General features: G+C 69.5%; 56 protein-coding genes and 2 riboswitches (2 of these 58 running past the window's edge). Of the genes, 37 read left to right on the forward strand and 19 right to left on the reverse strand.

Annotated features, from left to right (window positions below; all coding sequences use genetic code 11):
- Positions 1-56: the 3' portion of an enolase C-terminal domain-like protein gene (locus ACIBHY_RS33525; RefSeq protein WP_397308799.1), read on the forward strand. The gene continues 1,177 nt to the left of window position 1, outside the view; only the last 56 of its 1,233 coding nucleotides appear in the window; its start codon lies off the left edge, out of view; the stop codon is at positions 54-56.
- Positions 57-65: 9 nt separating this feature from the next.
- Complete coding sequence (locus ACIBHY_RS33530; protein ID WP_397252791.1) at positions 66-1,490, forward strand: S10 family peptidase; 1,425 nt, start codon at positions 66-68, stop codon at positions 1,488-1,490.
- On the opposite strand, the gene ACIBHY_RS33535 is transcribed toward ACIBHY_RS33530, so the two are convergent.
- From ACIBHY_RS33535 to ACIBHY_RS33545, 3 genes are read right to left on the reverse strand one after another with little or no spacing between them, the layout of a single operon-like run.
- Positions 1,479-2,249: an SDR family NAD(P)-dependent oxidoreductase gene (locus tag ACIBHY_RS33535; RefSeq protein WP_397308800.1), complete on the reverse strand. Its 771-nt coding sequence runs from the start codon at positions 2,247-2,249 to the stop codon at positions 1,479-1,481. The genes ACIBHY_RS33530 and ACIBHY_RS33535 overlap by 12 nt on opposite strands.
- Positions 2,246-3,208 (reverse strand): DUF4432 family protein, encoded by a 963-nt coding sequence (locus ACIBHY_RS33540; protein ID WP_397252789.1) that lies wholly within the window; start codon positions 3,206-3,208, stop codon positions 2,246-2,248. Before ACIBHY_RS33540 ends, ACIBHY_RS33535 begins: the two co-directional genes overlap by 4 nt.
- Before the next feature lie 44 nt (positions 3,209-3,252).
- Positions 3,253-4,356: a DUF4185 domain-containing protein gene (locus tag ACIBHY_RS33545; protein WP_397308801.1), complete on the reverse strand. Its 1,104-nt coding sequence runs from the start codon at positions 4,354-4,356 to the stop codon at positions 3,253-3,255.
- 139 nt (positions 4,357-4,495) lie between these two features.
- On the opposite strand from ACIBHY_RS33545, the gene ACIBHY_RS33550 reads away from it, so the two are divergent.
- From ACIBHY_RS33550 to ACIBHY_RS33570, 5 genes are all read left to right on the forward strand, one after another.
- Complete coding sequence (locus tag ACIBHY_RS33550) at positions 4,496-6,106, forward strand: ABC-F family ATP-binding cassette domain-containing protein (RefSeq protein WP_397252787.1); 1,611 nt, start codon at positions 4,496-4,498, stop codon at positions 6,104-6,106.
- Positions 6,107-6,170: 64 nt separating this feature from the next.
- Positions 6,171-6,974 carry a hypothetical protein gene (locus ACIBHY_RS33555; protein ID WP_397252786.1) on the forward strand — a complete coding sequence of 268 codons (804 nt, stop codon included), beginning with the start codon at positions 6,171-6,173 and terminating at the stop codon, positions 6,972-6,974.
- Positions 6,975-7,104: 130 nt separating this feature from the next.
- Positions 7,105-8,553, forward strand: a complete 1,449-nt coding sequence (locus ACIBHY_RS33560) for a hypothetical protein (RefSeq protein WP_397252785.1) — start codon at positions 7,105-7,107, stop codon at positions 8,551-8,553.
- 3 nt (positions 8,554-8,556) lie between these two features.
- Positions 8,557-9,210 carry a hypothetical protein gene (locus ACIBHY_RS33565; RefSeq protein ID WP_397252784.1) on the forward strand — a complete coding sequence of 218 codons (654 nt, stop codon included), beginning with the start codon at positions 8,557-8,559 and terminating at the stop codon, positions 9,208-9,210.
- Between the two features lie 84 nt (positions 9,211-9,294).
- The gene (locus tag ACIBHY_RS33570; protein ID WP_397252783.1) at positions 9,295-10,419 is read left to right on the forward strand and encodes an NlpC/P60 family protein; all 1,125 of its coding nucleotides are present in this window, start codon (positions 9,295-9,297) and stop codon (positions 10,417-10,419) included.
- A gap of 6 nt (positions 10,420-10,425) precedes the next feature.
- On the opposite strand, the gene ACIBHY_RS33575 is transcribed toward ACIBHY_RS33570, so the two are convergent.
- On the reverse strand, positions 10,426-10,917 hold the full coding sequence (locus ACIBHY_RS33575) for an inorganic diphosphatase (protein ID WP_184971400.1): 492 nt from the start codon (positions 10,915-10,917) through the stop codon (positions 10,426-10,428).
- A 314-nt stretch (positions 10,918-11,231) separates the two neighbouring features.
- Here ACIBHY_RS33575 and dacB point away from each other — a divergent pair, with 314 nt between their 5' ends.
- The 11 genes from dacB to ACIBHY_RS33630 all read left to right on the forward strand — a co-directional run bounded on the left by dacB (position 11,232) and on the right by ACIBHY_RS33630 (position 21,443).
- Entirely contained in the window at positions 11,232-12,407 is a 1,176-nt protein-coding gene (dacB, locus tag ACIBHY_RS33580; RefSeq protein WP_397252782.1) for a D-alanyl-D-alanine carboxypeptidase/D-alanyl-D-alanine-endopeptidase, read from the forward strand.
- Positions 12,408-12,453: 46 nt separating this feature from the next.
- Positions 12,454-13,530 carry a zinc-dependent metalloprotease gene (locus tag ACIBHY_RS33585; RefSeq protein WP_397107029.1) on the forward strand — a complete coding sequence of 359 codons (1,077 nt, stop codon included), beginning with the start codon at positions 12,454-12,456 and terminating at the stop codon, positions 13,528-13,530.
- A 527-nt stretch (positions 13,531-14,057) separates the two neighbouring features.
- Positions 14,058-15,053: a tRNA lysidine(34) synthetase TilS gene (gene tilS, locus ACIBHY_RS33590; RefSeq protein ID WP_397252781.1), complete on the forward strand. Its 996-nt coding sequence runs from the start codon at positions 14,058-14,060 to the stop codon at positions 15,051-15,053.
- Positions 15,054-15,064: 11 nt separating this feature from the next.
- Entirely contained in the window at positions 15,065-15,616 is a 552-nt protein-coding gene (gene hpt / locus ACIBHY_RS33595; protein ID WP_312896704.1) for a hypoxanthine phosphoribosyltransferase, read from the forward strand.
- Positions 15,617-15,876: 260 nt separating this feature from the next.
- Positions 15,877-17,871, forward strand: coding sequence for an ATP-dependent zinc metalloprotease FtsH (gene ftsH, locus ACIBHY_RS33600; RefSeq protein ID WP_397252780.1), 1,995 nt, complete (start codon positions 15,877-15,879; stop codon positions 17,869-17,871).
- Positions 17,868-18,437, forward strand: coding sequence for a GTP cyclohydrolase I FolE (folE, locus tag ACIBHY_RS33605; protein WP_184971390.1), 570 nt, complete (start codon positions 17,868-17,870; stop codon positions 18,435-18,437). Before ftsH ends, folE begins: the two co-directional genes overlap by 4 nt.
- Positions 18,438-18,889: 452 nt before the next feature.
- Positions 18,890-19,690 carry a dihydropteroate synthase gene (gene folP, locus ACIBHY_RS33610; protein ID WP_397252830.1) on the forward strand — a complete coding sequence of 267 codons (801 nt, stop codon included), beginning with the start codon at positions 18,890-18,892 and terminating at the stop codon, positions 19,688-19,690.
- Positions 19,687-20,130 (forward strand): nuclear transport factor 2 family protein, encoded by a 444-nt coding sequence (locus ACIBHY_RS33615; RefSeq protein ID WP_397188714.1) that lies wholly within the window; start codon positions 19,687-19,689, stop codon positions 20,128-20,130. The genes folP and ACIBHY_RS33615 overlap by 4 nt, the downstream gene beginning before the upstream one ends.
- Positions 20,120-20,485: a dihydroneopterin aldolase gene (gene folB / locus ACIBHY_RS33620; RefSeq protein ID WP_397252779.1), complete on the forward strand. Its 366-nt coding sequence runs from the start codon at positions 20,120-20,122 to the stop codon at positions 20,483-20,485. Before ACIBHY_RS33615 ends, folB begins: the two co-directional genes overlap by 11 nt.
- Complete coding sequence (gene folK, locus ACIBHY_RS33625) at positions 20,482-20,985, forward strand: 2-amino-4-hydroxy-6-hydroxymethyldihydropteridine diphosphokinase (protein WP_397252778.1); 504 nt, start codon at positions 20,482-20,484, stop codon at positions 20,983-20,985. The genes folB and folK overlap by 4 nt, the downstream gene beginning before the upstream one ends.
- Entirely contained in the window at positions 20,982-21,443 is a 462-nt protein-coding gene (locus ACIBHY_RS33630) for a DUF3180 domain-containing protein (protein ID WP_397308802.1), read from the forward strand. Before folK ends, ACIBHY_RS33630 begins: the two co-directional genes overlap by 4 nt.
- On the opposite strand, the gene ACIBHY_RS33635 is transcribed toward ACIBHY_RS33630, so the two are convergent.
- From ACIBHY_RS33635 to ACIBHY_RS33650, 4 genes are read right to left on the reverse strand one after another with little or no spacing between them, the layout of a single operon-like run.
- Positions 21,428-21,745, reverse strand: coding sequence for a type II toxin-antitoxin system PemK/MazF family toxin (locus ACIBHY_RS33635; RefSeq protein WP_379638430.1), 318 nt, complete (start codon positions 21,743-21,745; stop codon positions 21,428-21,430). The genes ACIBHY_RS33630 and ACIBHY_RS33635 overlap by 16 nt on opposite strands.
- Positions 21,742-21,939 carry a hypothetical protein gene (locus ACIBHY_RS33640; protein ID WP_397252776.1) on the reverse strand — a complete coding sequence of 66 codons (198 nt, stop codon included), beginning with the start codon at positions 21,937-21,939 and terminating at the stop codon, positions 21,742-21,744. The genes ACIBHY_RS33635 and ACIBHY_RS33640 overlap by 4 nt, the downstream gene beginning before the upstream one ends.
- A 21-nt stretch (positions 21,940-21,960) precedes the next feature.
- Positions 21,961-23,052, reverse strand: a complete 1,092-nt coding sequence (locus ACIBHY_RS33645) for an acyltransferase (protein ID WP_397252775.1) — start codon at positions 23,050-23,052, stop codon at positions 21,961-21,963.
- The gene (locus tag ACIBHY_RS33650) at positions 23,049-24,194 is read right to left on the reverse strand and encodes an NADH-quinone oxidoreductase subunit D (protein ID WP_397252774.1); all 1,146 of its coding nucleotides are present in this window, start codon (positions 24,192-24,194) and stop codon (positions 23,049-23,051) included. The genes ACIBHY_RS33645 and ACIBHY_RS33650 overlap by 4 nt, the downstream gene beginning before the upstream one ends.
- Before the next feature lie 159 nt (positions 24,195-24,353).
- Between ACIBHY_RS33650 and ACIBHY_RS33655 the strand changes: the two genes are divergently transcribed.
- Entirely contained in the window at positions 24,354-25,103 is a 750-nt protein-coding gene (locus ACIBHY_RS33655; protein WP_397308803.1) for a DoxX family membrane protein, read from the forward strand.
- A gap of 34 nt (positions 25,104-25,137) precedes the next feature.
- Here ACIBHY_RS33655 and ACIBHY_RS33660 read toward each other — a convergent pair whose 3' ends face one another.
- Entirely contained in the window at positions 25,138-26,436 is a 1,299-nt protein-coding gene (locus tag ACIBHY_RS33660) for an aminotransferase class V-fold PLP-dependent enzyme (protein ID WP_397308804.1), read from the reverse strand.
- Between the two features lie 44 nt (positions 26,437-26,480).
- Positions 26,481-26,596, reverse strand: a riboswitch (SAM riboswitch).
- A gap of 193 nt (positions 26,597-26,789) precedes the next feature.
- Here ACIBHY_RS33660 and ACIBHY_RS33665 point away from each other — a divergent pair.
- Positions 26,790-27,539 carry a TerC family protein gene (locus ACIBHY_RS33665; protein ID WP_397252771.1) on the forward strand — a complete coding sequence of 250 codons (750 nt, stop codon included), beginning with the start codon at positions 26,790-26,792 and terminating at the stop codon, positions 27,537-27,539.
- A gap of 9 nt (positions 27,540-27,548) precedes the next feature.
- On the forward strand, positions 27,549-28,739 hold the full coding sequence (locus tag ACIBHY_RS33670; RefSeq protein ID WP_397308805.1) for a cytochrome P450: 1,191 nt from the start codon (positions 27,549-27,551) through the stop codon (positions 28,737-28,739).
- Positions 28,740-28,766: 27 nt separating this feature from the next.
- Here the strand turns inward: ACIBHY_RS33670 and ACIBHY_RS33675 are convergent, their stop codons facing one another.
- Together ACIBHY_RS33675 and ACIBHY_RS33680 are read right to left on the reverse strand one after the other, a co-directional pair.
- Entirely contained in the window at positions 28,767-30,065 is a 1,299-nt protein-coding gene (locus ACIBHY_RS33675; RefSeq protein ID WP_397252769.1) for an FAD-binding oxidoreductase, read from the reverse strand.
- A 45-nt stretch (positions 30,066-30,110) separates the two neighbouring features.
- Complete coding sequence (locus ACIBHY_RS33680; protein ID WP_397252768.1) at positions 30,111-31,049, reverse strand: SAM-dependent methyltransferase; 939 nt, start codon at positions 31,047-31,049, stop codon at positions 30,111-30,113.
- A 227-nt stretch (positions 31,050-31,276) separates the two neighbouring features.
- Here ACIBHY_RS33680 and ACIBHY_RS33685 point away from each other — a divergent pair, with 227 nt between their 5' ends.
- The 5 genes from ACIBHY_RS33685 (at position 31,277) to ACIBHY_RS33705 (ending at position 36,911) form a co-directional block, all read left to right on the forward strand.
- On the forward strand, positions 31,277-31,492 hold the full coding sequence (locus ACIBHY_RS33685) for a chaplin (RefSeq protein ID WP_379611949.1): 216 nt from the start codon (positions 31,277-31,279) through the stop codon (positions 31,490-31,492).
- Positions 31,493-31,816: 324 nt separating this feature from the next.
- Positions 31,817-32,707 carry a Rossmann-like and DUF2520 domain-containing protein gene (locus tag ACIBHY_RS33690; RefSeq protein ID WP_379611947.1) on the forward strand — a complete coding sequence of 297 codons (891 nt, stop codon included), beginning with the start codon at positions 31,817-31,819 and terminating at the stop codon, positions 32,705-32,707.
- Between the two features lie 42 nt (positions 32,708-32,749).
- On the forward strand, positions 32,750-33,583 hold the full coding sequence (panC, locus tag ACIBHY_RS33695; protein WP_397252767.1) for a pantoate--beta-alanine ligase: 834 nt from the start codon (positions 32,750-32,752) through the stop codon (positions 33,581-33,583).
- An 82-nt stretch (positions 33,584-33,665) separates the two neighbouring features.
- Complete coding sequence (locus ACIBHY_RS33700; protein WP_397308806.1) at positions 33,666-36,125, forward strand: L-aspartate oxidase; 2,460 nt, start codon at positions 33,666-33,668, stop codon at positions 36,123-36,125.
- Positions 36,126-36,128: 3 nt separating this feature from the next.
- Entirely contained in the window at positions 36,129-36,911 is a 783-nt protein-coding gene (locus tag ACIBHY_RS33705; RefSeq protein ID WP_379611943.1) for a type III pantothenate kinase, read from the forward strand.
- A 52-nt stretch (positions 36,912-36,963) separates the two neighbouring features.
- On the opposite strand, the gene ACIBHY_RS33710 is transcribed toward ACIBHY_RS33705, so the two are convergent.
- Positions 36,964-37,440, reverse strand: a complete 477-nt coding sequence (locus ACIBHY_RS33710; protein ID WP_379638440.1) for a hypothetical protein — start codon at positions 37,438-37,440, stop codon at positions 36,964-36,966.
- 119 nt (positions 37,441-37,559) lie between these two features.
- Between ACIBHY_RS33710 and lysX the strand changes: the two genes are divergently transcribed.
- Positions 37,560-39,041: a bifunctional lysylphosphatidylglycerol synthetase/lysine--tRNA ligase LysX gene (lysX, locus tag ACIBHY_RS33715; RefSeq protein WP_397252765.1), complete on the forward strand. Its 1,482-nt coding sequence runs from the start codon at positions 37,560-37,562 to the stop codon at positions 39,039-39,041.
- A 4-nt stretch (positions 39,042-39,045) separates the two neighbouring features.
- Here the strand turns inward: lysX and ACIBHY_RS33720 are convergent, their stop codons facing one another.
- Complete coding sequence (locus ACIBHY_RS33720) at positions 39,046-39,978, reverse strand: NADP-dependent oxidoreductase (RefSeq protein WP_397308807.1); 933 nt, start codon at positions 39,976-39,978, stop codon at positions 39,046-39,048.
- 76 nt (positions 39,979-40,054) lie between these two features.
- Here ACIBHY_RS33720 and ACIBHY_RS33725 point away from each other — a divergent pair, with 76 nt between their 5' ends.
- On the forward strand, positions 40,055-40,453 hold the full coding sequence (locus ACIBHY_RS33725) for a winged helix-turn-helix transcriptional regulator (protein ID WP_397308808.1): 399 nt from the start codon (positions 40,055-40,057) through the stop codon (positions 40,451-40,453).
- On the opposite strand, the gene ACIBHY_RS33730 is transcribed toward ACIBHY_RS33725, so the two are convergent.
- Entirely contained in the window at positions 40,435-41,493 is a 1,059-nt protein-coding gene (locus ACIBHY_RS33730) for a cytochrome P450 (protein ID WP_397308809.1), read from the reverse strand. The genes ACIBHY_RS33725 and ACIBHY_RS33730 overlap by 19 nt on opposite strands.
- Positions 41,494-41,844: 351 nt before the next feature.
- Here ACIBHY_RS33730 and ACIBHY_RS33735 point away from each other — a divergent pair, with 351 nt between their 5' ends.
- Positions 41,845-42,057 (forward strand): LuxR C-terminal-related transcriptional regulator, encoded by a 213-nt coding sequence (locus ACIBHY_RS33735; protein ID WP_157251897.1) that lies wholly within the window; start codon positions 41,845-41,847, stop codon positions 42,055-42,057.
- Between the two features lie 85 nt (positions 42,058-42,142).
- On the opposite strand, the gene ACIBHY_RS33740 is transcribed toward ACIBHY_RS33735, so the two are convergent.
- On the reverse strand, positions 42,143-43,186 hold the full coding sequence (locus ACIBHY_RS33740) for an NlpC/P60 family protein (RefSeq protein WP_397308810.1): 1,044 nt from the start codon (positions 43,184-43,186) through the stop codon (positions 42,143-42,145).
- Between the two features lie 5 nt (positions 43,187-43,191).
- A riboswitch (cyclic di-AMP (ydaO/yuaA leader) is annotated at positions 43,192-43,339 on the reverse strand.
- A gap of 337 nt (positions 43,340-43,676) precedes the next feature.
- Here ACIBHY_RS33740 and ACIBHY_RS33745 point away from each other — a divergent pair.
- The 6 genes from ACIBHY_RS33745 (at position 43,677) to ACIBHY_RS33770 (ending at position 51,769) form a co-directional block, all read left to right on the forward strand.
- Positions 43,677-44,246, forward strand: coding sequence for an amino-acid N-acetyltransferase (locus tag ACIBHY_RS33745; protein WP_397252760.1), 570 nt, complete (start codon positions 43,677-43,679; stop codon positions 44,244-44,246).
- Between the two features lie 85 nt (positions 44,247-44,331).
- Positions 44,332-45,606, forward strand: a complete 1,275-nt coding sequence (locus ACIBHY_RS33750) for an RDD family protein (protein ID WP_397308811.1) — start codon at positions 44,332-44,334, stop codon at positions 45,604-45,606.
- Positions 45,607-45,719: 113 nt separating this feature from the next.
- Positions 45,720-46,229: an RDD family protein gene (locus ACIBHY_RS33755; RefSeq protein WP_397308812.1), complete on the forward strand. Its 510-nt coding sequence runs from the start codon at positions 45,720-45,722 to the stop codon at positions 46,227-46,229.
- Positions 46,230-46,724: 495 nt separating this feature from the next.
- Complete coding sequence (locus ACIBHY_RS33760; protein WP_184971356.1) at positions 46,725-47,057, forward strand: Lsr2 family protein; 333 nt, start codon at positions 46,725-46,727, stop codon at positions 47,055-47,057.
- 615 nt (positions 47,058-47,672) lie between these two features.
- Complete coding sequence (locus ACIBHY_RS33765; RefSeq protein WP_184971355.1) at positions 47,673-50,177, forward strand: ATP-dependent Clp protease ATP-binding subunit; 2,505 nt, start codon at positions 47,673-47,675, stop codon at positions 50,175-50,177.
- Positions 50,178-50,830: 653 nt separating this feature from the next.
- Positions 50,831-51,769 carry a TIM barrel protein gene (locus tag ACIBHY_RS33770; protein ID WP_184971354.1) on the forward strand — a complete coding sequence of 313 codons (939 nt, stop codon included), beginning with the start codon at positions 50,831-50,833 and terminating at the stop codon, positions 51,767-51,769.
- Positions 51,770-51,824: 55 nt separating this feature from the next.
- Here the strand turns inward: ACIBHY_RS33770 and ACIBHY_RS33775 are convergent, their stop codons facing one another.
- A complete protein-coding gene (locus tag ACIBHY_RS33775; RefSeq protein ID WP_379638697.1) occupies positions 51,825-52,295 on the reverse strand; it encodes a MarR family winged helix-turn-helix transcriptional regulator in 471 nt (156 codons plus the stop codon).
- A 62-nt stretch (positions 52,296-52,357) separates the two neighbouring features.
- Between ACIBHY_RS33775 and ACIBHY_RS33780 the strand changes: the two genes are divergently transcribed.
- Positions 52,358-52,735 carry a cupin domain-containing protein gene (locus ACIBHY_RS33780; protein WP_379638696.1) on the forward strand — a complete coding sequence of 126 codons (378 nt, stop codon included), beginning with the start codon at positions 52,358-52,360 and terminating at the stop codon, positions 52,733-52,735.
- 53 nt (positions 52,736-52,788) lie between these two features.
- On the opposite strand, the gene ACIBHY_RS33785 is transcribed toward ACIBHY_RS33780, so the two are convergent.
- Positions 52,789-53,544 carry an A/G-specific adenine glycosylase gene (locus ACIBHY_RS33785; protein WP_397308906.1) on the reverse strand — a complete coding sequence of 252 codons (756 nt, stop codon included), beginning with the start codon at positions 53,542-53,544 and terminating at the stop codon, positions 52,789-52,791.
- Positions 53,545-53,739: 195 nt separating this feature from the next.
- Here ACIBHY_RS33785 and ACIBHY_RS33790 point away from each other — a divergent pair, with 195 nt between their 5' ends.
- A complete protein-coding gene (locus ACIBHY_RS33790; protein WP_397252757.1) occupies positions 53,740-54,423 on the forward strand; it encodes a hypothetical protein in 684 nt (227 codons plus the stop codon).
- A 28-nt stretch (positions 54,424-54,451) separates the two neighbouring features.
- On the opposite strand, the gene disA is transcribed toward ACIBHY_RS33790, so the two are convergent.
- Positions 54,452-55,537 (reverse strand): DNA integrity scanning diadenylate cyclase DisA, encoded by a 1,086-nt coding sequence (gene disA, locus ACIBHY_RS33795; RefSeq protein WP_397252756.1) that lies wholly within the window; start codon positions 55,535-55,537, stop codon positions 54,452-54,454.
- Positions 55,538-55,577: 40 nt separating this feature from the next.
- Positions 55,578-55,683 carry the final stretch of a DNA repair protein RadA gene (radA, locus tag ACIBHY_RS33800; RefSeq protein WP_184971344.1) on the reverse strand. It continues 1,292 nt past the right edge of the window, so only the last 106 of its 1,398 coding nucleotides appear in the window; the start codon falls outside the window, past its right edge; the stop codon is at positions 55,578-55,580.

Raw genomic sequence — 55,683 nt, forward strand, 5'->3', positions numbered from 1 at the left:
AGGTGCCCAATGAGCGCTTCGCCGACCCTGATATTTCAGCAGAAGTCCGGACATAGTCTCATCCCATGACGAACACCACTCCCGCTGACAACCTGGTCACCACCTTGCACACCCTCGCCTCCGGCCAGCCGTACACGGCCAGGACCGGGACCATGGTGCTGCGGGAGGAGACGTTCACCGACGGCGCCTTCGACGGTCACCAGGCCAAGGCGGAGATGTTCGTCACCGCCTACACGCTCGACGGCGCCGACCCCCTGACGCGCCCCGTCACCTTCGCCTTCAACGGCGGGCCCGGGTCGTCGAGCGTGTGGCTGCATCTCGGGGTCCTCGGCCCGCGCCGCGTGGTCATGGGCGACGCCGGGGCGTTGCTGCCTCCGCCGTACGGGCTGGCCGACAACGCCGAGACGCTGCTCAACGACAGCGACCTGGTGTTCATCGACCCGGTCTCCACCGGTTTCTCCCGGGCCGCCGAGGGTCACAAGCCGGACGCCTACCACGGCTTCACCGGCGACGTGGAGTCGGTGGGGGAGATCATCCGGCTCTGGACCACCCGCAACGGGCGCTGGATGTCGCCCAAGTTCCTGGCCGGGGAGTCCTACGGCACGCTCAGGGCCGCCGCGCTCGCCGACCACCTGCAGACCCGCTACGGCATGTACCTCAACGGGCTCATGCTGATCTCCTCGGTGCTCGACTTCATCACCGGTGAGTTCAACCCGGGCAACGACCTGGCCTACGCCCTCTACCTGCCCACGTACGCGGCCATCGCGCACTACCACGGCCTGCACGGCGAGCGCACGCTGGCCGAGGTGCTGCGCGAGGCCGAGGAGTACGCCGCCCGCGACTACCCGTGGGCCCTGGCCCGCGGCAACCGCCTCACCACCGAGGAACGCGCCGCCGCGGTCGCCAAGGTCGCCGCGCTCACCGGCCTCGGCGCGGACTACGTCGACCGGGTCGACCTGCGCCTGGAGCACATCCGCTTCTTCACCGAGCTGCTGCGCTCACGCCGCCGGATCGTCGGCCGCCTCGACGGCCGCTTCACCGGCTGGGACGAGGACGGCGGCCGCGAGCACTTCGACCGCGACCCGAGCATGAGCGCGATCGTGGGTCCCTACAGCGCCGCGCTCAACCACTACCTGCGCGCCGACCTCGGATACACCAGCGACCTGCCCTACGAGATCCTCACCGGGCGGGTACAGCCCTGGTCGTACAAGGAGTTCGAGGGCGCCCACGTCCACGCCGCCGACAAGCTGGCGGCGGCCATGCGGGACAACCACCACCTGCGCGTCCACGTGGCCTGCGGCTATCACGACGGCGCCACGCCGTACTTCGCCGCCGAGCACACCTTCGCCCAGCTGCGCATCCCGCGCGAGCTGAGCGGCAACGTCGAGTTCAGCTACTACGAAGCCGGCCACATGATGTACGTCCACGAGCCGAGCCGCCTGCGCCAGTCGGCCGACCTGGCCGCCTTCGTCGCGGGCTCACTCCGGTAGCGCCACCGGGACGCCCGACAGCAGGCCGCCGTCCACGCGGTGCTCGGAGCCGGTGATGAACGAGGCCCGCTCACTGGCGAGGAACGCGACCAGCTCGGCCACCTCCGCCGGCTGGGCCACCCGGCCCAGCGGGTGGGAGCGGCCCCACTCGGCCACCATCTCCTCCCGCGTGCGCTCGCCGCGCCACAGGTCCGCGGCCCAGCGCAGCATGGGCGTGTCCACCGAGCCGGGGCAGACGACGTTGGCCCTGATGCCGTCGGCGGCGTGGTCGAGCGCCATGGACCTGGTCAGGCCGAGCAGGGCCGCCTTGCTGGTGGAGTAGGCCGCCACCCGCGTCTGCGAGGCGAACGACTGGACGGAGGCGACCACGACGATCGCCCCGCCGCCCCGGGCGCGCAGATGCGGGACCGCGGCCTGGCAGGCCAGGTAGACGCCCTTGACGTTGACGTCCATGACCTCGTCCCAGGTCTCCTGCGGGGTGTCCTCGACGGTGCCGTAGCGCTGCACGCCGGCGCAGGTCACCACGATGTCAAGGCCGCCGTACCGCGACACCGCCAGTTCGGCCAGCTCGCGCATCCGCCCGGCGTCGCGCACGTCGGCCGCCACCCCGGTCGCCCGCTCGCCCTCGACCGGCACGCCCTCGCCGAGGCCGCAGAAGACCACCGAGGCCCCGCCGGCGACCAGCCGGTCGACGACCGCGCGCCCGATCCCCGTGGAGCCGCCCGTCACCAGAGCGACCTTGCCCTCAACGTCATTCATGCCAGTACCTCCGCGCGCCATCTCAGCACCTTGCTCTCGTACGGCCCCAGCGCCATCGCCGTGCCGTTGCCCACGGCCGCCGCCAGCCCGTCGGTCGGCATGCCCGCGAACGGTTCGAGCCCGAGCACGTAGGCCCGGCCCCACCAGGGATAGTCCACCGAAGCGCCGAACTCCTGCCACATCCACAGATACGGCAGCACCTCGGCATCCCATTCCACCCGCATGCCGATCTCTCCCGAAATCTCATACCAGCCTTCGGGAAAGCCGGTCAGATACAGCACGTCGCTCGGCGAGCCGGGCGCCTGCACCACGGCGAGGTCGGTCGTGCCGCCGCGGCCGTCGGGCACCAGCGGCCAGTCCCAGGGCCCGCCCGGCGCCACCCTGCGGCCCGCCGGGTTGATGGCCGTGTCGTGCGGGACCACCTTCACGCCGCCGGGCAGCCTGATCCGGTGGCCGGGCTTGAGGAACGGCGCGCCGTACACGATGTGCTGGCCCCACATGGCGTGCAGGGGCAGGCCGCTGTCGTTGCTCGCGCGGCCCTCGACCTCCAGCGCCGGCGATCCGGCCGCGAGCGTGAGCGTCCTCTCCAGCCGGTACGGCAGGCGCCGGGTGCGCACGCTGAGCCGTACCGAGACGAGCTCGGGCGTGTCGGCCACGACCGCGCACTCCCACGGCAGCCCCGACACCTCGCCGTGCTGGGCCAGGCGGGCGCCCCGGTAGAGGCTGGGCGCGCCGCCGCTGGGGAAGATCTCCTGCCAGCCGCCCTCGTAGTGGTCGATGAACTGGGCCACGTCGTCGGCGGCGCCCTGAAGGTGCGCGGCAGGGGCGCGCAGGCCCTGCGGGGAGAGCCAGACGAAGTCGGTGTCGGTCGGCTTGTGCAGAAACTCGAGGACGTCGCCGCCCTTGCCCGGCAGGACGGTGACGCGGAGAAGCTCGTTCTCCAGCGTCACCGCGTCCATGCCGTCAAGGGCGAAACGACGAAGACGGGCGGCCCAGTTACGCGTCAACCGAACCTCACGTCGATGAACCTCGGGCGGTAGATCGACACGTCGCGATAGTGGTCGGTGTTGACGAAGCTGTTGACGTTGTAGGAGACCACGAGGCCGTCACCGGCCACGCCGGGGTGGGCGTGGGCGTTGTAGGTGAAGATGTTCCCGTTGGTCTCGGGGGTCGTGTAGAGGACCTGCTTGCCGGTGAACGGACCGGTCGGCGAGCAGGAGGAATAGGCCACGATCTTGGCGCTCAGCGCCTCGGTCGTGTCGTGGGTGATCAGGACGTAGCCGTCGCCGACCTTGGTCACGCTGTACTCGTTGGCCACGCCTGCCATCATGCGCGCCGAGTCCTTCTCGGACGGCGACCAGGTGCCGGAGGCGGTCCGGAACTCCCAGCGGCCCAGCAGGCTCTCGCCGCGGACCCTGGCCAGGTGCATGTACTTGGTCGCGCCCTTGTCCTCGACGCCGTAGACGTAGGTGTGGCGGCCGTCCTTGAGGATGCCGGAGGCCCAGGCCACGCCGTTGCCGGAGGGCAGGTCGTGGATGCTGATCGGGCGCTCCATGCGTCCCTGCGGGAAGCGGGCCACGACGTTGCGGTGCCACTTCCAGTCCCAGGCACCGTCACCGAAGCGCTCGTACTCCTGGTAGGTCACCTCGACCAGGCCACCGGCCAGCGTCACGTCGCCGGCCCAGTACCAGTGCTTCTTGTCGCGGGGCGGCATCACGGCGGCGGGCTTGCCGGGGCGGCCGCCGTAGATCGTGCGCAGCCGTCCTTCGCGCTCCAGCGCGAAGGTGTTGTTGAGGAACACGGTCGTGCCGCCCTCCTCGACCACCGGCGGCCGGGACCCGTCCGGGTTGACCTGGCCGAGGAAGGTGTCGGAGAAGACCCAGAGTTCTTTGCCGCTGGGCAGGCGGACCGAGTAGGTGCCGTCGGCACCCGTCCAGTCGTCGAGCCGGGAGTTGTCGTTGCCGTAGTTGCTGAACAGGCTGGTCAGCCGAGGGTTGATCGACGAGCCGCGGAATTCGGGCGCGCAGTTGGCCTCGGCGGCCATGGCCTGCTGAGGCAGGAGGAGCGCGAGTAGGAAGGGGACTAAGACCAGGCGCAGACGCTTCATCACACATCCAGGGGGGGAGGAGGTGAGCCGACTACAGTTCTAGTCATCAGATGACTTATTGTCTACCCCCGAAAACCCGGATGACCCGGCCCGGCCCCGGCAGGTAGCCTGCGCGAGGAGATGGGGGAGGGATCGGAAGATGGGTCACGTCGAGGTCGGACACCTGACGTACGTGCTGCCGGATGGTCGGCCGCTGCTGAACGACGTGTCCTTCCGGATCCCCGACGGGGTAAAGGCGGCGCTCGTCGGGCCCAACGGGGCAGGGAAGACGACGCTGATGCGGCTGGTGGCAGGCGATCTGCAGCCGGTCGAGGGGAGCGTGGCCAGTTCCGGCGGGCTCGGCGTGATGCGCCAGTTCATCGGCAGCGTCCGTGACGGCTCCACCGTGCACGACCTGCTGCTCAGCGTCGCGCCTCCGCCAGTGCGGGAGGCGGCGGCCAAGCTGGAGCGGGCCGAGCTGGCCATGATGGAGCGCGAGGACGAGAAGACGCAGCTCCGCTACGCCCAGGCCATCACCGACTACACCGACGCCGGTGGCTACGACATCGAGGTGCTCTGGGACACGTGTACGGTGGCCGCGCTCGGCGTGCCGTACGACAACGTGAAATATCGGGATGTGGCCACCTTGTCGGGCGGCGAGCAGAAACGGCTCGTGCTGGAGGCGCTGCTGCGCGGCCCCGACCAGACGCTGCTGCTCGACGAGCCCGACAACTACCTCGACGTGCCGGGCAAGGAGTGGCTGGAGGCCCAGCTCAAGGAGACGTCGAAGACGGTCCTGCTGGTCAGCCACGACCGGCAGCTGCTGGCCAACGCCGCCGACCGGATCGTCACCGTGGAGTCCGGCAACATCTGGATCCACGGCGGGAGCTTCACCACCTACGCCGACGCCAGACGGGCGCGCAACGAACGCCTGGAAGAGCTGCGCCGCCGCTGGGACGAAGAGCACGCCAAGCTCAAAGCCCTGGTCAACATGCTCAAGAACAAGGCACGCTACAACGACGGCATGGCCCCGGCCTACCACGCCGCCCAGACGCGGCTGCGCAAGTTCGAGGAGGCGGGCCCGCCGGAGGAGACGCCCAGCGAGCAGAACATCCGCATGCGGCTCAAGGGCGGCCGCACCGGCAAGCGGGCGGTCATCTGCGAGGAGCTTGAGCTGACCGGCCTGATGAAGCCGTTCTCCACCGAGATCTGGTACGGCGAGCGCGTCGCCGTCCTGGGTTCCAACGGCTCCGGCAAGTCCCACTTCCTGCGCCTGATCTCCGGCGACGACGTGCGCCACACCGGCGTCGCCAGGCTCGGCGCGCGGGTGGTCCCGGGCCTGTTCGCCCAGACCCACGCCCGCCCCGACCTGCGCGGACGCACCTCGGTCGAGATCGTCATGACCGAGCACGCCAGGCTCAAGAACGAGGCCATGAAGATCCTGTCTCGCTATGAGCTGGCCGGGCTCATCGCCGACCAGCGCTTCGAGACGCTGTCCGGCGGCCAGCAGGCGCGGCTGCAGATCCTGCTGCTCGAACTGTCCGGCTCGACGCTGCTCCTGCTCGACGAGCCCACCGACAACCTCGACCTGGCCAGCGCCGAGGCGCTCCAGGTCGGCCTGGACGCCTTCGACGGAACCGTGCTGGCGGTCACCCACGACCGCTGGTTCGCCGCCGACTTCGACCGATACCTGGTCTTCGGCGCGGACGGCACCGTTTACGAGGCTCCTGAGCCGGTGTGGGATGAGACGCGGGTCGTGCGCCCACGTTAAAGAATGGGTACGCCATGCGCGTGTCTCACGCATGACGTACCCATGCACCGGCTATCACGGCAAAGTGATCCTGCGTAGCCGAACCGTCACTGTCCTCGCACTCGGCGCGATCTTCCTGACCGGGTGCTCAGAAGAAGCGCAGCCTGCCCAGCTCAAGCCGCTGGCGCTGAAGGAGCAGGTGTCCAACACCGTCAAGACCGCCTCCGGCTACGCCGTGAACTGGGCCGGAGTGCTCACCAACGCCAATCCCTGGCACTTCGGTGAGCACGTGGTGGCCACGGTGATCGGCCGTGACGCCTCCGGCGCCGAGGTCGTGCGCATGGACCAGCCGCTGGACGCGGTCCCGCCGGGCGGCTCGCTGTCGTTCGCCGGCCAGGCCAGCGCCTCGGAACGGCCGGCCAAGGTCACCATCGAGTACCGTCCCGCGCAGTGGCGCGCGGCGGCCAGGATCGCCTCGGCCTTCCGCGCCTTCCCGGTGTCGGGCGTGCAGACGCTCAAGCAGAAGGACGGCACCTACCTGGTCACCGGCTACGTGGACAACCCGTACGCGCTGCCCGCCAGCAGCCTGGTGGTCAACGCCCTGCTGCGCGACCCGGCGGGCAAGCTGGTCGGCGGCGGCTACGCGTTCGTGGACGACGTGAAGGCGGGCGCGCCGCCGCGCTTCATCCTCACGGTCGAGGGGCTGGCGCCGGGGGCGAAGGTGGCCAAGACCGAGGTGGTGGCGCGTACCTGGGGCTCGACCGGCCGGCCGTTCGAGGAGCTGGCGCTGGCGGGTGCGGTGCCGGTGCACACGGTCATGCCGACGACCGAGCCGTTCGCCGTGGACCGCGGGCGCACCGCGCTGCCCGGCGACGACCACAAGGAGTGAACCGCCGCGCCCAAGGGCGCGGCGCTTTCGCAACAATTCCTTTTTATTCGGACTTTTTATCGGCGGGCCATTCTGTCATTAGCGCTGAATCGGTAGAACTACTAGTTACCAATCCATTACCTTCAGCAACATGACTGACCGCGTCCTGGTCGAGGCTCTCCGCGCTGACGACCCGGGTGCTCTGGCTGCGCTCTACGACACGTATGCCGAGGGCATCTACCAATACTGCTGGTCCCTGCTCCAAAGCTCCGACAGCGCCCAGGTGGCGCTGCGCGACACGCTCATCGCCGCGGAGGCGCACATCGGCGCGCTGGCCGAGCCGGAGCGCCTGCGCCCCTGGCTCTACGCGCTGGCCCGCGGCGAATGCGCCCGCCGCCGCCTGGCGACGCCGCAAGCCGCGCGAACGCCGGCCGAGGCCCCGGAGCCGGACGACCCCGAGGACGCCGACCTGCGGGTCATGGCGTGGAACGCGGCGCAGGGCCTGCCGGCCGGCGACCGCGAACTGCTGGAGCTGAGCACCCGCCACGGCCTGCCCATCCACGACCTGGCCGCCGTCCTCGGCGCCGCGCCGCGCCAGGTCGAGACCGCCGAGGAGGAGGCCCGCGAGCGCCTGCGCGACGCGATCACCGCCGAGTTCCTGGCCAGGAAGGGCCCCTACGACTGTCCGCGCCGCGCCGACATCCTCGCCGGCTTCTCCGGCGAGCTCACCGCCGAGATGCGCAGGCAGCTCGTCCGGCACGTGGCCCACTGCGACCTCTGCGCCCCGCACCGCAACCGGCAGATCTCGGCCGCCAAGGTGTTCGAACTGCTCCCGGCGGCCAGGCTGCCGGCATCGCTGAGGGTCCGGGTGATGAGCTGCTTCATCGACCCCGAGCTCCTGCCGTACCGCCGCTACGTCGCCAGGCGCTCGGCCGCCCTGGACGCCGCCGGCTTTCCCGGCCCGGGGGAGAAGAAAGCTCGCAAGTGGCCTCAGGCGCTGGCTGGCGCGCTGGCGGCCGTAGCCACGGTGATCGCGATCGGCGTCGTCTTCCACCAGTTCGGAACCGAGACCGGCGGCCTGTCCGGCCTCGCCACCGGCGCCTTCCCCGCCACCGGTGAGCCGCCCGGCATCAGGCTGCCCTGGGCGCCCGACCCGCAGGACACCGCGATCCAGGTCGAACCGATCCCCGACAGCACCGCCACCCGCCCCGTCGGCGTCCTGGCCGCCACAGAACCGTCCGCGGTCACGCCGCCCGCCACCGACTCCACCACCGACCCCGCCACCGCGCCGCCCACCCGCGCTCCCTCCTCGCCCGCACCGGCCACCACCGCGCCCGACTCCCCGCCGGCCGCCCCCGACCCGGGCGAGCCCGGTGACCCCGGCGGCGTACCCGGAGCCGGCCGGCCCACGAGGGACCCGCAGGGCCGCCCCACCCGCACGCCCTGCCCCACCACCCCCGCGCCGACCGCCACCCCCACGCACAAGCCCACCAAGACCCCCGCCCCGTCGGCGACGCCCACGCGGACACCCACCCAGACCCCCACGCCCACGCCGCCCGTGGAGACCCCCACCGCCGCCCCCGACCCGACGGCGAGCTGAGCGGTGGAGGCATTCGAGCTGCGCCACGACTCGCACCTCGGCTGCCGCGTCTGCCCGCTGACCGTCCGCGACGAACTCGCCGCGATGGTGCGCAGAAGCCACTGCGTCGCCTGGCCCACCTGGCTCGACCCGGGCCCCCGCATGCTGCGCGACCTGCTCGAACTGTGCCGGTTGCGGACCGCGCGGGGTCTGGCCGTCCTGTCCTGGCTCGCCGGTGGCGAGCCGCCCGCCGAGCTCGACTGGCTGTGGACCTCCCGCCGCCTCACCGGCACCCGCCAGGAGCGCATGTACGGCGCCGCCGCCACCGTGCCCGACCCTGTGCTGGGCCTCGTGCTGGCCAACTGGACCTGGGCCCTGGACACCACCCACGGCGGCCGGGTCACCGCCCCCTACCTCGCGGGAACCGCCTATCCCGGCGACGGCCACCTCGCCGCGGCCGCCACGATGACGCTCTTCCAGACCTACGACCGCCACCAGGAATCGCGCCCGGCCATCGCCGCCGCCTGGGCCGCCGCCCGGGTCAGCGCCGACTGGTGCAAAGCCGCCGAACTTCACGCTGCGTATGGAAGCCAGACACCTGTCTTCACCTATCCCCGTGGTGCGAAACCTCCCCCTATCGGCGTCCGTCCATGGATAGAACGCCTGTTTCGCCTGTGATGATTACGTTGCGTGTGATTCATGTGTGCGGTGAGTGACGAACGGGCACTGAGTGCATAGAGTGACCGAGAGCGAGGGGGATCTATGCACTCCGTCAGAGCCGGACTCCTGGTCGCCTGCCTGATCGCCACCCTTTGCCCGCCCGCCTACGCGGAACCGCGGCCGTCGGCCGACGACGTGGCCGAGGCGCGCGACGCCGTACGGGACAAGAACAAGGCGCTGGGGGCGGCGGCCGCGAAGCTCGCGGCCGCGCAGAGCAGGCTCGACGAACTCGACGCGGCCGCCGAACGGCTGGTCGAGGCCTACAACGGAGAACAGGTCAAGCTCGCGGCGGCCAAGGTCGCCGCGGCGGCGGCACGGACGCGGCTGCTGGACGCCGAGACGATGGCCGAGACGGCCAGGGCGGACGTGGCGGCGATCGCCGCGCAGGCCTACGGCGGGTTCGACCTCGCGCGGCCGATGCTGACCATGATCGCGGACGGCGGCGACGGCTTCCTGCACCGGGCCTCGGTGCTGGAGCAGATGGGCGGCGAGCGCACGCTCGTCCTCGACCGCATGCGGGCCGCCGAACGCGTGGCCGAGATCCTGCGCGAGCAGGCCGACGACGCCCAGACCGCGCAGCAGGACGCCATGGAGCGCGCCGAGGAGGCCAAGACCGCCGCCGAGACCGCCCTCGCCGAGCAGACGCGCGAGACCAGGACGCTGCTGGCCACCAAGAAGAAGCTGCAGGACCAGGTCGACTCCGCGCGCAGCCTCGCCGACCGGCTGGCCAGGGAACGCGCCGCCGCCTTCGAACGCACGAGCTTCGGCGCCGGGGCGATACCGGTGTCAGGGGCCGGGTCCACCAACGGGGACATCGCGGCCAACTGGGCGCTGACGCAGCTCGGCAAGCCGTACGTGTGGGCGGCCGACGGGCCCGGCAGCTACGACTGCTCAGGGCTGACCATGCGGGCGTGGGAGCGGGCCGGGGTCCGGATCGACCACTGGACGGGCACCCAGTGGACCTCGGGACCCCACGTGCCGCTACGCGAGCTGCGCCGGGGTGACCTGCTGTTCTTCGGCCGCATCACCAGTGATCCCGGCGACATCCACCACGTGGGCATGTACATCGGCCGCGGCCTCATGGTGCACGCCCCGCAGACGGGTGACGTCGTCAGGATCGCCTCCATGTGGCGCCGCGACCTCGTGGGCGCCACCCGCCCCAGATGAGATCCGTCAGTGGTGGCCCTGGTCCTTGAGGCGCTGGAAGGAGCGCTTGATCTCGACCTCGGCCTCCAGGCGGCCGACCCAGTTGGCGCCCTCCACCGACTTGCCGGGCTCCAGGTCCTTGTAGACCTCGAAGAAGTGCTGGATCTCCAGCCGGTCGAACTCGGGCACGTGGTGGATGTCGCGGATGTGCTCCATCCTGGGGTCGGTGGCGGGGACGCACAGCACCTTGTCGTCGCCGCCCTTCTCGTCGGTCATGCGGAACATGCCGACCGCGCGGCAGGTGATGTAGCAGCCGGGGAACGTCGGCTCCTGCAGCAACACCAGCGCGTCAAGGGGATCGCCGTCCTCACCGAGGGTGTTCTCGATGAAGCCGTAGTCTGCGGGGTACTGCGTGGAGGTGAACAGGAGCCGGTCAAGCCGGATCTTCCCGGTCTCGTGGTCCACTTCGTACTTGTTCCGTTGCCCCTTGGGAATCTCAACGACAACGTCGAACTCCACCGCTGTTCCTCCGCTCAACCCCCCGGGCACCCCCGGCTGGGCGTTAATGTCTCGTAGGCGAACTTCAGGAGAGAGGGACAGGCGACGTGGTACGGCGCGAGCGTTGGGTGGCGGTGGTCACTCTCGTCCTGCTCCAGGCCACGACGATCGCCACCGGTGTCTACGCGGTGCGGAACGACTTCAGCCTGGCGGCCCTGACGAGGCAGGCCCCGCACCCAGCCGATCAGCCGACCGCGTCTCCTTCCGTCCCGGTGATCACCGCTGGACCAGTGCTGGCCTCGGGTGGAGACGGACCTCTCCCGACTAAGGGTACTTTGACGCAACAGCTCACCGATGCGCTGGGTGACAAAGCGCTGGGGAAACGCGTCGGAGCCGTCGTTCTGGACGCGGCGACCGGCCAGCGCGTCTTCGCCGCCAACGCCGACATCGGCATCGTCCCCGCCTCCACCACCAAGATCGTCACCTCGGCCGCCGCCCTGGCCTCGCTCGGCCCGGACACCCGCCTGTCCACCCGCGTCGTCCAGGGCAGGACACCCGGCTCGATCGTGCTCGTCGGCGGCGGCGACCCCATGCTGTCCGGCCCGGCGGCCAAGCCTGCCACCTACCCGAAACCGGCCTCCCTGGCCGTGCTCGCCGCCCGCACCGCGGCCAAGCTGAAGGAACAGGGCGTCAAGAAGGTCACGCTCGGCTACGACTCCTCCCTCTACACCGGCTCGCCCATCGGCCCCGGCTGGAAACCCAGCTACATCCCCGACGGCAACGTCGCGCCCGTCCACGCGCTGGCCATCGACGAAGGCCGGCAGAACCCGGCACGCTCCCAGCCCCGCGTCGCCAACCCGCCGCAGTTCGCCGCCGCCGCCTTCGCCAAGCTCCTTTCCAGGTACGGCATCGCCGTATCGAAGGGCATCGCCCCCGCCAAGGCCGGCCAGAGCGCGGCGGAACTCGGCAAGGTCGACTCCCCGCCCGTCTACGCGCTGGTCGAGCACGCGCTCACCTTCAGCGACAACGACCTGTCCGAGGCGCTGGCCAGGCAGATCGCGCTGAAGGAAGGGCAACCCGCCTCCTTCGAGGGCGGAGGCAAGGCGGTGCTGGCCGTACTCAAGAGACTGGGGGCCTCGCGCGGCATCCAGGTGTACGACGGCAGCGGCCTGTCCACCAAGAACCGCATCAGCGCCGACGGCCTGGCCAGGCTCGTGGCGCTGGCCGGCTCGCCCAAGCATCCCGAACTCCACGCGGTGGCCTCCGGCATGCCGATCGCCGGGTTCACCGGCACACTGGGCAACGGGCGGCGCTTCTCCGGCTCCGACAGCAAGGGACAGGCCGGACTCGTCCGCGCCAAGACCGGCACGCTCAACAACGTCAACACGCTCGCCGGCCTCGCCACCACCAAGGACGGGCGGCTGGTCACCTTCGCCTTCATGGCCGACCAGGTTCCGCTGTCGGCCGAACCCGTCCTGGACCGGCTCGCCGCCATCGTCGCCCGATCCTGACGCGAGGCCGTCGCGGGTCGGCCTCCGACCACGTACGGTGGTAGGCATGCAGGTGATCGACTGGGATCTGGCCGTATCGACCGGCACGCGCCTGGTGCGCCCCGGGCCGCAGGTAAGCCGTGAGGAGGCCAGGCAGGCGGTCACAGAGCTACGCACTCTCTCCCGCGAGGCCGAGGGCCACGTGCGTGACTTCACCAAAATCCACACCGAGACGCCCCCGCAGCCGGCGACCATCGTCGACCGGCCCGGCTGGATCAGGGCCAACGTCGAAGGCTTCCGCGTCGTGCTGGAGCCGCTGACCGAGCGCATGGGCAACAGCGACAACCCGCCGCCCGCCATCGTGACGGCCGTCGGCTCGCGCATCACCGGGGTCGAAGTGGGCGCCGTGCTGGCGTTCCTGGCCTCGCGCGTCCTCGGCCAGTACGAACTGTTCCTCCCGCCGGACCCGACCGGCCAGGAGGCCGCGGGCCGCCTGACGCTCGTCGCGCCCAACATCGTGCACGCCGAGCGCGAGATGAACGTGCACCCGCGCGACTTCCGCCTCTGGGTCTGCCTGCACGAGGAGACGCACCGCGTGCAGTTCACGGGAGTGCCGTGGCTGCGCGAGTACGTGCGCTCGCAGATGACCGAGTTCCTGCTCGCGTCCGACCTCGACCTGCCGACGATCCTGGAACGGCTGCGCACCGCCGCCGACACGGTCGCCGACGTGGTACGCGGCGGAGACGGCAGCCTGATCGACGCCATCCAGTCACCGGCCCAGAAGGAGATCCTCGACCGCCTGACCGCGGTGATGACGCTGGTCGAGGGGCATGGCGACTACGTGATGGACGCGGTGGGGCCCTCTGTGGTCCCGTCGGTGGCCGACATCCGCGCCAAGTTCGCCTCGCGCAGGGAGAGCACGTCCAGGCTGGACAAGACGGTACGACGGCTGCTGGGCATCGAGCTCAAGATGAAGCAGTACGCGGAGGGCTCGGCCTTCGTCCGCCATGTGGTGGGGAAGGTGGAGATGGACGGCTTCAACAAGGTGTGGACATCACCGGAGACGTTGCCCACCATCGCCGAAATCGCCGACCCGGACGCCTGGATCGCCCGCGTAATCGGCCAACCGGCCCTGGACTCCTAAAAGGCAAGGTGCTTCTACGCGCGAAGGGCAAGGCGCTTCGCGCGTTTGGCCAGTCGAGCTGAAGCCCGACTCCTGGGTGTCCTCGCTGCGCTCGGGCTGCCTGCTTGGGCCCCACCCCTTGCCCGGCTAGGCGGTGGGCACGCTCCTGCCCACCCTGCCGGAGGCGTGGTGGGCCGGGTAAGCACGGCGCCCGGGGCGTCGGTGGGCCCCTACCTTGCTGCCCGGTTGGGTGGTGGGCATGCTCCTGCCCACCCTGCCGGAGGCGTGGTGGGCCGGGTAAGGGCACGATCAAGGGCGACAAGCTGGTCAAGGTCTCTGATGCCTTCGCCGCGCGCTTTCGGGGCTATTCCTGGATCAAGCCCGTCAGCACCATCTCCTGAGTACGGCCGGGCTGGTGGAGCGAGCTAGGGCCAAGGCGGTCCTGCGCCGCTGGAAGCGCTCCGCGTCGAGAACTCCGGCTGGGGACGTCACCGTCGCGCCGCCTGAACGGCCGGCCATCAAACCGAACACCGCCCGGGGCGGGGACAATGGGCGGCATGGGGCCGCATCCAGCCGTAGCCGACGTCCGGCGAGCTGTCAGAGAGGTCCTGGGTGATCTGCCCCAGGGTGACCTGGTACTGGCCGCGTGCAGCGGCGGCGCCGACTCCCTGGCCCTGGCCGCGGCTCTGGCTTTCGTGGCGCCGAGGATGGGTCTGCGGGCAGGGCTGGTGACGGTGGATCACGGTCTGCAGGAGGGTTCGGCGGAGCGGGCGGCCGGTGTGGCCGCGCTGCCACTGGGGCTGGACCCCGCGGAGGTGCTGACGGCGGAGGTGGGCACCGAGGGCGGACCGGAGGCGGCGGCGAGGGACGCGCGGTACAAGGCGCTCAAGGAGGCGGCGGCCAGGTTGGGCGCGGTGGTGGTCCTGCTGGGCCACACGATGGACGACCAGGCGGAGACGGTGCTCCTGGGGCTGGCGCGGGGCAGCGGGCCGCGGTCGTTGTCGGGGATGGCGAAGGTTCAGGGGATCTATCGGCGGCCGTTCCTGGAGCTGGGGCGGAGTACGACGGTGTCCGCCTGTGCACAGCTGGGCCTGGAGCCGTGGGAGGACCCGCACAACGAGGAACACCGGTTCACCCGGGTGCGGGTGCGCAAGGCGGTGCTGCCGGTGCTGGAGGGCGAGCTGGGGCCCGGAGTGGCTCAGGCGTTGGCGCGGACGGCCAAGCTGGCTCGCGACGATGCCGACGCGCTTCAGGAATGGGCGGAGAAGGCGTTCGAGGATTGCGCTCTAAGCGATATCCCGGGGAAGGTGACGCTGGCCGTACCGGCGCTGGAGGATCTTCCCGGCGCGGTCCGGCGGCGGGTGATCAAACGGGCGGCGACCGACGCCGGGGTGCCTTCTGGAGCCTTGTCGGCCGTCCACGTGCACGCCGTCGAGCGGCTGATCACCGAGTGGCGGGGGCAGAAGGGCGTTGACCTGCCCGGGGGTCTGACCGCCGTGCGGCGGTATGGGACGCTGATACTCGCCATCAGACCCATCCCGTAAGGAACTCGCAGGTGGACGCTGCCGACATGGGCCACGACCTCGAGAAGGTCCTCATCCCCGAGGACGAACTCCAGGCGAAGATCAAAGAGCTTGCCGGCCGGATCGACGAAGACTACGCGGGCCAGGAACTGCTGCTCGTGGGCGTGCTGAAAGGGGCGGTCATGGTCATGGCCGACCTGGCCAGGGCCTTGCACACCTCGGTGCAGATGGACTGGATGGCGGTGTCCTCCTACGGCGCCGGCACCAAGTCGTCGGGTGTGGTCCGGGTGCTGAAGGACCTGGACAACGACATCATGGGCCGCCACGTGCTGATCGTCGAGGACATCATCGACTCCGGCCTGACCCTCCACTGGCTGCTGGAGAACCTGAAATCGCGCAACCCGGCCTCGCTGGAGATCTGCGCGGCGCTGCGTAAGCCGGACGCGGTGAAGGTGCCGATTGATGTGAAGTATGTCGGTTTCGACATCCCGAACGAGTTCGTCATCGGCTACGGGCTGGACTACGCGGAGAAGTACCGCAACCTGCCGTTCATCGGCACGTTGGCTCCGCATGTCTACACGTAACTGTCTGTGCGGCATTTCCGACATTGCACGCAGGGACCGGGAACATCGCTCTACCTGACGTACGTTGGTAGGGCAAGGCCGGTCTAGCGGGCGGTGCCACCGCGCGTTGTCCGGTGTACCTTCTGACGACGGGAGGGTGACCACGTGGTCCCCTTCGGGTAGTCAGTAGTCGCGGTGTCGGATGCCGCGGCCCCGGGCCCTGCCCGGGGTTTCCAGGCCATGGTCAGGAAGGGACGGGCCCGCAAGGGGTTCCGCATCGGATGGATCTCAAGCGATTTACACGTGGGCCACTGCTGTGGATCCTGGGCATCGTCGTGCTGCTCCTGCTCGTCACCCAGCTGTGGAGCGGCGGTGGCAACTTCAAGCAGGCCGACACGTCCACGGTCCTCGAGCAGATCCGCACCGGCAACGTCAGCAACGCGAAGATTGTTGACAAGGACCAGCGGATCGAGCTGACCCTCCACAACAAGATCACCGTCAAGTCGGGCGACGCCCCGACCAACATGATCCAGTCTGACTGGGTCACCGGCTACGGCCCGACGCTCACCGAAGAGCTGAACAAGCAGGTGGGCGCCGGAAAGACCAAGAGCTTCACCACCGAGGTGCCGCAGGAGAACTTCCTCGTCGGCCTCCTGGTGAGCTTCCTGCCGATCGTCATCATCGTGCTGATCTTCCTGTTCATCATGAACCAGATGCAGGGCGGCGGCTCCCGGGTGATGAGCTTCGGCAAGTCGAAGGCCAAGCTGATCACCAAGGACACTCCCAAGACGACGTTCGCCGACGTCGCGGGCGCCGACGAGGCCATCGAGGAGCTCCAGGAGATCAAGGAGTTCCTGCAGGCCCCGGCCAAGTTCCAGGCGATCGGCGCGAAGATCCCGAAGGGCGTGCTCCTGTACGGCCCGCCCGGCACCGGCAAGACCCTGCTGGCCCGCGCGGTGGCCGGTGAGGCCGGAGTGCCCTTCTACTCGATCTCCGGTTCCGACTTCGTCGAGATGTTCGTCGGCGTCGGCGCCTCCCGCGTGCGCGACCTGTTCGAGCAGGCGAAGGCCAACGCCCCGGCGATCATCTTCATCGACGAGATCGACGCCGTCGGCCGCCACCGCGGCGCCGGTCTGGGCGGCGGTCACGACGAGCGCGAGCAGACGCTGAACCAGCTGCTCGTCGAGATGGACGGCTTCGACGTCAAGGGCGGCGTGATCCTCATCGCCGCGACGAACCGGCCCGACATCCTCGACCCGGCGCTGCTGCGCCCCGGCCGTTTCGACCGGCAGGTCACCGTCGACCGTCCCGACCTGGAGGGCCGCAAGGGCATCCTCAAGGTCCACGGTCGCGGCAAGCCGTTCGCGCCGGAGGTCGACCTGGACGTCATCGCCCGCCGTACCCCTGGATTCACCGGTGCGGACCTCGCGAACGTGATCAACGAGGCGGCGCTGCTCACCGCGCGCGCCGACCAGAAGCTGATCTCGATGGACACCCTTGAGGAGGCCATCGACCGCGTCATGGCAGGGCCCGAGCGCAAGACGCGGGTCATGTCCGACAAGGAGAAGAAGATGATCGCCTACCACGAGGGCGGTCACGCGCTCGTGGCGCACGCGTTGCCCAACAGCGACCCCGTGCACAAGATCACGATCCTCTCCCGCGGCCGCGCGCTCGGCTACACGATGACGCTGCCGATGGAGGACAAGTTCCTCGCCACCCGCTCGGAGATGATGGACCAGCTCGCGATGCTGCTCGGCGGCCGCGCGGCGGAGGAGCTCGTCTTCCACGAGCCCACCACCGGCGCCTCCAACGACATCGAGAAGGCCACCGCCGTGGCCCGCCGCATGGTCACCGAGTACGGCATGAGCGAGCAGCTCGGGGCGCGCAAGTTCGGCAGCGGTCAGGCCGAGGTGTTCCTGGGCCGCGAGATGGGCCACGAGCGCGACTACTCCGAGAAGATCGCATCCACGATCGACGAGGAAGTCCGCCGGATGATCGAGACGGCGCACGACCAGGCGTGGGACATCCTGGTCGAGTACCGCGAGGTGCTCGACAACCTGGTGCTCGAACTCATGGAGAAGGAGACCCTCTCCCGCCAGCAGGTGGTGGAGATCTTCTCGTCCGTGGTCGTCAAGGAGCACCGCCCGTCCTACGCGGGCTACGGCAAGCGGCTTCCGTCGGACCTGCCGCCCATCCTGACGCCGAAGGAGCAGTCGGCCAACGGCTCGCTCACCGCGGGGCACCAGGACGCCCTGCCGTCCGGGGACAGTGCGTGAACGTAGATCAACCAAGGATCGAGAAGGCCGTCCGGGAGATCCTCATCGCCATCGGCGAGGACCCCGACCGTGACGGCCTCCTCGACACCCCCTCCCGGGTCGCACGCGCTTACGCGGAACAGTTCTCCGGCCTGCGCCAGCAGCCGGAGGACGTCCTCACCAAGGTCTTCGACGTCGACCACGACGAGATGATCCTCGTGCGCGACATCGAGGTGTACTCCACCTGCGAACACCACCTGGTCCCTTTCCACGGGGTGGCCCACGTCGGCTACATCCCCAACGAAAAGGGCCAGGTCACGGGCCTGTCCAAGCTGGCCCGCCTGGTCGACGTCTACGCCCGCCGCCCGCAGGTCCAGGAACGCATGACCTCCCAGATCGCCGACGCGATGATGCGCGTGCTGGAGCCGCGCGGCGTCATCGTGGTGATCGAGGCCGAACACCTGTGCATGACGATGCGGGGCGTGCGCAAGCCAGGCGCCAAAACCCTCACCAGCGCGGTCCGCGGCGACTTCCGCACCAGCGACAAAACCCGCGCCGAGGCGATGAGCCTCATCATCGGCCGCTGACCGCCCTTCCCCAGTCAGAACAACCCGCCTTAGGGGTTACGGCAAGCCCAGGGAACCCCACCCGCCGCACCCCTCGGCGGCCTTCCAGGGAAACGGCCGTCCACCTCACGGGTGTCCCGCCGTTACGTCCGCCCGGTCGGCCGGGCACACGACCCCACCCCGGCCACCGCACATCGGCACCGCCCCGCCGGCGCCGCATCCCGCCGCACCGGCGCCTCGGAAGTACCGCCCCGAGAGAGCGGGCCCCTGACGGAAGGGGCGGGCGTTACGCTGACTGGGCTGTGGCGGATATACACGTGATCCTGCGACGCGGCCACGAAGACAGCCGGCCACTGAGAGTTGAGAGCGGCGGGGAAAGTGCCACCCACGACATCGAGAGCGAACCACCACCGCCTAGGCTTGGGGGCATGATGAGGGTGCCGGGACTGCCTGCCGAGGATCGGTGCCTCGTCATGGGTGTGGTCAACGTCACGCCCGACTCCTTCTCCGACGGCGGGTTGTGGTTCGACGAGGCGGCGGCGATCCGGCACGGGCTTGAGCTCGTGACCGAGGGCGCCGACATCGTCGACGTGGGTGGGGAGTCCACGCGGCCGGGTGCCGCGCGGGTGGCGTTGGATGAAGAGCTGGCCAGGGTGGTTCCGGTGATCCGGGCGCTGGCCGGCGAGGGTGTCGCGGTCAGTGTGGACACCATGCGGGCCGAGGTCGCCAAGGCGGCCGTCGAGGCGGGTGCGCGGCTGGTCAACGACGTGAGCGGCGGGCTGGCCGATCCGGACATGCCGCAGGTCGTGGCCGCCACCGGTGTGCCGTACGTGGTCATGCACTGGCGTGGCCACTCCCATGACATGGACAATCGGGCCGTCTACGAGGACGTGGTCACCGAGGTGGGTGAAGAGCTGGCCAAGCGGGTCGACTACGTGCTGGCCGAGGGTGTTTCCACGGAACAGGTGGTGCTGGATCCGGGGCTGGGGTTCGCGAAGAACGCCGAGCACAGCTGGGCGGTTCTGGCCGGCATCGAACGGCTGGCGGAGCTGGGGTTCCCGCTGCTGGTCGGGGCGTCGCGCAAACGGTTCATCGGGCGGCTGCTGGCCGACGCCGACGGCACTCCGCGTCCGTTCAGCAGGAGCGACGACGCCACTCTGGCGGTGACGGCGCTGGCCGCGCGGGCGGGCGCGTGGTGCGTGCGGGTGCACGAGGTAGGGCCCAACGCGGACGCCGTGCGTGTGGCCGCCGCATGGAAGAGAGCCGAAGGATGAGCGTCGACACCGCGGCCATCGAGACGGTCAACCAGGCCTTCTATACCGCCATAGAGAACGCCGATCTCGACAAGATGACCGAGATCTGGGCCGAGGACACGATCAGCGATCAGGTGAGCTGTGTCCATCCTGGCTGGTCGTTGCTGGCCGGGCGCTCCGAGGTGCTGCGGTCCTGGGCGTTGATCATGGCGAACACCACGTACATCCAGTTCGTGCTCACGGACGTGAGCACCGTCGTGCTGGGTGACGTGGCGGTCCTGACCTGCGTGGAGAACATCCTGACCGCCGGCGAGGAGGGCGAGGCCAGCTTCGCCGCCGGGAAGGTCGTGGCGAGCAACGTCTACCTCCGTACGCCGCAGGGCTGGCGGTTGTGGATGCACCACGGCTCACCGGTGCTGCAGGGCGAGGACGACGAGGAAGAGGGCGAGCTTGACCGCTGACCGCATCACGCTGAAGGGCCTGCGCGCCCGGGGCCGTCACGGGGTGCTGCCCGCGGAGCGCGAGCTGGGCCAGGAGTTCGTGGTCGACGCGACGCTGTTCCTCGACACCGCTCCGGCGGCGGCCGGCGACGACCTCACGCTGACCGTCCACTACGGCGAGCTGGCCGAGGCGCTGGTCAAGGTCGTCGAGGGCGAGCCGGTCGAGCTGATCGAGACGCTGGCCCAGCGGCTGGCGGACGTCTGCCTGGCTTCCGCACTGGTGGAGCGGGCCGAGGTGAGCGTGCACAAGCCGGCGGCGCCGATCCCGCTGCCCTTCGACGACGTCGTGGTCACGATCGAACGGAGCCGGCCATGAAAGTGGTTCTCGCGCTGGGCAGCAATCTCGGGCAGCGCTTCCAGACGTTGCAGGGCGCGGTCGACACGCTGTTCGACGCGCCGGGGCTGGAGTTTCTGGCGGCCTCGCCGGTGTATGAGACCGATCCGGTGGGCGGGCCGGAGGGGCAGAAGCCGTACCTGAACGCGGTGATCGTCGCGGAGGCGAAGTTGCAGCCGCAGATGCTGCTCGACCGGGCGCAGAGCGTGGAGAACGCCTTCGGCCGGGTGCGGGAGGAGCGGTGGGGCGCGCGCACGCTCGACGTGGACCTGCTGGTGGTCGGCGAGGTGATCAGCGACGACCCCGAGCTGACGCTGCCGCATCCGCGGGCACACGAGCGGGCGTTCGTGCTGGTGCCGTGGGCTCAGGTGGATCCCGACGGTGAGATCCCCGGGCGGGGGCGGGTGGCCGATCTGCTGGCCGGCCTCGACCGGACCGGGGTGTGGCTGCGCGAGGACCTGAAGCTGCAGGGGCCGGCTTGAGGCCCACCAAGCCCGGCGTGCTCGTCGGGATCGTCGTCGTGCTGGCTCTGCTCACCTGGATTCTGGTGCGGCAGGTCTACTCCGATCTGCCGGTGATTCCGTGGACCGCGATTCCGACCGTGCTGCTGCTGGCCGTGGGCGAGGCTTACAGCGCGTGGATGACGCGGGCTCGCATCGCCCGCAAGCCGGGCACCAAGCCGGTGGAGCCGCTGGCGGTGGCGCGTCTGGCCGCTCTGGCCAAGGCTTCGGCGTACGTGGGGGCGGTGTTCGCCGGGATCTTCGCCGGGTTCTCGCTGCACACCATGTCGCTGCTGACCAGGCAGACGCCGCGGGCGGAGTTCTTCGTCGCCACGGGCTCGTTCCTGGCCTTCGTCGTGCTGATCGGCGCGGCCCTCTTCCTCGAACACTCCTGCCGTATCCCGAAGGACCCGGAAGCGGAGCGTCAGAGCCCCAGGTAGAGGATCACCGTGTGTTCCACCTCTGCTAGCTCGTCTCGGCCGAGATAGTAGAGGGGCGGATCCTGGATGAAACTGGTGTCCACCGTGCGGATTTGATCGACAAGAAAGCGCGTGCGTGTCCCCCCGAGCTCGATCTCGGGTCTGAAGAGCGATGCCTGCGCCTTCGTGGAGGTCGGGATGACCGTTGCCACCGTCCAGGACTCTGTCGAAGGACTGAGCACCAATCCGTAGCGTCGCCCGCGTTGTTCGTGCCCGCGTTTCGCCTCCCCGAAGTCCACTCGGTAGACCGCGCCGCGGATCACCAGGCGTCCTCTTCGTCCGAGAGGTCTTCGTCGGCCAGTCGCGCCATGTCAGCTTCTGCTTGCCGCATCCAGACTTCGCGGTCGAGCAGGCGAAGTGCCCGCCGGATGACGTCGCTGGTAGTTTCACCCTCGCTCATGGCTGACTTGATGATGCGCTCGTCGTCCGGTGTCGCCCGGAAGCCGATGTTCGTCATGGCTCCAGGTTACGATGGCGTTCAACGATTGTCAGGCATTTGCTGAACGCTGCGGCGCTTGCGGCCGAACAAGTAGATGACCGGGAGGGTGCAGATCAGGGGGCCGAGGATGGCCAGTGGGCGTTCCAGCCACCACGTGAAGTCCGGTGGGATGGTGCCGCCGAGCGTACCGAACAACCACCACCCGAGCCCCAGCGCGATCGCCATCCCGGTCGTGTGGAACAGGAACAGCGGAAGCGCGAACCGGTTGATGGTGTCGTTGACCCGCTTCCATCCGGGCTTTTCCAGCACCCGCTCCATGGCCGGGCGCAGCACCTCGACCAGGCCGATCTGGAAGATGAGCAGGGCGACGATGACGAAGGTCGGCGGCGCCATGTTGGACCACTTCTCACCGGGTACGCCGACCATCGAGCCCGGGTAGATGCCCGAGTAGACCAGCCCGATCAGCATGAACAGGCCGGTCCAGAGCACGCCGACGTCGTAGCGGCGGGGCAGCGCGACCACGCGGTCGTAGAAGAAGCCGGCCTGGTGCGCCAGCCCCCACACGATGATCATGTTGAACCAGCCGGCCCACTCCAGGTGGTAGCGGAACCGGAGTACGTCGACGACCAGCGCCGCGCCGCCCAGCCAGATGAGGGCGAGCACGTCGTAGCGCCGGTGCAGCCACAGCGCGACCGGCAGCAGCGCGATCAGCGTCAGGTAGACCCCGATGAACCACAGCGGGCTCAGCACCAGCAGCACGACCCGCCACGTCCAGGGCGGGGCGTCGAACACCGTGGTGGCGACGGTTCCGATGGCGATCCACGCCGCCGACAGTCCGAGCGCGGGCAGTGCCAGCGCCCGCAGCCGCCGCCAGACGAAGGCGCCGATGCCGACGCCGCGCTCGCAGGCCCGGTTCCAGGACAGCAGGTGGACGTGCCCGCCGACGTAGAAGAACAGCGGCAGCACCTGCAGCAGCCAGGTGAGGATCCACAGCCCGGTGGTGAATCCGAGCGGGCTGGTCGGCGAGGGCCCGTCCGGCGTCCATTGCAGGATCGTGAACGCCCAATGCCACACCACGACGACGATCAGGCTCAGAGCGCGCAGCCAGTCGACGTATTTGTCGCGTTTCACTTGTCGATGTCACCCACGACGAAGAACATGGATCCCAAGATCGCCACCATGTCGGCCACCAGGTGCCCCGGCAGGATCTCGCGCAGCACCTGGATATTGCTGAAGGAGGCGGAGCGCAGCTTCATCCGCCACGGCGTCTTGTCCCCCTTGGAGACCAGGTAGTAGCCGTTGATGCCGAGCGGGTTCTCGGTCCAGGCGTAGGTGTGGCCCTCGGGCACCTTCAGCACCTTGGGCAGGCGCTGGTTGATCGGGCCGGGCGGCAGCGAGCGCAGCTTGTCGACGCAGGCCTCGGCCAGGTCGAGGGAGACCTTCACCTGGTCCAGCAGGACCTCGAAGCGGGCGTAGGAGTCGCCGGCGGTCCGCGTGACGACCTTGACCGGAAGTTCGGAGTAGGCCAGGTACGGCTGGTCGCGGCGCAGGTCGATGTCGACCCCGGCGGCTCGGGCTATGGGGCCGCTCACGCCGTACTGCATGATCGTGTCGCGGTCGAGCACGCCGACGCCCTTGGTGCGCGCCAGGAAGATCTCGTTGTGCAGGATGAGGCCCTCGATGTCGGGGACCTTGCGGCGGGTCATCGCGACGGTCTCGGCCACGCGGTCCAGCCAGCCGAGCGGCAGTTCTTCCTTGAGCCCGCCGACGCGGTTGAACATGTAGTGCATGCGCCCGCCGGAGATCTCCTCCATGACGGCCTGGATGCGCTCGCGCTCCTCGAAGGCGTAGAAGAGCGGCGTGATCGCGCCCAGCTCCAGCGGGTAGGAGCCGAGGAACATCAGGTGGTTGAGCACCCGGTTGAGCTCGGCCAGCAGCGTACGCGCCCACACCGCCCTGACCGGGACCTCCATGCCCAGCATGCGCTCGGCGGCCAGCACCACGCCGAGCTCGTTGGCGAACCCGGACAGCCAGTCGTGCCGGTTGGCCAGCATGATGATCTGCCGGTAGTCGCGGACCTCGAACAGCTTCTCCGCGCCCCGGTGCATGTAGCCGATGATGGGCTCGGCGCTGGAGATCCGCTCGCCGTCGAGCGTGAGCCGCAGCCGGAGCACGCCGTGGGTGGAGGGGTGCTGGGGGCCGATGTTGAGGACCATGTCCTCTGTGGCCAGTTCCTTCGCCCCTGCGCCGATCCCGATGATGCGCTCGGTCATTTCCCCATGCTCCCACCGGCCTCGCGCGCGATCTACTGTGCGGTCCTTTCATTCTGTACGGCGCGCCCAGGCGTAACGGGCCGTTCAAGAGACGGTATGGGGAGGAGTCGCAGGTCAGAGGGGTGGGGGACAATTACCACAACGGGGGGAGAAACCACCATGAAGCTAGCTTTCGACCTAGCTGCCCTGATCTCGCGGGTGACCATCGGCGTGATCTTCGTGGCCCACGGGTGGCAGAAATGGCAGAACGGACTGGGGCCGACGTCACAGATGTTCACCCAGTCCGGCGTGCCCCAACCCGAGCTCGCGGCCGGTTTCACGACCGTGGCCGAGCTCGTGGGCGGCAGCTTCCTGATCATCGGACTGCTGACCCGCCTGGCCGCGCTGGCCCTGTTGTGCGTCAGCCTGGGCGCGATCATCTTCGTCCACGGTCAGAACGGCATCTTCGTCACCGACATGGGCTGGGAGCTCGTCGGCGCGCTGGGCGCGGCCTGCCTGCTCCTGCTGGCCGCCGGGGCGGGCCGGATCAGCGTCGACAGCATCGCCCGCACGATCCTGAGCAGGCGCGCGGCCGACCAGACGCTGCCGGAGTCGACCGGGAGCGGCGCGACGACCACGCCCATGCCCACGAACGTCCGCACCGTGCGGGACGTGCCGCGCACCGAAACGGAACCGCCCGCCAACGGGACGCAGCCGCCCACCGGGACGCAGGCGCCCGGCACCCGGGCAGAGCAGCCGCCCACGGGGACGCAGGCGCCCGGCAACGGGACGGAGTCGCGCGCCGACGTGCCGCGCCAGCCCACTCCGCCACCCGCCACGAGCAGCGGCGCGGCCCTGAGCGACGACGACATGAAGGCGCTCGACGCGCTGATGTCCGACGACCAGCCGAGGAAGAACCCGCCCGAGTGACGATCAGCCGAGGAAGAACCCGCCTGAGTGACGCCTAACGGGCGGCGAGGTCCCGCAGCGCGGTGATGAGCCGGTCGACGTGCTCGTCGGTGGTGCCGATGCCGATCGAGGCGCGCACCGCGGAAGCCGTCCCGTCCTCACAGCCGCCGTCGGCGGTACCCAGCAGATGCCGCACGAAGGGGTGCGCGCAGAACTTGCCGTCGCGCACGCCGATCCCGTACTCGCCGGACAGCGCCTCGGCGACCTCGCGCGCGCTGTAACCGTCCACGATGAAGGAGACGATGCCCACACGCGGGTGGTCGGGACCCCACAGCGACAGCTCCCGCACGCCCTCGATCGAGGCCAGGCCGTCACGCAGCCGCGCGATCAGCCTCTCCTCCTCGATGACCAGCGGCGCCCAGCCGGTCGCGCTCAGCGCGTCGCACGCCGCGGCCAGCGCGATCGCGCCGATCACGTTCGGGGTGCCGGCCTCGTGCCGGGGCTCGGGGTCGTCGTGCCACTCGGTGGACTCCCCGTCCGCCCCGACCGACTTCACCGCGCCGCCGCCCTTGAGGTACGGCTCGCCGCTCGCCAGCCAGTCACGGCGCCCGATCAGCACACCGGCGCCGAACGGCGCGTACAGCTTGTGGCCGGAGAAGACGACGTAGTCCAGGTCCAGGGCGGTCAGGTTGAGCTGGCGGTGCGGGACGAGCTGGGCGGCGTCGACCAGGATGCGGGCGCCGTGCCGGTGGGCGATGTGCGCGAGGGCGGCGATGGGCCACAGCTCGCCGGTGACGTTGGAGGCGGCGGTGACGACGAGCAGCTTGGGGCCGGAAACGGCGGCGAGGGCCTCGTCGGCCTGGCGGACGGCCTCGCCGGGGAAGGCGGGCGGCGCCAGCCGTACCGTCTTGTTCCAGGGGAGCAGCGAGGCGTGGTGCTCGCTGTCGAAGACTACGGTGGTGGTGCCCGCGGGCAGGACGCCGGCCAGCAGGTTCGTGGCGTCGGTGGTGTTGCGGGTGAAGATGACCGCGTCGTCGGGGCGGGCGCCGGCGAAGGCGCGGACGGTGTGGCGGGCCTGCTCGTAGCGGGCGGTGGTGAGCTGGGAGGCGTAGCCGGCGCCGCGGTGCACGCTGGAATAGGCCGGGAGCGCGGCGGTGACGGCGGCGCTGACCGGCTCCAGACAGGGGGCGCTGGCGGCGTAGTCGAGGTTGGCGTAACCGACCAGCTTGCCGCCCTTGACCGGGACCTCCAGGTCGGCGCCGAGCACGGCCGGGACGGCACGGGCCTCGCCGTGCCGGGGCTGCTGCGACTGGGTCTGGGCGGGGACGGAGCTGAAGATGGTCAGCGTGGACACGGCAAGTCTCCTGGGGTCGTCGGGACCCCCTGGAATCGCCACGGAGCCCGCGCTTGCCCGCCACACCTCGTGACGGACCAGGTCCTCACCCGGGGCACCCCGCCGCGGACGCGAGGGTTGCCGGCCAGCTAGCCGGGGCTTGTCGCTGGCACTCATGACCTACACGCAGCACTATAAGCGACACCCGGCCATAAATAGCAACCCCTTAACGCTGCGGCCCGTCGTTGACCACCTCAGCAGGGTGGATCATCCCAGGCCAGCGACATATCCGAACTACTAAGGAGGATCGTGAACTTCTGCGGGGGTTAGGTCGTTGGTACCGGGAGATAGTTCCCGACAACGGAGGTGCGGAGATGTGGGACTGGGTAAGCAACCCGGAGATCTGGATCGGGTTCTTCACCCTGGTCGCCCTGGAGATCGTCCTGGGAATCGACAACATCATCTTCATCTCGATCCTCGCCGGGAAACTCCCTGAGCACCAGCGCGACCGGGCCCGGGTGCTCGGACTGGCCGCCGCGCTCATCAGCCGTCTGCTCCTGCTGCTCGCCCTGTCGTGGGTGGTCAGGCTGACCGAGCCCTTGTTCGCCGTCTTCGGTCATGACATATCCGGCCGTGACCTGATCCTCATCCTCGGTGGCCTGTTCCTGCTGGCCAAGAGCGTCACCGAGATCGGCCACAGCATGGAGCTGAAGGGCGACGACGGCAAGCCGCGCAAGGCCGCCTCGTTCGCCTCGGTGATCATCCAGATCATGATCCTCGACATCGTCTTCTCGCTCGACTCGGTCATCACCGCGGTCGGCATGGTGAACGAGCTGGGCGTCATGGTCGCGGCGGTGATCGTGTCGGTGCTGGTCATGCTGTTCGCCTCCGGCCCCATCAGCCGCTTCGTGGACAAGCACCCGAGCATCAAGATGCTGGCCCTGTCCTTCCTGGTGCTGATCGGCGTGGTGCTCCTCGCGGAGGGCTTCGGCCAGCACATCTCCAAGGGCTACATCTACTTCGCGATGGCCTTCTCGGTCATCGTCGAACTGCTCAACATCAGGATGCGCAGCAGGCAGGCCAAGCGGTCCGAGCAGGAGAACGCCCAGGACGGCAGCTCGTAGGATGAAGCGGTGCGCTTTGACCCGTGGAATCCGGATTTCGTGGCCCATCCTTATGACGTCTACGCCGAGCTGAGGCGGGCTGAGCCGGTCAGCTTCTTCGAGCCGACCGGCCAGTACCTGGTCTCACGGCACGCCGACGTCAACGCGCTGCTGCGTGATCGCCGGCTCGGCCGTTCCTACCTGCACGTCGCCGCGCACGAGGAATTCGGGCAGGAGGCGCCGCCGGACTTCCAGGAGCCGTTCTGGCGGGTGGTCAACGCGGGCATGCTCGACGTGGAGCCGCCCGTCCACACGCGGTTGCGCCGCCTGGTCTCCAAGGCGTTCACGCCGAGGATGGTCGAGTCGCTACGGCCGCGCGTACGGGCGATCGCGGGTGGGCTGGTGGACGCCTTCGTGGCCAAGGGCGGCGGCGACCTGCTCGCCGAGGTGGCCGAGCCGCTGCCGGTGACGGTGATCGCCGAGATGCTCGGCATCCCCGACGCCGACCGGCACCTGCTGCGTCCCTGGTCGGCCGACATCTGCGGCATGTACGAGCTGAACCCGTCGCCGCAGGCCCAGCACACGGCGGTCCGCGCGGCGGCGGAGTTCGCCGGCTATCTGAAGGACCTGGCCCGTGAGCGCGGGCGGCAGCCCGGCGAGGACCTCGTCAGCGCGCTGGCCCAGATCGAGGAGCTGACCGAGGACGAGCTGGTCGGCACCTGCGTCCTGCTGCTCAACGCCGGCCACGAGGCCACCGTGAACGTCACCGGCAACGGCTGGTGGTCGCTGTTCAGGAACCCGGCCGAGCTGGAACGGCTGCGCGCCGACCACTCCCTGCTCCCGACGGCGATCGAGGAGCTGATGCGCTGGGACACGCCGCTGCAGATGTTCGAGCGCTGGGTTCTGGAGGACATCGAGGTGGAGGGCGTGGCGATCCCGAAGGGCGTGGAGGTGGCGCTGCTGTTCGGCTCCGCCAACCGCGATCCTGAGGTCTTCCCCGACCCCGACCGCCTGGACGTGGGCCGGGCCGACAACCCGCACATCTCCTTCGGCGCCGGCATCCACTTCTGCCTGGGCGCGCCTCTGGCCAGGATCGAGCTCATGGAGTCCTTCGGCGCCCTGCTGGAGAAGGCGCCGAAGCTGGAGCTGGTGCGCGAGCCGGTGTGGAAGCCCGGCTACGTCATCCGCGGCCTGGAGTCGCTCGAAGTCACGACGGGGTGATCGCCCGGCCCTCTGGGTCGCCGGAGGTCACGACGGGCTGATCAACCGGTCGCCGCCGAACATCCCGGCCGGGTCGTGCCGCTGTTTGACCTCCGCCAGCCGCCGCAGGTGCTCGGGCGTGAAGGCCCGCACCACCTGCTCCGGCGCGCCCATGAAGTTGAGCGGCACGAACCCGGTCGCGCTGCCCGCCAGCGCGGCCGAGAACCGATCGCCGAAAGCCGCCACCTCGGCCGCGGCCCGCTCGTCCGGAATCATGCTGACGGCCGCGAGGCCGAAGTCGCCCTGCCAGTAGCCAAGCCCGGCGTCGTCGGCGTGCGGGAGCCCGGCCACGTGCCTGACCAGGATGAAGACGTAGGGCTCTGTTCCGCGCGGCGCCACCTCCACCAGGTAGTCGATCACCGCGTCGGACAGCTCCGTCACCATCTCGCCCCGCGTCGTGTAGGGCAGCGGGTCGACCGGATCCCGGGTCACCGCGTCGATCTCGGTGAAGGGCAGCGGCCCGGCCATGTCCACGGCCAGGCCGGGCACCGCCCGCATCGGCGCGACCAGGTCCTCGGCGCCGGGGCCGGTGGCGCACAGGCACACGCGCGCGAAGGAGCGCCCGCGCATCGGCTCGGGCACGAAGGGCGCGTCCGGCAGGTGGATCGTCCCGGCGGCCGAGGTGACCGAGACCGGCAGGTCCGCGGTCCACTCGCGGTAGGCGGTGAGCACCTGCCGGGTCAGCTCGACCGGCCAGAACAGGCCGCCGCCATAGAGGCTCGGCTCGCGGAGGAGCTTGATCCGCAGCGCGGTGACCGCGCCCAGGTTCGGTCCGCCGCCGCGCAGCGCCCACATGAGGTCCGGCTCGCCGGAGTCGTCGAGCCAGCGCAGGTTCCCGTCGCCGGTGACGATCTGGGCGGCGGTGATGGCGTCGCAGGCCAGGCCGTACTGGCGGGACAGGAAGCCGAGCCCGCCGCCGAGGCTGTTGCCGACGACGCCGACGTGGGTGCTGGATCCGGTCAGCGGCACCAGACCGTGGGGGTGGGCGGCGGCGATGACGTCCTTCCACGTGGCGCCGGCGCCGACGGTGGCGGTGCCGTCGGCCGGGTTGATCTCGACGCCGGTCAGCTCGGAGGTGACGATGAGCAGGTCGCCGGCGCCGGCCGCGCGGAGCGCGCCGTGGCCGGTGTTCTGCACGCGGACCCGTAGATCGTGGGCGGCGGCGTAGCGGACCGCCTCCCGGACGTGCTCGGGTGAGCCGGCCAGCACGGTGAGGGAGGGTTCGTGGGTGACGGCGAGGTTCCATGAGGCGGGAGCCGCGCGGAGCAGTCCCCTGGGCAGATCCATGAGAGTAATCGTCTCATGGCGGAGAGTGATCATCTAGGGGAGTGATCACGCCTGCTGCTGGAGCCAGCCGAAGCCGCCCAGGCCGCGGGGGTCGATCAGCTCGCCCTCCTCGGAGGCGCGCGCCAGCGCCCGCAGATATCCGCGGGGGTCGGTGTGGGCCAGGTCGAGGGGCGGGCGGGCGGCGGTGATGCCGAGGGTGCGCAGCGTGTCGCGCTGTGTGGACAACGTTGTGGATATCGCGCCGGCTCGCTCGCCGGCCGCGGCGCAGGAGTCAAGTGCCACGTGTGCGGTGATGTCGCAGGTCCCGTCTGGTATGGGCGGGACGACCGAACCGTCGCGGTATCCGGTGAGCGTTCCACAGGGCGGGCGGTTATCCACAGGGTGTGAATAGTCGACTGCCACGGCCAGGCCGCGGGCCAGCCGTACGATGACCGCCGCCCACGCGGCGTCACGGGCGCGGCCGATCTCCGCGCGGGCGCCGACGCACGACAGGGGCCACCAGCGGGCGAGCCACTCCTCGTCGGCGGGGTGGGGCGGCTCGCCGAGGCGTTCCTCGCCGGTCTCGGTGTCGACCATGACCAGGCGAGGACCGTCTGCGGTGTGCTCGGCCACGTCGAGCGGGATGTTGTCGAGCCACTCGTTGGCGATCGCCAGGCCGGTGATGCCGCCGGGAATGGTCTGCGACCAGGCGATGCGCTCGGGCAGGTGAGACGGCCTGGCGGAGAGGTCGACGGCGGTGACGTTCAGGCGTACGGCCAGCTCGGACGGTGCGGCCGCCAGCACGCGGCTGACCAGGACCCCCTCCCCGGCGCCGACGTCGACGAAGTCGAGTCGCTCCGGGTGGCCGAGCTCGGCGTCGACCCGGAGAAGGAGCGTGAGCGCCGCGTCGGCGAACGCGGCCCCGGCGCTGACCGAGGTGCGGAAGTGGCCGGAAGGGCGTTCGCGCAGGTAGAAACCCCTGTCGCCATAGAGTGCGCGCTCCATCGCGGCACGCCAGGTGAGCCACATTCCTGGACTATCTCATGACCGAGAGCCGACACGCACAGTGATGTCATGACTACATATTGTGGCGAGATTGCGCTATCGTTACTCATGGTCACCGACGATCGTCCCGGCCCGCCCCCCAGCGGGCTCGGTCCGGTCGCACCGGTCGGCCGAGTAGGTAGCTGAAGCGGCCACCCGGGGCCGCGTCACCGAGAGGAGCCCCCCAAATGCTCAAGAAGACCTTCGTCGCGGCCGGCGCCTTCGCCATGCTGGCCCTGGCCACCCCAGCCCAGGCCGACCTCGTCACCTCCGGTAACAACGGCGTGCTCTCCGGCAACCAGGTGTTCGCCCCGGTCCGGATCCCGATCAACATCTGCGGCAACGCCGTGGCCGTGCTCGGCCAGGCTGTCGCCGGCTGCAAGGGTGGCGCGCACACCAGGTAGACGGACGGAGGGCTCGGACCGGTTATGGCAACCCGGCCCGAGCCCTTTTCGGCCGGCCAGTCGGCGGATGGCCGGTCGATGGTGCACTCCCAAGGGGGTAGCACATCGTCATTGCGGGCGTCGGGTCCACTATGGGCTCGGCGCCCGCTGCCATGCGATGAAAATCCCCTCTCCTCATCTCTCCCGACAGGGGGTGCACGTTTTGTATGCCCTTGTCGGATTTGTCGTTAACGCAACATGCGGTAAAAGCCCGGTCACCTGTGCATGGCAAGGCTCCAGTTACGCTGGTCGGCAGTGTCAACAGCGCGACAGGGACAGGACGACATGGACGCAGGTGATCGCCCGGCACGGCTGGCCGTCGGCGTGGTCGGAGCGGGCAAAGTGGGCTCGGCACTCGGTGCCGCGCTGGCCCAGGCCGGCCATCGCATCGTGGCCGCCAGCGGGGTCTCCGACAGTTCCCAGCGCTGGGCGGCGGAGCGGCTCGGCGTCGCCACCTCCAGGCCCGAGGACGTGGTCGCGGCCGGCGAGCTGATCCTGCTCACGGTGCCCGACGACGCCCTGCCCGGTCTGGTCGGCGGCCTGGCCGCCACCGGCGCCGACCTGCGCGGCAAGCTGGTCGTCCACGCCAGCGGCGCCTACGGGCTGTCCGTGCTCGACCCGGCGGCGCGAGCTGGAGCGCTCCCGCTGGCGCTCCACCCGGTGATGACGTTCACCGGCCGTGACGACGACATCAACCGGCTGACCGGCATCTCCTACGGCGTCACCGCGCCCGACCCGCTGCGGCCGATCGCCGAGGCGCTGGTCATCGAGATGGGCGGCGAGCCGGTCTGGATCGCCGACGCCGACCGCGCGCTCTACCACGCCGCGCTCGCCGGGGCGGCCAATCACATGGTGACGCTGATCGCGGAGTCCTCGGAACTCCTGGAGGGCATCGGCGTCGAGCATCCCGGCCGCATGCTCGGCCCGCTGCTCGGCGCCGCGCTCGACAACGTGCTCAGGCTGGGCATCGCCGGGCTGACCGGGCCGGTCGTGCGCGGTGACGCCGGCACGGTGCGCAAGCACGTGGACGCCCTCATCCTGGCCGCGCCCGAGGCGGCCGACGCCTACATCGCCCTGGCCCGGCTCACGGCCGACCGCGCGCTCGCGGCGGGTCTGCTCAAACCCGAGGAGGCGGAGAGGTTGCTTGACGCGCTGGGCGGCAACATATGGACCTGACAGGGACCGGATGGCCCTGATCGTGGCATAGGAGGCTGTGGCGTGGAGCTGATCGTCGCGCGCAATCGCGCTGACCTGGTCAAGACCCGGGGAGAGGGCAGGGTCGCCCTGGTTCCGACCATGGGGGCGCTGCACGAGGGGCATCGAGCGCTCATCCGCGAGGCCAGGGCCCTGGCCCCCCAGGTGGTCGTGAGCGTCTTCGTCAATCCCCTGCAGTTCGGCCCTTCCGAGGACTTCTCCCGTTACCCGCGCACCCTGGAGGCCGACCTCGACGTCTGCCGCGCGGAGGGTGTGCGCGCGGTCTTCGCCCCGGCGGCAGAGGAGATGTACCAGCCCGACCGGCAGGTGAGCGTCTCCTCCGGGCACATGGGCACGATCGTCGAGGGCGCGGTACGACCCGGGCACTTCGACGGCGTGCTGACCGTCGTGCTCAAGTTGTTCAACCTGGTGCAGCCCGACGTGGCCGTCTTCGGCCAGAAGGACGCACAGCAACTGGCGATGATCCGGCGCATGGTGTCCGACCTGGACCTGCCGATCGAGATCGCCGGCATCCCCACCGTGCGCGAGCCCGACGGCCTGGCGATGTCCAGCCGCAACCGCTACCTGTCGCCCGGCGAGCGGCGGACCGCGCTCGCGCTGTCGCGGGCGCTGTTCGCCGGCGCGGCCGAGTCCGTGGAGGCCACGCCGGCGCGCATCAAGGCGGCGGCGCGGGCCGTGCTCGACGGGGCCGATCTGGCCCTCGACTACCTCGTGCTGGTCGACCCGGCCACGTTCGCCGAGGTCGGCGAGTCGTACACGGGTGAGGCGGTCCTCGCCGTCGCGGCGAAGGTCGGCGGCACGCGGCTCATCGACAACGCCGTCCTGCGCCTGTCCTGAAAAGGTCCCACCCCGGCGACGGGTCACTTGTCGGGAGGGGTTATCGTCATATTGACGAAATTCCCTCGATGAGGAGACCCCCATGAGTGGACCGGCGATCCCCCTGCGGCTCAGCGCGCCGGAGCCCGGCTGGACCCGCGAGGCCGACGTGGTCGTGGTGGGCTCGGGAGTGGCCGGGCTGACCGTGGCGTTGCGCCATGCTGAGCTACGGCCCGAGGCCAAGGTGCTCGTCGTCACCAAGGACGTGCTCGGGGAGGGTTCGACCCGGTTCGCGCAGGGCGGGATCGCGGCGGTGCTCGACCCCGGCGACAGCCCCGAGGAACACCTGAACGACACGCTGATCGCCGGGGTCGGGCTGTGCGATCGGCGGGCCGTACGCGCTCTTGTGACCGAGGGGCCGCAGGCGCTGCGTCGGCTGATCGCGCGCGGAGCCAGGTTCGACCTGACCGACGGCGGAGAGCTGCAGCTCGGCCGCGAGGGCGGGCACCGGCGCGACCGGATCGTCCACGCGGGCGGCGACGCGACCGGCGCCGAGGTGCAGCGCGCGCTCGTCGCGGCGCTGCGCGAGCGCGGGATCGAGGTCATCGAGCACGCGCTCGTGCTCGACCTGCTCAAGGACGGCGCCGGGCGGGCCGCCGGGGTGACGCTGCACGTCATGGGCGAAGGCGCGAGCGACGGCGTGGGCGCGGTACGCGCGGGCGCCGTCGTGCTGGCCACCGGCGGAATGGGACAGGTCTACCAGTCGACCACCAACCCGCTGGTCTCCACCGGAGACGGAGTGGCGCTCGCGCTGCGCGCCGGGGCGGTGGTGCGCGACCTGGAATTCGTCCAGTTCCACCCGACCGTGCTCTGGCTCGGCGAGGACGCCACCGGCCAGCAGCCGCTGATCTCCGAGGCGGTCAGGGGCGAGGGCGCGTTCCTCGTGGACGAGCACGGCACGCGCTTCATGGAGGACGTGCACGAGCTCGCCGACCTCGCCCCCCGCGACGTGGTCGCCAAGGCGATCATGCGCAGGGCCGGGCAGGTCTACCTCGACGGCCGCCACTTCGGCGAGGACAAGTGGCGCACCCGCTTCCCCACGATCCGCGCGCTCTGCCTGGAGCACGGCATCGACCCGGCCAAGGAGCTGATCCCGGTCGTGCCCGCCGCGCACTACGCCAGCGGCGGCGTCCGCACCGACCTGCACGGCCGCACCTCCATCCCCGGCCTGTACGCCTGCGGCGAGGTCGCCTGCACCGGCGTGCACGGCGCCAACCGCCTGGCCTCCAACTCGCTGCTGGAGGGGCTCGTCTTCGCCGAGCGCATCGCCCAGGACATCCAGCCCACGGTACGGCCGGCGCCCACGGACCCCCAGGCACAGGAAGGCCTGTTCGACCCGCGCGTCCGCCCCAGGATCCAGGCCCACATGAGCAGGGGAGCGGGCGTGCTGCGCGGCCGCGAGTCGCTGGCCCTGACCGCGAAGGCGCTCGGCGACGCCCGCTGGACGCCGGTGCGGGTGCTGCCGTGCACCGAGGCGTGGGAGACGACGAACCTGCTGACGGTGGCGACCGTGCTGACCGCCACCGCGGTGGCCCGCGAGGAGACCAGGGGCTCGCACTGGCGCGAGGACTTCGGCGAGCGCGACGACGAGCGCTGGCTGGGACATCTGGACGTGCGACTGACCGAGGAAGGCTTGCAGATGACTTACACGCCGCACGGGCTCGCGCTGGACACCGGCGCGCCCGAGATGCAGGACGTGATCGACCGGGCGCTGGCCGAGGACCTTCAGGAGGCCGGTGACGTGACCAGCCTGGCCACGGTCCCGGCCGGGCACCGGTCGGCCGGGGACGTGGTGGCCCGCGAGGGCGGTGTGGTCGCGGGGCTGGCCGTGGCCGAGGCGGTCTTCGCGCGGCTGGGGGCCAGCCGTACGACGAGGCTGGTGGAGGACGGGCAGCGGGTCGCGGCGGGAGAGGTGCTGATGACGGTCGAGGGGCCCACGCGGGCCCTGCTCACGGCCGAGCGGACCGCGCTCAACCTGCTCACGCACCTGTCGGGCATCGCGACGCGGACCGGCGCCTGGGTCGCGGCGCTTGAGGGCACCGGGGCGCGGGTGCGCGACAGCCGTAAGACGCTGCCGGGGCTGCGGGCGCTGGAGAAGTACGCGGTGCGGGCCGGAGGCGGGGTCAACCACCGCATGTCGCTGTCGGACGCGGCGCTGATCAAGGACAATCACGTGGTCGCGGCCGGGGGAGTCGGGGCGGCGTTCAAGGCGGTCAGGGAGCGGTACCCGGATCTGCCGGTCGAGGTCGAGGTCGACACGCTGGAGCAGCTGCGGGAGGTGCTGGCCGAGGGGGCCGCGGTGGTCCTGCTGGACAACTTCACCGTCGAGGAGATGACGCTCGCCGTACAAATCACGAAAAATCAGGCGAAGTTGGAGGCCAGTGGAGGACTGACCTTGGAAATGGCCCGTGATGTGGCTGAAACTGGCGTTGACTATCTTGCGGTGGGAGCGCTTACGCATTCCGCGCCGGCCCTGGACATCGCACTGGATCTACGGGGGTAATTGATGCTGCTCACGATCGACGTCGGCAACACGCACACCGTGCTCGGTCTCTTCGAAGGCGAAGAGGTGATCGAGCACTGGCGGCTGGCCACCGACGCCCGCCGCACCGCCGACGAGATCGCCGTCGTGCTCCAGGGGCTGCTCGGCCAGTCACCGCTGCTCAAGGGAGCCGACGTCAGCGGCATCGCGATCTGCTCGACCGTGCCGTCCGTGCTGAACGAGATGCGGGAGATGTGCCGCCGCTACTACGGCGACGTGACCGCGGTGATCGTGGAGCCCGGCATCCGCACCGGCGTGCCGGTCCGCATGGACAACCCCAAGGAGGTCGGCAGCGACCGGGTGGTCAACGCCCTGGCCGCCATCGACCAGTACGGCGGGCCGTGCGTCATCGTCGACTTCGGCACCGCCACGTCCTTCGACGCGGTCTCGGCCAAGGGCGAGTACGTGGGTGCGGTCACCGCGCCCGGCATCGAGATCTCCGTCGACGCGCTCGCCGCGGCCGGCGCCCAGCTCCACAAGGTCGAACTGATCAGGCCGCGCTCGGTCATCGGCAAGAACACCGTCGAGGCGCTGCAGGCCGGCATCATCTACGGCTTCGCCGGCCAGGTCGACGGCATCGTCGAGCGGATGGTGGCGGAGCTGGCCGACGACCCGGACGAGGTGACCGTGGTGGCCACCGGCGGGCACGCCGCGCTGGTGGTGGGGGAGTCGCGCTCGATCGACGTGCACGAGCCCTGGCTGACCCTGATCGGCCTGCGGCTCATCTACAACCGCAACACGACGTGAGCGAGCGGCCCCCCGCTCGGGAATGGGGGCCGCTCGCGGCTTGCGGGCGTCGTTACTCGGACTCGGCCGTGTACAGGTACTTCCACGAGCCGCACTTGGTCGGGTGGCTGCTGTGCGGGCCGATCTGGCAGACCTTGACGCGCAGGCTGAAGACGTCCTCCTCGGAGAACGCGTACTTCTTGTAGCCGGGGTAGCCGCAGTACTTCTTCGTGTAGACCGTGGACCAGTCGTAGTCGAAGTCGCTGGCCTGGAACTTCACGTACGCGCACTTGCCACCCTGCTTGTAGGTGCGGGAGTCGAGGTCGTAGAGCCGGCCCGTCACGGAGACGGTGTTGGACTCCTGGTGCTCGTCCCATTCGACGCCGACCCAGCCGTGTGACTTGGCCTGGTAGTGCTTGGAGTAGACGGGTCCCCAGTACGAGCTGTAGTCGTAGCTCGACGTGCTGGCGGAGGCGGCGGTCGGCAGGCTGAGGGCGAGGGCGGAGGTGGCGGCAACGGCGAGGGCGCCGATCGCGATCTTCTTTATCATGGTCTCTCTCCTGGAACCCGGAGGTGCTGTGCTCCATTGGTAACGGAGAGTTCTTGCAGCGCCCCTGCAGGGAGCCGACGAGCCCTTGCAGTTCGCCATATCCCCTACCCTTTGTTCTTGTGAGCGACGAACTTCCCGAGCAGATGCGCATCCGGAGGGAGAAGCTCGACCGCCTCCGCAGCGAGGGCGTCGAGCCCTTCCCGGTCAACTTCCCCCGCACGGCGACGAACGCCGAGGTCAGGGAGAAATACCAGGGCCTGGAGCCGGACACCGCCACGGGAGACAGGGTCGCGATCGCCGGCCGGGTCATGCTCAACCGGGTCGGCGGCAAGCTGTGCTTCGCCACCCTGCGCGACGGCTCCGGCGACCTGCAGGTCATGGTCTCGCTCGACAGGGTCGGCGAGGAGTCGCTGGCCGCCTGGAAGAGCGACGTCGACCTCGGTGACCACGTCGGCGTCGAGGGCGAGGTCATCACCTCGCGCCGCGGCGAGCTGTCGATCCTGGCCGACTCCTGGCAGATCACCGCCAAGTGCCTGCGCCCGCTGCCCGAGAAGCACCTCGGCCTCACCGACCCCGAGGCCCGCGTCCGCCAGCGCTACGTCGACCTCATCGTCAACGACGAGGCCCGCAGGATGGCCCACCTGCGCAGCGCCACCGTCCGCGCCGCGCGCGACTTCTGGCACGAGGAGGGCTACCTCGAGGTCGAGACCCCGATGCTCCAGCCCATCCACGGCGGGGCGACGGCGCGGCCGTTCAAGACCCACATCAACGCCTACAACATGGAGCTCTACCTTCGCATCGCGATCGAGCTCTACCTCAAGCGGCTGGTGGTCGGCGGCATCGAGAAGGTCTTCGAGATCAACCGCAACTTCCGCAACGAGGGCGCGGACTCCACGCACAACCCCGAGTTCACCATGCTCGAGGCCTACGGCACCTACCTCGACTACAACGACATGGCCGACCTGACCCAGCGCATGTACCAGAAGTGCGTCGTGGCGGCGCTGGGCACGTCCGTGGTGGAGCACGACGGCGTCGAGGTCGACCTGGGCATCAAGGAGTGGCCGCGCATCACGCTCTACGGCTCGGTCTCCGACGCGCTCGGCGAGGAGATCACGACCGAGACCTCGCTTGAGCAGGTCCGGAAATATGCCGACAAGCGGGACATTCACTGGGACCCGAAGTGGGGCCAGGGCAAGCTCGTCCAGGAGATCTTCGAAGAGCTGGTCGAGCACACGCTCATCCAGCCCACCTTCGTCATGGACTACCCGCTGGAGACCTCGCCGCTGGCCCGCAACCACCGCGACAACCCGCTGGTCACCGAGAAGTGGGACCTCATCGGGTTCGGCACCGAGCTGGGCACCGCCTACTCCGAGCTGAACGACCCGATCGAGCAGCGCCGCCGCCTGGTCGAGCAGTCGCTGCTGGCCGCCGGCGGCGACCTTGAGGCGATGCAGCTGGACGAGGACTTCCTTCAGGCCCTGGAGTACGCCATGCCGCCCACCGGCGGCGTGGGCGTCGGCATCGACCGGATGATCATGGCCTTCACCGGCAGGAACATCCGCGAGACCATCCTGTTCCCGCTGGTCAAGCCCACCAGCTGACCCTTCACGGGGTGAGGACGACCCGCCCGCGCTGCCCTCCTGCCGACAGCCGCGCGTAGGCCTCAGCCGCCTTCTCCAGGGGGTGGGTGCCGGCCAGGCGCACCGTCAGCCGGCCCGCCTCCGCCCAGCGGGCCACCTGGGCCAGCTGGCCGGCGTCGGCGCGTACGTACACGGTGGAGACGTGGATTCCGCGCAGCGGGATCGGCGCCGCCCCGGCGGCCACCGCCACGTACGCGCCCCCGGCGCGCACCGAGTCCAGCGCGCTGAGCCCCACGATCGCGGCGTCGACCACGCCGTCCACCCCGCCGGGCACCAGGGCGCGCACGGACGCGGCCAGATCCGCGTCCCGAGGTATGAACCACTCCGCCCCGAAGCCGCGCACCAGCTTCTCGTCGCCGGCACCGGCCAGTCCCGCGACCCGCAGCCCGTGCGCGGCGGCGATCTCCACCAGGTAGCCGCCCAGCGCGCCGGCGGCCCCGGTCACGAGGAGCGTCTGCCCGGGAGTCAGATCGGCCAGGTCGAGGGCCTGGATGGCGGTCAGCGTGTTCAGCGGCAGCGTGGCGGCCTGCTCCGGGGTCAGCCCCCCGGGCGCGGCGGCGACCTCGGAGACGTCGAGCAGCACGTACTCGGCCTGCGCCTTGTACGGCGGCATCAGCCGGTCGGACAGCCCGAACACCGCCTGCCCGGCCGTCAGTCCGCCGACCCCCGGCCCCACCTGGTCGACCACTCCGGCCACGTCCCATCCGAGCCCGTACCGCTCCATGGGGTCGGTCAGCTTGTAGCCGGGCAGCGTCCCCGAGGCGGTGAACAGGTCGACCGGCTGCACGGCGGCCGCGGCCACCTTCACCCGTACCTGCCCGGGTCCCGCCTGCGGCACCGGGACCATGACGATCTCCACTTCACCCTCGTGCCCGACCAGCGCTCGCATCGTTGTCATGCGGCCACGGTAGGAAGGCTTACTCTCTTTTGGTAAGAAGGCACCTGAAGGTGCGTAAGCAACCCGGAGGAATGCCGTGCCCACCCAGTCGGCCGCGGACAGGCGCGCGGCAGCCCGCCTGGCCTACGACGCGTACATCGCCAAGTGCCCCTCGCGCCAGCTCCTCAGCACGCTCAGCGACAAGTGGGTGAGCCTCATCCTCACCGCGCTCGCCGGCGGCTCCCAGCGCTACAGCGACCTGGCCAGGACCATCGCCGGTGTCAGCCAGAAGATGCTCACCCAGACGCTGCGCAGCCTGGAGCGCGACGGCTTGGTCTCGCGCACGCTCACCCCGTCGGTCCCCGTGCGCGTCGACTACGAGCTCACCGATCTGGGCCGCAGGCTCCTGCCGATCGTGGCCGCGATCAAGGAATGGGCCGAGGCGCACATCGAGGACGTCCAGGCCGCCAGGACCCTCTACGACAACCGCACCTGAAGCCGGGCCAACCCCCTCAAAACCACGTTCTCCTTGTACGGCGGCGCCTCCTCGACCAGCTTCAGCTCCGGCGCCGCCTCGGCCAGCGCCCGCAGCGCGATCTCGCCCTCCATGCGCGCCAGCGTGGCCCCGAGGCAGAAGTGGATCCCGAGCCCGAAGGCCAGATGCCGCTCCGGCGCCCGTCCCGGATCAAAGCGTCCCGGATCAAAGCGTCCCGGATCGAAGCGGTCCGGGTCGGGGAAGACGGCCGGGTCGCGGTTGGCCGCCCCGACCAGCGCCATCACCGGCGTGCCCGCGGGCACCGCGGTGCCGCCCAGCTCCGCCTCCCGCAGCGCCGTCCTGGCGGTGAGCTGCACCGGCGGGTCGTAGCGCAGCACCTCCTCGACCACCGGCTGGGGATCGTCCGCCGCGCGGTGGAGCATGCCGTGCCTGGCCAGGTTGAGCACACCGTTGGCGATCAGGTTGACGGTCGTCTCGTGCCCGGCGACCAGCAGCAGGACGCAGGTGGCCAGGAGTTCGGCCTCGGTGAGCTCCTGGACCTGGGTCAGGGCGCTGAGCAGGTCCTCGCCGGGGCGTACGCGCCGCTCGGCCAGCAGTTCGCGGAAGTACGCGCGGAACTCCAGACCGGCCCGCTCGGTGGTGTCCGCCTGGCCGGAGGGCAGCATCGGGTCGAGGCTGCGGGCCAGCGTCTCGCTCCAGCCGCGGAAGCGCTCGTAGTCCTCGGGCGGCACGCCGAGCATCTCGGTGATCACCAGGACCGGCAGCGGATAGGCGAACTCGGCGACCAGGTCGGCCTCCTCGCCCATGGCGCCGAGCAGCTCCGCGGTGATCGCCTCGATTCTGGGGCGCAGCCGTTCGAGCATGCGGGGCGTGAACGCCCGGCTGACCAGAGCCCGCAGCCGCGTGTGGTCGGGCGGGTCGAGACGCAGGAAGGACACCTGCGGCCGGTCAGGGTCATCGGTGCCCGGCGGGACGTGTCCGTGGCCGAAGCGGGGGTCGCGCAGCATCGCCGAGACGTGCTCGTGTGATGTGGCTACCACCAAACCGCCGCGGGTATGAAATAAATCGCCACGCTCGCGAAGCTCCCGATACTTTCCGTACGGGTCACGCCGGAACCCGGGATCGAACGGATCGAATCCCAGCACGTCGGCGGGGGTCAGTGTCGGTGACCGAGGGGCGTTGTAAGGATCAGTGAGATCGCTCATCGTGCCCCGAAGTGTGACGACATATGGCGAGTAGTTCACATAGGTTTGATCATGTCAATACAGCTGGTCAAGCTGGGCAATTGTCGAGCTTGACGACCTTTCCTGAATGCGTTTACCGTCTGCGAGACGAGCGCGTTGCGCGGTCCGATACGTCTGCGAGTTCTGCTGTTGGGGGGAGGGCTCCCGATGGATGTGCTCACCGAGGGCGTTGAGCTGAGCCACGCCGATTTAGCCTTGCTCGCCGAGCTGGCCAAGGGAGTCACGGTCGATCGGGTAGGGCGCCGGCTGGAGATCAGCGGACGCACGGTACGCCGCCGTTTGCGAGGGATATGCGACAGGATCGGTGTGGCCACCGCCATCGAGGCGGTGGCCTGGGCGGCACGCCGCCAGCTGATCTAGCAGGGCTGAGACCCGACCCCGCCGGTTCGACCGGCGGGGTCGGTTTTGGCTGGCATGGGGTCCTGGTTCCGTCTCTTCGGCGGGGTCAGTTCGCGATGCGGACCGCGCCCGCCCACGGGCGACGGGAGATCGACGCCAGGCGCACGACGTCGCCGGTCTGCGGCGCGTGCACCATCATGCCGCCGCCGACGTAGATGCCGACGTGGTGCAGGTCGCTGTAGAAGAACACCAGGTCACCGGGGCGCAGCTCCTCGCGCGAGATGCGGGTGCCGGCCGTCCACTGGTCGCCGGTGTAATGCGGCAGCGAGATGCCGACCCGCTGGTAGGCCGCCATGACCAGGCCGGAGCAGTCGTAGGAGCTGGGACCCTCCGCGCCCCACACGTACGGCTTGAGCTGCTGGGTCAGCGCCCACCTGGCCGCCTCGGCCGCCTTGCCGGCGCCGGCGATCGGCAGGCTGACCCGCACCGCGCGGGTGCCCGGCCGCCCGGCCTCGCCGATGGCCCGCTGGAACAGGTCGCTCTCGACCTTCTTGACCAGCTTGCCGATCTTGTCGCGCCGCGCGTCCAGGTCCTCGACGATCTCGGTGACCTTGTCGATGCGGGTCTTCGCCTCGGACTGGGCCTTCTCGGCCAGTTCCCTGGCGCGGGTGACCTGGTTGACCTCCTCGCCCTGCTGCTGCTCCAGCGCGTAACTGGTCGCGGCGCGGTCGAGGAAGAGCTCGGGGTCGTCGGAGGCGGCGAAGGCGAGGGCGCGGCTGAAGCCGCCCATCATGTACTCGCTCTGCGCGAGCATGCCCGCCCGCTGGCGCTTGGTGGCGAGATCGGCCTCACTGGAGGCCAGCGTCTTCTTGGCGGCGTCGACGGCCTTCTGGGCGTCCCTGAGCTTCACGCGCTGGCCGTTGAACTGCTCGCTGAGCGTCTCGATCTCCGTGTGGAGCTTCTCGGCCTGCTCCGACAACTGCTTGAGCGACGGCTTCGGGTCGGCGGCTGCGGAACCGAGAGGCGTGACGGTGAACGTCACCGCGGCTACGGCTGCCGTCAGGACGACCAGCCGCTTCTTGATGCCTGGTTCGGGAGGGCGGGCATGCTTGCCCGCGGGCTTCCCTTCACGGTTACGCGTGCGCTTCACCAACCAGCTCCTCTCGTGGCCGCCTACCGGGTTAGCTGACGGGTTCGGGCCGGAGCAGCCCTACCGAGCCGTGGCTCGGATTCACCCCGGATGGCCTGCGGCCACTGGCGGGTCCCCGGCTCCCCAGGGGAGGGGATTAGGCGTGCCGCCGCGCGTAAGGACGCGGGTGACATCGACGCTGGACACTAGTGCACTCCAGGTTCGTGCTCAACCAGAACTGCCAAGTCTGTTGAGGTTTCACAACCGAAGTGTCACGGGGGGATCACGTGCTCCGCCGTACTGGAGCGACTTTATGTGCGCTTTGCGGGTGCATGGGACGTACGTGAGGTTCGGCGTCACCGGGGGAATCATTGCTCGTCACCGGCTATTCGCCTGGTGGTTGAGGGGGAGACGGCTGTTGTCGGGCATGCTCGTCCACTGGATGAGATGGTTGAGGAAGTAGGTGGGCAAATAGGGGGCAGCCGTAATTGCGTCTGTACTCTGAAGTGCCATGGAACAGGTCGCCGAACGGGCGGTACCCGACATCGAGGTCGTCGTGCGGCGAGCTCGCACGCCGGACGTCCGGACGATCAGGCGCCTGGTCGACACCTATGCCGGAGCCGGGCCGCGCCTGCTGGAAAAAGCCACGGTCACTCTTTACGAGGACGTCCAGGAGTTCTGGGTGGCTGAGCGTGGCGGGCAGGTCGTCGGATGCGGTGCCCTGCACGTGTTGTGGGAGGACCTCGCCGAGATTCGCACCGTGGCCGTCGACCCCGACGCCCGCGGTCTCGGGGTCGGGGGCCAAATCGTTACCGCTTTGATCGGAACGGCCCGCGAACTCGGGCTGGGGCGGGTGTTCTGCCTGACATTCGCGGTGGATTTCTTCGCCGCGCATGGGTTCCGCCCGATCCAGGGCACGCCGGTATCTCCCGAGGTCTATGCCGAGCTGCTCGCCTCCTATGACGAGGGCGTAGCCGAGTTCCTCGACTTGGAGCACGTCAAGCCCAACACCCTGGGCAACACCAGGATGCTGCTCCACCTGCCGTCGTTTGACTCGGACCTCGACCAAAGGGAAAGGTGATTGTAGATACCTATGTCGATACGTTGGGCAGCGAAGGCATGTGTCCTGACATGTGCCACATGCACACTCGAAGCGAGGTGACACGGTGAGCACCGGACAGCCGCCGTATCCACAGGACGACCCCGGCGACAACTCCGGGACTCCCGAATACGGACAGCACAACGCGGGCCACGCACAGGGCGAGCCCGACCCGGACGTGACCGTCGTGGGTTACCGCCAAGACGGCGACCCCTACGGCCAGCAGGGATACGGACAGCAGTCCGGCTCCCAGCCGGGTTACGGTCAGCAGCCCCAGTACGGCCAGCAGCAGGGATACGGTCAGCAGCAGCCTCAGTACGGCCAGCAGCCCGGCTCGCAGCCGGGTTACGGCCAGCAGCTTGGTTACGGCCAGCAGGCCCAGCAGCAGCCCGAGTACGGCCAGCAGCCGGGCTCCCAGCCCGGTTACGGCCAGCAGCAGCCTGGCTACGGCCAGCAGCCCGGTTACGGCCAGCAGGCCCAGTCGCAGCCCGGCTACGGCCAGCAGCAGCCCGAGTACGGCCAGCAGCCCGGTTACGGCCAGCAGCCCGGCTCCCAGCCGGGTTACGGTCAGCAGCAGCCCGGCTATGGCCAGCAGCCTCAGTACGGTCAGCAGCCCGGCTCGCAACCTGGCTACGGTCAGCAGCAGCCCGGCTACGGCCAGCAGGCCCCGTCCGGGCAGCAGTACGCCCAGCCGGGTTACGGCCAGCAGCCTGGTTATGGTCAGCAGCAGCCGCAGCAGGGTTACGGCCAGCAGCAGCCGCAGGGCTACGGCCAGCAGGGCTTCCAGCCCGGCTACGGCCAGGCCTACGGTCAGCCGGTGGGCGTCCAGCCGCCCGGCGCGCCCGCGCCGCTGGCCGAGTGGTGGCAGCGTCTGGTCGCCCGAATCATCGACGGTGTGCTCTTCGGCATCGTCTACTGGGTGATCACTCTGATCATGGCCGGCATCTTCCTGGCGACGTACAGCTCGCTCGACGGTTCCAGCTCGGGCTTCTTCGGCCCGGTGCTCGTCGGCCTCATCTCGGGTGTGCTGGTCGGGGCGGTCTACATCGCCTACGAGCTGATCATGACCAAGATGAACGGGCAGACGGTCGGCAAGATCGTCATGGGCATCAAGATCGTCCCGGTCGGCGGCGCCATGCCGCCCGGCGGGCTGTCCACCGACGTCGCGATAAAGCGGGCCGGCGTGACGTGGGGCGGGTACCTGATCTCGGGCATCCCGTTCCTCGGCTGGCTCGGCTACATCTTCGTCGCGCTGAACGGCGCCTCGCAGCTGTGGGACAAGCCGCTGCAGCAGACGTTCGCCGACAAGGTCGCGCGTACCGTGGTGGTCAAGATCAAGTAGTGGTCGTGTCATGGATTCAGGGGTCACCGCCCGGTGGCCCCTGTTTCATGTGGCGCCGTGCCGTACCAGAATGAGGGGACAGCCGACCTAAAGGCCGTCGAGAGGTTGAGGCTATGGCCGCGCCCGCCCAACGCGCAGTGACCGCCGAATGGTGGGAGCGGCTGGTCGCGCGCCTCATTGAGGCCCTGGTCTTCGGCGTGTTCTATTACATTCTGTTCATCGGGCTGTGGACACTCTTCCGGTCTGTAGGGCTGCTGGAGGTCTTCGAGGGCCGCTGGCCCGAGGTCATCGCCTGGTTCGGCGCGGGCCTTGTCTATACGCTCTACGACTGGGTGTCGCATTCCGCGGGCGGCCGCACCTTCGGGCAGGCGATCATGCGGATTCGCGTGGTTCAGGCGGACGGCGCCGTTGTCACCTCCCATGGGCTGCTGAAACGCTCGCTGCTGTATCCGGGGCCGACCATGTTGATGGGCATTCCGGTGCTCGATCTGGGGGCCGCGGTGATCGCCTTCGGCGTGGGGATGCTCATCCTCATCGACCGTCCCCAGCTGCGCGGTCCCCATGACCGGCTGGCGGGAACGCGGGTGGTCAAAGACCTGCGCGAGCCGGGGCGGGCGGGATAGCCCAAAAAATTTCCCTTGATCCGGTAAGGAGCCTGGAGAGACTGGCATTAGGCTGTCAGTCGCCCAGGTCACCCCTTGTCGGCGACCTGTCGCACGGGTGGCATCCGCGTGGCGCCATGGTCGGGCGGCGGCGGTTGTCCGCCACACGGCCCCCGCACGCGGCGCCGCGCCCGAGGTGTTCAGTCGGCTCCTGGGAAATCTGTCGCCGTGGAAACCCCGATCGGCGCGCGGGCCGAGGGCGAATGGAAGGCCTTACGGAAGCTTTGGCGGCCGCCGTGACACCGGCTGGAGTCACCGGCCCCTTCGACTTTGGCGTGCGCTGAAGACGTCCCGCCGACCCTCGCCGGCCGGCGGCCAAACCGCCAGGATCGGGTCGAGAACCACAACTGATCCGCGAGTCAGCCGAATCCGTGTCTCGCTGAATTGTCTTAGCGTCTTTCCGGGTATATGTTTGGGCAGGCGAATGAAACAATGCTCCGGGAAAGGATTGCGTAGATGGCCAAGCAGATCCAGGAGATTCTCATCGATGACCTCGATGGGGGCGAGGCCAATGAGACGGTCAGCTTCGCTATTGACGGCGCTTCGTATGAGATTGACCTCAGTGACGTTAACGCCAAGAAGCTGAGGGATGCGCTCTCGCCTTTCGTGCAGCACGCTCGGCGCGGCGGTGCCGTCTCCACGCGTCGTCGGGGTCGTGGCGGGCAGCGCGCGATGACCCGCGAGAAGAGCTCCGAGATCAGGCAGTGGGCCAAGGCTCACGGCCTGCCCGTCAGCGAGCGCGGCCGAATCGCCTCCACCGTGGTGGAGAAGTACGAAGCCGCGCACTAACCGCTGTCGCGATCGACCATGCGCTTATGACAGTTGCCTAGAACCCCGGCGACTGCCATAAGCGCATGATCGTTTTTTAGGGCACTCTTTGTCCTGGTTTGCGCGTCTCGCATCGTGGACCTGGGGGCCCATTGTGCCGCATTTGGTACCCGTGATTCCTGACGATTTCGCTCCGCCGTACCGTGCGAGTACTCACTCCCCGCAGCCGGATTTGCCGATGCACTCGCGGTTTACGCGTCCTTGATTCCTGAATGCCGATCAGTGCGGAGTCGCTGGCTGATCGCATGCCAACCGCTTGCCGGGAGGCCATAGGATGTCAAGTACGGCTTACGGATGTGTCCGGCGCCTCGTCGTGGCGGTCCGTACGCGTGGCGGGCGGTAATTTCCCGACGGTCCGCCGAGGGCGTCCTAAACCTCGTTCGCTTGCGGCGTATCGGGAACACACCACCCCCGAACGGTAGTTGGATGGAGGGTGAACGCCCTGCTCTCGGGGAACGTCTCTGCTATAGAGCGTGTCAGCGGCAGTGGGCACGGTTCGCCGAGCCAGGGCTAGCATGCGGGATGACGGGACCGGACTAAACCGGCCTGACTGACCGCTCTGTGAGGAGCGACGAGATGTTCGAGAGGTTCACCGACCGAGCGAGGCGGGTTGTCGTCTTGGCCCAAGAAGAGGCCAGGATGCTCAACCACAACTACATCGGCACTGAGCACATTCTTCTTGGTTTGATCCACGAAGGTGAGGGCGTTGCCGCCAAGGCTCTGGAGAGTCTCGGCATCAGCCTTGAGGGTGTGCGCCAGCAGGTCGAGGAGATCATCGGCCAGGGCCAGTCGGCTCCGTCGGGGCACATTCCTTTCACCCCGCGGGCCAAGAAGGTCCTCGAGCTGTCGCTCCGTGAGGCTTTGCAGCTGGGCCACAACTACATCGGAACCGAGCACATCCTGCTCGGTCTCATCCGCGAGGGTGAGGGTGTGGCAGCCCAGGTGCTGGTCAAGCTTGGAGCCGATCTCAACCGTGTCAGGCAGCAGGTGATCCAGCTGCTGCACGGCTATCAGGGCAAGGAACCGGCGGCCGCGGGTGGACCGCAGGAGTCGGCTCCGTCGACGTCCCTGGTGCTCGACCAGTTTGGCCGCAACCTGACCCAGGCCGCCCGCGAGGGCAAGCTGGATCCGGTCATCGGCCGCGAGAAGGAGATCGAGCGGGTCATGCAGGTCCTCTCCCGGAGGACCAAGAACAACCCCGTTCTCATCGGCGAGCCCGGCGTCGGCAAGACCGCCGTCGTCGAGGGGCTCTCCCAGAAGATCGTCAAGGGCGAGGTGCCCGAGACGCTGAAGGACAAGCAGCTCTACACGCTTGACCTCGGCGCTCTGGTCGCCGGCTCCCGCTACCGCGGTGACTTCGAAGAGCGCCTGAAGAAGGTGCTCAAGGAGATCCGCACGCGCGGGGACATCATCCTGTTCATCGACGAGCTGCACACGCTCGTGGGTGCGGGCGCCGCCGAGGGCGCGATCGACGCCGCCAGCATCCTCAAGCCGATGCTGGCCCGCGGTGAGCTGCAGACCATCGGCGCCACCACGCTCGACGAGTACCGCAAGTACCTCGAGAAGGACGCCGCGCTGGAGCGCCGCTTCCAGCCGATCCAGGTGGCAGAGCCGTCGCTCAGCCACACGATCGAGATTCTCAAGGGTCTGCGCGACCGCTACGAGGCGCACCACCGCGTGTCGATCACCGACGACGCGCTGGTCGCCGCGGCCCGCCTGGCCGACCGCTACATCAGCGACCGCTACCTGCCCGACAAGGCGATCGACCTCATCGACGAGGCCGGTTCCCGGATGCGCATCCGCCGGATGACCGCTCCGCCGGACCTGCGCGAGTACGACGAGAAGATCGCCAACGTCCGCCGCGACAAGGAGTCCGCGATCGACGCGCAGGACTTCGAGAAGGCGGCTGCCCTCCGCGACCAGGAGAAGCAGCTCCAGCTCAAGCGCGAGCGGCGGGAGAAGGAGTGGAAGGCCGGCGACATGGACGTCGTCGCCGAGGTCACGGAAGAGCTCATCGCGGAGGTCCTCGCCACGGCGACGGGCATCCCGATCTTCAAGCTGACCGAGGAGGAGTCGCAGCGCCTGCTCCGCATGGAGGACGAACTCCACAAGCGGATCATCGGCCAGGACGACGCCATCAAGGGTCTGTCCCGCTCCATCCGGCGCACCCGCGCCGGCCTGAAGGACCCCCGCCGCCCCGGTGGCTCGTTCATCTTCGCCGGCCCGTCCGGCGTCGGTAAGACCGAGCTGTCCAAGGCGCTGGCGGAGTTCCTGTTCGGCGACGAAGACGCGCTGATCATGCTGGACATGTCGGAGTTCATGGAGAAGCACACCGTCTCCAGGCTGTTCGGCTCCCCGCCCGGCTACGTTGGGTACGAGGAGGGCGGCCAGCTGACGGAGAAGGTGCGGCGCAAGCCGTTCTCCGTGGTCCTGTTCGACGAGATCGAGAAGGCCCACCCCGACATCTTCAACTCGCTGCTGCAGATCCTGGAAGACGGTCGCCTGACCGACGCCCAGGGCCGCGTGGTCGACTTCAAGAACACGGTCATCATCATGACCACGAACCTCGGCACCCGTGACATCTCCAAGGGCATCGGGGTCGGGTTCGCGAAGGCGAACGACGCGGAGTCCAACTACGACCGGATGAAGTCCAAGGTCCAGGAGGAGCTCAAGCAGCACTTCCGGCCCGAGTTCCTCAACCGTGTCGACGACATCGTGGTCTTCCACCAGCTCACGCCGAAGGAGATCATCAAGATCGTCGATCTGATGCTCGCCCAGGTGTCCGAGCGGCTGAAGGACCGGGACATGTCGCTGGACGTCGCCCAGGACGCCAAGCAGCTCCTGGCCGACCGCGGCTACGACCCCGTCATGGGGGCCCGGCCGCTGCGCCGTACCATCCAGCGTGAGCTGGAGGACTCGCTGTCGGAGAAGATCCTCTACGGCGAGCTGCGCGCGGGCCAGGTCATCAAGGTGACGATCGAGGGCGAAGGCGACAACGCCAAGTTCGTCTTCACCGGCGAGACGGCACCCACCGAGGTGCCCGACTCGGCGGCGGCGATCGCAGCGCCCATCCAGAACTGACCGAGCTCAGTCCGCAAGAGCCCCCCGTGGTTTTCCACGGGGGGCTCTTCGCGCTCTCAAGCCGCTCTCACCCCTTTGCATCCGTTACGGCAAGCCTGGTCGGCCCCGCCCGCCGTCGTGCCTGCCCGGCCCTCCAGGGGCACGCTCCTCCGCCTCACCGCTCCCCGCCGTGACGCGCGCACACGTGCCCACGCTCCGCGGGCCCAGGGGCACAGGGGGCCCAAGGCGCGGTGACGGTGTCCAGTGGTGCGTCGCTGACCCGGACCTCCGGAGCGCCATCGTGCCCGTGCCCTGCGGTTGACGCCCACGGGTGTGTGGCTCCGATGGGGTTGGTTTGGTGGGGTTGTGGGGTTCGGGTGGAAGGGTTTCGGTGGCGGGGTGGGGTGGGCGGCAATGTTTCCGAATCGTTGGGCGGACGGGGTGTATCACCACGGCAGGTAGTACTACACTGCGTAGAGCATGAGGTCGCCAAGTCTCGTCCAAGTGCGCCACAAGAAGGTGCGCCTACCGTGAGGCTGCTCCCTGGGGAGTAGTGAGGAATCAACTCAGGGCGGACGCGTGGGTCACCCGGGAGCAGACATGCTCGGACAAGGGCCGCGCTCTCCCGAGGCGGGCGACCGGAACAACACCAGTGCAAGCCGTGGAGGAAGCCGATGCGCCTGCGTCACGACGACGGAACGCTCGTTCACCTGGCCTACAACGCAGGCGTGCACCCCGCGGAAGACCTCGAGAACCTGATCGCCCACCTGACCCGCTACGCCGTACCGGTGCGCAAGCGGCTTGGGGTGGAGCGCATGGGAATCGGGCTGTGGTTGTCGCCCGCCGTGGCCGATCATCTGACGGCTGACCGCATCGAGCTGGTACGCCTGCGCCGTTCCCTGGAGGAACGCGGTCTGGAGGTCGTCAGCCTCAACGGGACGGGCGGCCGCAACCAGGAGGTTCCCGGCCCCGACTGGGCCAAGCCCGAGCGCTACCGCTACACGATGGCCCTGGCCAAGATCCTGGCGTTCCTGCTGCCGGAGGACGTGCGGTTCGGGAGCATCTCCACGATTCCGATCGGGTGGCGGCGCGACTGGCCGTCCGATCTGCACACGATCGCCACCAAGCGGCTGGAACGGCTGGCGCGCGAGCTGCGCGGCATCTACAGCGTCACCGGCAAGACCATCCGGGTCGGCTTCGAGCCGTGGCCCGGGTGCGTGCTGGAGACGACCGAGCAGGCCCTGGAGCGGGTCTGCGGCATCGACTCCGAGCACCTCGGCGTCTGCCTGGACGCCTGTCACCTGGCCTGCGGCGCGGAGGAGCCCGGCGCGGCGCTGCGCGGCCTGGCCGCCGCCGGCGCCCCCGTGGTCAAGCTGGGCCACGTGCACAACCACACGGACGAGAACCCGAGCACCGGCGCCGTCCTTCACGACACGCTGACGGCGATGCTGTCCGGGGCGGTCAACGGTACGGCGCACATCGAGGTCGAGACCCACAACCTCATCGTCCCCGGCCGTGCCAAGGGCCCCGGCGCCCTGGTCTCCCTCCTCGCCGAGGAACTCGACTGGGCCCGCACCAACCTCACCAGCCTCGGCCTCCAGCTCGCCGCCTAGCCTCCTTCGGCCTCGTCGGGCCGGCGGTTCTGGCTTCGCGCGCCGGGTTCCCGCGTCACAGGCCGCCGAACCAGCCCGGGATGTCCAGGCGGAAGAAGTCCGGTGGCGTCATCGTGCGGAGGTCCTGTTCGAGGGCGCGTAGCCGGTCCTCGCCGAGGGTGTGGGACCAGGTGCGCCTCAGGTCGTCGAAGATGGCGGCGGACTTCATCAGCGCGTCCACCCCGTACGGGGTCAGCTTGACGATTTTCCGGCGGGAGTCGGCCGGGTCGGTGCTGCGTTCCACGTAGCCGAGGCGTTCCAGCGTGTCGATGGTCTTTCCCGCGGCCTGTTTCGAGACGCCGAGCGTGCGGCCGAGGTCGACGGCGGTGGTGCCGTGGGGGCCGACGGCCTGCATGACGAAGCCGTGCATGGGGCGAACGTCCGGGTGGCCCTGGCGGGCGAGCTCGGCGTGCAGCTCGTCGATGATCATGCGGAACGCCATGAACAGACGCAGCGGCAACTCGAAGCCCGGGGGCTCGCTTGACATGATAGACAACCTCGTTTACCTTATGGACAACTTGGTTGTCTATTTTACATGAGGAGAACGCCATGACAGTGGTTCGCAACGCCGACGCCCGTGTGACCGAGACTCCCGGAGGCGTCATGACCACCCTGGCCTCGCCCACGCAGGGCGGCGCGAGCCGTTCCCTGTGGCGGGTGGAAGTGAAGCCGGGCGGCCAGGGGCCGCTGCACGACTTCGACGTCGAGCAGGTGTGGACCTGGATCGCCGGGAGCGCGACGGTGTCGCTGGGTGAGGAGACGTTCGCGGTGGCGGCCGGTGACACCGTGATCATGCCCGCGCGCACGGCCCGCCAGATCGTGGCCGACGGCGCCGAGGGCTACACCGCCGTGGTGACCGCACCGGGCGACGCCCACGCCTTCGGGGCCGACGGCAAGGAGTTCGGCACCCCGGCCTGGATCGCCTGACCCACCGAAGGTGGCCCTCCGCGCCTTCAAGCCCGCACGCCATCGGCCATGGGTCACGTGGGGAGTTGGTAGGTGCCGTCGTCCAGGTGTTCGGCCAGGCCGTCGGTGATGAGGCCGTCCAGGGCGCGTTCGCGTTGGACGTGGTCGTCCCAGACCACGTCCAGAGCTGACTTCGGGACCGGGCCGTGGGCGGCGCGGAGCACGGCCAGGAGGCGGCCGCGGCATTGGCGGTCGGTCCCGGCGTACGTCTGGCCTTTGCGGGCCGGGCCGTCGTGGGCCGGTTTGCCCGTCAGGCGCCACGTGCACAGGTCGGAGATCGGGCAGTCGGCGCATTTGGGGCTGCGGGCCGTACAGACCAAGGCGCCCAGTTCCATGACGGCCACACCCCAGCGGGGCGCGCCCAGGGCGGGCAGGAGGGCTTCGGCGAGGCGGCGCTCGGCGGCGGAAGTGGCGGTCGGCGGGTACTCGTCCCCGCGCACCGCGCGGGCGAACACGCGGCGGACGTTGGTGTCCAGGACGGCGTGGCGGCCGCCGAAGGCGAAGCTGGCCACGGCGGCGGCGGTGTACTCGCCGATGCCGGGAAGGGCCAGCAACGTCGCGTGGTCGGAGGGGACCTCGCCGCCGTGCTCGTCCGCGATGGCCTTGGCGCACGCGTGCAGGCGCAGCGCGCGGCGCGGGTAGCCGAGGCGGCCCCAGTGGCGCACGGCCTCGCCGGGCGGTTCGACGGCCAGAGACTTCGGAGTGGGCCAGCGTTCCATCCACTCCTGCCAGATCGGCAGCACCCGGACGACCGGCGTCTGCTGCAGCATGATCTCGCTCACCAGCACGCCCCACGGCGTCGCGTCATCGGCGCGCCAGGGGAGGTCTCGGGCGTTGTCGGCGTACCACTCCAGAACGGGGGTGTGTAGGAGGATCGGCTCGATCACCCGCCTTAGCGTACGCGGAAAGGGTGACCGACGGCGTGTCGTCACCCTCGGTGGCCACAGAATTACCATGCTGTGCGTATGGATTCGGATGCGATGCGTGGCGATGGCGGCGACGTCTACTGGCGTCGGCGCATGAGCGTGCTGGTCGGCGTGCTGGTGGTGGTCGCCGTCGTGGCGTGGGCCTGCTCCAGCGGCTCCAGCGGTCCGCAGCGGACCTCGAGCGCGCAGACCGCGACGAGCAGTGGTCCGCCCGCGGCCGATCCGCTTCTGGCCGGCTTGCGTACCCTCGCTCTCGGTACGGCCAGCCCCAGCCCCACCCCGTCCCCCACCAAGAACCCCGCCACCACGGCCCCGGCCAAGGTGAAACGCCCCGGGGCGCCGTGCGAGGAAAGCGACCTGGTCCTCAACCTGCAGGGCAGGCAGGACGTGTACGGCGCCGGCGCCATGCCCAACCTGATGGCCACGCTCGTCAACACCGGCCAGGTCATGTGCACGACCGACGTGGGGCCGCGGACCATGGAGATCCGCATCACGTCCGGCGAGGACCGCATCTGGTCGACGGCCGACTGCGTGAGCGGGGAGACGGGGACGGCGCAGAAGCTGGAGCGGGGGATCCCGTTCGTGCGCACGGTGGACTGGGACCGCAAACGCTCCCGCACCGCGTGCACGGCCGACGGCCCCACCGCCCTGCCCGGCACGTACGTGGCGGTGGCCCGCCTGGGCAAGCTCAAAAGCCCCCTGGTCGTCTTCCACCTCCGCTGATGGGAGCTACCGGGAGAACAGACAGCTGCTACACGTAGCGCTCGAGGATGCTGGACTCGGCGAGGCGGGAGAGGCCCTCGCGGACGCTGCGGGCGCGGGACTCGCCGACGCCGCCCACCGCCTGGAGGTCGTCGATGCTGGCCGCCAGGAGTTTCTGCAGGCCGCCGAAGTGGTCCACCAGGCGGTCGACGACCGTGGCGGGCAGGCGGGGGACCTTGGCCAGCAGGCGGAAGCCGCGCGGGCTGACGGGGCTGTCGAGGGTCTCGTTGCCGCTGTGGCCCAGGACGTGGGCGACGGCGGACAGGTCGAGGAGCTCGCTGCCGGTGAGGTTGTCGAGCGAGTGGAGTGACTCGGCGAAGTTGCGGTGGCGGCGGCCGGCCGGGGCGGGGAGGTAGTCGCGCACCACCAGTTCGCGTTCTGAGTCGACTCCGGCCACCAGCTCGTCCAGTTGCAGGGACAGCAGGCGGCCGTCGGTGCCGAGTTCGACCACGTAGCCCTTGATCTCGTCGCTGATGCGGCGGACCATCTCCAGCCGCTGCGCGACCGCGGCCACGTCGCGGACGGTCACCAGGTCTTCGATCTCCAGCGCCGACAGGGTGCCGGAGACCTCGTCGAGGCGGTGTTTGTAGCGTTCGAGCGTGGCCAGTGCCTGGTTGGCGCGCGACAGGATGGCGGCCGACTCCTCCAGGACGTAGCGGATGCCGTCGAGGTAGAGGGCGATGATCCGCATGGACTTGCTGATCGCGATGATCGGCAGGCCGGTCTGGCGGGCCACGCGCTGGGCGGTGCGGTGGCGGGTGCCGGACTCGTCGGTGGGGATGGAGGGGTCGGGCACGAGGTGGACGGCGGCGCGGACGATTTTGGCCTCGTCGTGGTGGACCACGATCGCGCCGTCCATCTTGGCCAGTTCGCGCAGGCGGGTGGGCGAGAACTCGACGTCGAGCAGGAACCCGCCGCTGCACAGGTCTTCGACCGAATCGTTGTAGCCCAGCACGATCAGGCCGCCGGTCTGCCCGCGCAGGATCCGCTCCAGGCCGTCGCGCAGCTGTGTGCCCGGCGCCACTGCGGCCAGGGCTTCGCGACGGCGGTCGTCAAGACTCCTGTCGTTTGGCACCTGACCCCCGTGTAGATATGTCAACTTCAGCTTAGCGGGGCTATGTGACGTGTGTGAGTGCGTCCCACACGTTCTCCGCCTGGACGACTTCGAACCCGGGCGCGAACGACACCGGCCCGACCGGCACCAGCGAGCGCTGGCCGGCG

Origin of the sequence: Nonomuraea sp. NPDC050547, from assembly GCF_044457345.1 — a bacterium.
GTDB lineage: Bacteria > Actinomycetota > Actinomycetes > Streptosporangiales > Streptosporangiaceae > Nonomuraea.

Excerpts from the sequence above, each read along its gene's own strand:
- ACIBHY_RS33530 (WP_397252791.1), top strand. The coding sequence starts at position 66 with ATGACGAACACCACTCCCGCTGACAACCTGGTCACCACCTTGCACACC.
- ACIBHY_RS33535 (WP_397308800.1), bottom strand. The coding sequence starts at position 2,249 with ATGAATGACGTTGAGGGCAAGGTCGCTCTGGTGACGGGCGGCTCCACG.
- ACIBHY_RS33540 (WP_397252789.1), bottom strand. The coding sequence starts at position 3,208 with ATGGACGCGGTGACGCTGGAGAACGAGCTTCTCCGCGTCACCGTCCTG.
- ACIBHY_RS33545 (WP_397308801.1), bottom strand. The coding sequence starts at position 4,356 with ATGAAGCGTCTGCGCCTGGTCTTAGTCCCCTTCCTACTCGCGCTCCTC.
- ACIBHY_RS33550 (WP_397252787.1), top strand. The coding sequence starts at position 4,496 with ATGGGTCACGTCGAGGTCGGACACCTGACGTACGTGCTGCCGGATGGT.
- ACIBHY_RS33560 (WP_397252785.1), top strand. The coding sequence starts at position 7,105 with ATGACTGACCGCGTCCTGGTCGAGGCTCTCCGCGCTGACGACCCGGGT.
- ACIBHY_RS33570 (WP_397252783.1), top strand. The coding sequence starts at position 9,295 with ATGCACTCCGTCAGAGCCGGACTCCTGGTCGCCTGCCTGATCGCCACC.
- ACIBHY_RS33585 (WP_397107029.1), top strand. The coding sequence starts at position 12,454 with ATGCAGGTGATCGACTGGGATCTGGCCGTATCGACCGGCACGCGCCTG.
- tilS (WP_397252781.1), top strand. The coding sequence starts at position 14,058 with ATGGGCGGCATGGGGCCGCATCCAGCCGTAGCCGACGTCCGGCGAGCT.
- ftsH (WP_397252780.1), top strand. The coding sequence starts at position 15,877 with ATGGATCTCAAGCGATTTACACGTGGGCCACTGCTGTGGATCCTGGGC.
- folP (WP_397252830.1), top strand. The coding sequence starts at position 18,890 with ATGGGTGTGGTCAACGTCACGCCCGACTCCTTCTCCGACGGCGGGTTG.
- ACIBHY_RS33615 (WP_397188714.1), top strand. The coding sequence starts at position 19,687 with ATGAGCGTCGACACCGCGGCCATCGAGACGGTCAACCAGGCCTTCTAT.
- folK (WP_397252778.1), top strand. The coding sequence starts at position 20,482 with ATGAAAGTGGTTCTCGCGCTGGGCAGCAATCTCGGGCAGCGCTTCCAG.
- ACIBHY_RS33640 (WP_397252776.1), bottom strand. The coding sequence starts at position 21,939 with ATGACGAACATCGGCTTCCGGGCGACACCGGACGACGAGCGCATCATC.
- ACIBHY_RS33650 (WP_397252774.1), bottom strand. The coding sequence starts at position 24,194 with ATGACCGAGCGCATCATCGGGATCGGCGCAGGGGCGAAGGAACTGGCC.
- ACIBHY_RS33655 (WP_397308803.1), top strand. The coding sequence starts at position 24,354 with ATGAAGCTAGCTTTCGACCTAGCTGCCCTGATCTCGCGGGTGACCATC.
- ACIBHY_RS33665 (WP_397252771.1), top strand. The coding sequence starts at position 26,790 with ATGTGGGACTGGGTAAGCAACCCGGAGATCTGGATCGGGTTCTTCACC.
- ACIBHY_RS33675 (WP_397252769.1), bottom strand. The coding sequence starts at position 30,065 with ATGGATCTGCCCAGGGGACTGCTCCGCGCGGCTCCCGCCTCATGGAAC.
- ACIBHY_RS33680 (WP_397252768.1), bottom strand. The coding sequence starts at position 31,049 with ATGGAGCGCGCACTCTATGGCGACAGGGGTTTCTACCTGCGCGAACGC.
- ACIBHY_RS33685 (WP_379611949.1), top strand. The coding sequence starts at position 31,277 with ATGCTCAAGAAGACCTTCGTCGCGGCCGGCGCCTTCGCCATGCTGGCC.
- ACIBHY_RS33690 (WP_379611947.1), top strand. The coding sequence starts at position 31,817 with ATGGACGCAGGTGATCGCCCGGCACGGCTGGCCGTCGGCGTGGTCGGA.
- ACIBHY_RS33700 (WP_397308806.1), top strand. The coding sequence starts at position 33,666 with ATGAGTGGACCGGCGATCCCCCTGCGGCTCAGCGCGCCGGAGCCCGGC.
- ACIBHY_RS33705 (WP_379611943.1), top strand. The coding sequence starts at position 36,129 with ATGCTGCTCACGATCGACGTCGGCAACACGCACACCGTGCTCGGTCTC.
- ACIBHY_RS33710 (WP_379638440.1), bottom strand. The coding sequence starts at position 37,440 with ATGATAAAGAAGATCGCGATCGGCGCCCTCGCCGTTGCCGCCACCTCC.
- ACIBHY_RS33720 (WP_397308807.1), bottom strand. The coding sequence starts at position 39,978 with ATGACAACGATGCGAGCGCTGGTCGGGCACGAGGGTGAAGTGGAGATC.
- ACIBHY_RS33735 (WP_157251897.1), top strand. The coding sequence starts at position 41,845 with ATGGATGTGCTCACCGAGGGCGTTGAGCTGAGCCACGCCGATTTAGCC.
- ACIBHY_RS33745 (WP_397252760.1), top strand. The coding sequence starts at position 43,677 with ATGGAACAGGTCGCCGAACGGGCGGTACCCGACATCGAGGTCGTCGTG.
- ACIBHY_RS33755 (WP_397308812.1), top strand. The coding sequence starts at position 45,720 with ATGGCCGCGCCCGCCCAACGCGCAGTGACCGCCGAATGGTGGGAGCGG.
- ACIBHY_RS33760 (WP_184971356.1), top strand. The coding sequence starts at position 46,725 with ATGGCCAAGCAGATCCAGGAGATTCTCATCGATGACCTCGATGGGGGC.
- ACIBHY_RS33765 (WP_184971355.1), top strand. The coding sequence starts at position 47,673 with ATGTTCGAGAGGTTCACCGACCGAGCGAGGCGGGTTGTCGTCTTGGCC.
- ACIBHY_RS33770 (WP_184971354.1), top strand. The coding sequence starts at position 50,831 with ATGCGCCTGCGTCACGACGACGGAACGCTCGTTCACCTGGCCTACAAC.
- ACIBHY_RS33775 (WP_379638697.1), bottom strand. The coding sequence starts at position 52,295 with ATGTCAAGCGAGCCCCCGGGCTTCGAGTTGCCGCTGCGTCTGTTCATG.
- ACIBHY_RS33780 (WP_379638696.1), top strand. The coding sequence starts at position 52,358 with ATGACAGTGGTTCGCAACGCCGACGCCCGTGTGACCGAGACTCCCGGA.
- ACIBHY_RS33785 (WP_397308906.1), bottom strand. The coding sequence starts at position 53,544 with ATGCTGCAGCAGACGCCGGTCGTCCGGGTGCTGCCGATCTGGCAGGAG.
- ACIBHY_RS33790 (WP_397252757.1), top strand. The coding sequence starts at position 53,740 with ATGGATTCGGATGCGATGCGTGGCGATGGCGGCGACGTCTACTGGCGT.